This window comes from Chromobacterium vaccinii (assembly GCF_000971335.1).
Taxonomy (GTDB): domain Bacteria; phylum Pseudomonadota; class Gammaproteobacteria; order Burkholderiales; family Chromobacteriaceae; genus Chromobacterium; species Chromobacterium vaccinii.
This window is the reverse complement of sequence record NZ_JZJL01000044.1, coordinates 1-40625: the sequence shown is the minus strand read 5'-3', so window position 1 is coordinate 40625 and position 40625 is coordinate 1. Positions and strand designations below refer to the sequence as shown.

At 62.7% G+C, this 40625-nt stretch carries 34 protein-coding genes; 6 read left to right on the top strand and 28 right to left on the bottom strand.

The features are described from left to right. Positions 1-752: 752 nt before the first annotated feature. Positions 753-2357 carry a B12-binding domain-containing radical SAM protein gene (locus VL52_RS18380; RefSeq protein WP_052729394.1) on the bottom strand — a complete coding sequence of 535 codons (1605 nt, stop codon included), beginning with the start codon at positions 2355-2357 and terminating at the stop codon, positions 753-755. Positions 2358-3087: 730 nt separating this feature from the next. On the opposite strand from VL52_RS18380, the gene VL52_RS18375 reads away from it, so the two are divergent. Then, positions 3088-4716 (top strand): methyl-accepting chemotaxis protein, encoded by a 1629-nt coding sequence (locus VL52_RS18375; RefSeq protein ID WP_046158391.1) that lies wholly within the window; start codon positions 3088-3090, stop codon positions 4714-4716. A 67-nt stretch (positions 4717-4783) separates the two neighbouring features. Here the strand turns inward: VL52_RS18375 and VL52_RS18370 are convergent, their stop codons facing one another. From VL52_RS18370 to VL52_RS24765, 3 genes are all read right to left on the bottom strand, one after another. After that, on the bottom strand, positions 4784-5242 hold the full coding sequence (locus VL52_RS18370) for a hypothetical protein (protein WP_144410319.1): 459 nt from the start codon (positions 5240-5242) through the stop codon (positions 4784-4786). A 117-nt stretch (positions 5243-5359) separates the two neighbouring features. Next, positions 5360-5566 carry a DUF3761 domain-containing protein gene (locus VL52_RS18365; protein WP_021475322.1) on the bottom strand — a complete coding sequence of 69 codons (207 nt, stop codon included), beginning with the start codon at positions 5564-5566 and terminating at the stop codon, positions 5360-5362. Positions 5567-5629: 63 nt separating this feature from the next. Further along, positions 5630-5863, bottom strand: coding sequence for a hypothetical protein (locus tag VL52_RS24765; protein WP_144410318.1), 234 nt, complete (start codon positions 5861-5863; stop codon positions 5630-5632). Between VL52_RS24765 and VL52_RS18360 the strand changes: the two genes are divergently transcribed. Then, on the top strand, positions 5862-6131 hold the full coding sequence (locus VL52_RS18360; RefSeq protein ID WP_021475323.1) for an HU family DNA-binding protein: 270 nt from the start codon (positions 5862-5864) through the stop codon (positions 6129-6131). The genes VL52_RS24765 and VL52_RS18360 overlap by 2 nt on opposite strands. A 67-nt stretch (positions 6132-6198) precedes the next feature. Here VL52_RS18360 and VL52_RS18355 read toward each other — a convergent pair whose 3' ends face one another. The 24 genes from VL52_RS18355 to VL52_RS18240 all read right to left on the bottom strand — a co-directional run bounded on the left by VL52_RS18355 (position 6199) and on the right by VL52_RS18240 (position 35873). Beyond that, positions 6199-7065 carry an NAD(P)-dependent oxidoreductase gene (locus tag VL52_RS18355; RefSeq protein ID WP_046158389.1) on the bottom strand — a complete coding sequence of 289 codons (867 nt, stop codon included), beginning with the start codon at positions 7063-7065 and terminating at the stop codon, positions 6199-6201. A 69-nt stretch (positions 7066-7134) separates the two neighbouring features. Further along, positions 7135-7470, bottom strand: a complete 336-nt coding sequence (locus VL52_RS18350) for an EscU/YscU/HrcU family type III secretion system export apparatus switch protein (RefSeq protein ID WP_046158388.1) — start codon at positions 7468-7470, stop codon at positions 7135-7137. After that, positions 7454-8518 (bottom strand): flagellar hook-length control protein FliK, encoded by a 1065-nt coding sequence (gene fliK, locus VL52_RS18345; RefSeq protein WP_052729393.1) that lies wholly within the window; start codon positions 8516-8518, stop codon positions 7454-7456. Before fliK ends, VL52_RS18350 begins: the two co-directional genes overlap by 17 nt. Next, a complete protein-coding gene (locus VL52_RS18340; RefSeq protein ID WP_046158387.1) occupies positions 8515-8868 on the bottom strand; it encodes a DUF2802 domain-containing protein in 354 nt (117 codons plus the stop codon). The genes fliK and VL52_RS18340 overlap by 4 nt, the downstream gene beginning before the upstream one ends. A 97-nt stretch (positions 8869-8965) precedes the next feature. Next, a complete protein-coding gene (locus VL52_RS18335) occupies positions 8966-9301 on the bottom strand; it encodes a flagellar protein FliT (protein ID WP_046158386.1) in 336 nt (111 codons plus the stop codon). A 5-nt stretch (positions 9302-9306) separates the two neighbouring features. Next, entirely contained in the window at positions 9307-9726 is a 420-nt protein-coding gene (fliS, locus tag VL52_RS18330) for a flagellar export chaperone FliS (protein WP_046158385.1), read from the bottom strand. Between the two features lie 73 nt (positions 9727-9799). Continuing rightward, positions 9800-11170 carry a flagellar filament capping protein FliD gene (gene fliD, locus VL52_RS18325; protein WP_046158384.1) on the bottom strand — a complete coding sequence of 457 codons (1371 nt, stop codon included), beginning with the start codon at positions 11168-11170 and terminating at the stop codon, positions 9800-9802. 37 nt (positions 11171-11207) lie between these two features. Continuing rightward, positions 11208-11633 (bottom strand): flagellar protein FlaG, encoded by a 426-nt coding sequence (locus VL52_RS18320; protein WP_031295495.1) that lies wholly within the window; start codon positions 11631-11633, stop codon positions 11208-11210. Positions 11634-11708: 75 nt separating this feature from the next. Then, a complete protein-coding gene (locus VL52_RS18315; RefSeq protein WP_046158383.1) occupies positions 11709-12557 on the bottom strand; it encodes a flagellin N-terminal helical domain-containing protein in 849 nt (282 codons plus the stop codon). A 198-nt stretch (positions 12558-12755) separates the two neighbouring features. Further along, positions 12756-13604, bottom strand: coding sequence for a flagellin N-terminal helical domain-containing protein (locus VL52_RS18310; RefSeq protein WP_046158382.1), 849 nt, complete (start codon positions 13602-13604; stop codon positions 12756-12758). A 184-nt stretch (positions 13605-13788) separates the two neighbouring features. Further along, a complete protein-coding gene (locus VL52_RS18305; RefSeq protein WP_235429330.1) occupies positions 13789-17643 on the bottom strand; it encodes a glycosyltransferase in 3855 nt (1284 codons plus the stop codon). A 208-nt stretch (positions 17644-17851) separates the two neighbouring features. Then, a complete protein-coding gene (locus VL52_RS18300) occupies positions 17852-19606 on the bottom strand; it encodes a B12-binding domain-containing radical SAM protein (protein WP_235429329.1) in 1755 nt (584 codons plus the stop codon). 190 nt (positions 19607-19796) lie between these two features. Beyond that, the gene (locus tag VL52_RS18295; RefSeq protein ID WP_046158381.1) at positions 19797-23354 is read right to left on the bottom strand and encodes a glycosyltransferase; all 3558 of its coding nucleotides are present in this window, start codon (positions 23352-23354) and stop codon (positions 19797-19799) included. Positions 23355-23447: 93 nt separating this feature from the next. Further along, on the bottom strand, positions 23448-24521 hold the full coding sequence (locus tag VL52_RS18290; protein WP_046158380.1) for an NAD-dependent epimerase/dehydratase family protein: 1074 nt from the start codon (positions 24519-24521) through the stop codon (positions 23448-23450). A 9-nt stretch (positions 24522-24530) separates the two neighbouring features. Continuing rightward, the gene (locus VL52_RS18285) at positions 24531-25328 is read right to left on the bottom strand and encodes a hypothetical protein (RefSeq protein ID WP_082107219.1); all 798 of its coding nucleotides are present in this window, start codon (positions 25326-25328) and stop codon (positions 24531-24533) included. 41 nt (positions 25329-25369) lie between these two features. Beyond that, a complete protein-coding gene (locus VL52_RS18280) occupies positions 25370-26482 on the bottom strand; it encodes a radical SAM/SPASM domain-containing protein (protein WP_046158378.1) in 1113 nt (370 codons plus the stop codon). Positions 26483-26576: 94 nt separating this feature from the next. Beyond that, on the bottom strand, positions 26577-27167 hold the full coding sequence (locus VL52_RS18275; RefSeq protein ID WP_235429328.1) for an NUDIX domain-containing protein: 591 nt from the start codon (positions 27165-27167) through the stop codon (positions 26577-26579). Between the two features lie 38 nt (positions 27168-27205). After that, positions 27206-28357 carry a class I SAM-dependent methyltransferase gene (locus tag VL52_RS18270; RefSeq protein ID WP_046158376.1) on the bottom strand — a complete coding sequence of 384 codons (1152 nt, stop codon included), beginning with the start codon at positions 28355-28357 and terminating at the stop codon, positions 27206-27208. Positions 28358-28360: 3 nt separating this feature from the next. Further along, on the bottom strand, positions 28361-30190 hold the full coding sequence (locus VL52_RS18265) for a thiamine pyrophosphate-binding protein (RefSeq protein WP_046158375.1): 1830 nt from the start codon (positions 30188-30190) through the stop codon (positions 28361-28363). A gap of 2 nt (positions 30191-30192) precedes the next feature. After that, positions 30193-31680 (bottom strand): N-acetylneuraminate synthase family protein, encoded by a 1488-nt coding sequence (locus tag VL52_RS18260; RefSeq protein ID WP_046158374.1) that lies wholly within the window; start codon positions 31678-31680, stop codon positions 30193-30195. A gap of 13 nt (positions 31681-31693) precedes the next feature. Further along, positions 31694-33007, bottom strand: a complete 1314-nt coding sequence (gene rfbH / locus VL52_RS18255; protein WP_046158373.1) for a lipopolysaccharide biosynthesis protein RfbH — start codon at positions 33005-33007, stop codon at positions 31694-31696. 16 nt (positions 33008-33023) lie between these two features. Beyond that, entirely contained in the window at positions 33024-34082 is a 1059-nt protein-coding gene (gene rfbG, locus VL52_RS18250; protein ID WP_046158372.1) for a CDP-glucose 4,6-dehydratase, read from the bottom strand. Beyond that, positions 34067-34837 carry a glucose-1-phosphate cytidylyltransferase gene (gene rfbF, locus VL52_RS18245; RefSeq protein ID WP_046158371.1) on the bottom strand — a complete coding sequence of 257 codons (771 nt, stop codon included), beginning with the start codon at positions 34835-34837 and terminating at the stop codon, positions 34067-34069. Before rfbF ends, rfbG begins: the two co-directional genes overlap by 16 nt. A 307-nt stretch (positions 34838-35144) precedes the next feature. Further along, on the bottom strand, positions 35145-35873 hold the full coding sequence (locus tag VL52_RS18240; RefSeq protein ID WP_046158370.1) for an S-methyl-5'-thioinosine phosphorylase: 729 nt from the start codon (positions 35871-35873) through the stop codon (positions 35145-35147). A gap of 383 nt (positions 35874-36256) precedes the next feature. On the opposite strand from VL52_RS18240, the gene hemP reads away from it, so the two are divergent. From hemP to VL52_RS18220, 4 genes are read left to right on the top strand one after another with little or no spacing between them, the layout of a single operon-like run. Further along, positions 36257-36430, top strand: coding sequence for a hemin uptake protein HemP (gene hemP / locus VL52_RS18235; RefSeq protein ID WP_046158369.1), 174 nt, complete (start codon positions 36257-36259; stop codon positions 36428-36430). Between the two features lie 58 nt (positions 36431-36488). After that, positions 36489-38618, top strand: coding sequence for a TonB-dependent hemoglobin/transferrin/lactoferrin family receptor (locus VL52_RS18230; protein ID WP_046158368.1), 2130 nt, complete (start codon positions 36489-36491; stop codon positions 38616-38618). A gap of 49 nt (positions 38619-38667) precedes the next feature. Further along, on the top strand, positions 38668-39702 hold the full coding sequence (locus VL52_RS18225) for a hemin-degrading factor (protein ID WP_046158367.1): 1035 nt from the start codon (positions 38668-38670) through the stop codon (positions 39700-39702). Beyond that, positions 39692-40483 carry a heme/hemin ABC transporter substrate-binding protein gene (locus tag VL52_RS18220; protein WP_046158366.1) on the top strand — a complete coding sequence of 264 codons (792 nt, stop codon included), beginning with the start codon at positions 39692-39694 and terminating at the stop codon, positions 40481-40483. Before VL52_RS18225 ends, VL52_RS18220 begins: the two co-directional genes overlap by 11 nt. Positions 40484-40625: the final 142 nt, after the last annotated feature.

The window sequence follows — 40625 nt, the reverse complement described above, 5'->3', positions numbered from 1 at the left end:
TTTGGCTTGTCTGCTGCTGGTGTGAGTTATCGGCGACTTCCACCATCGTACCAAATCGGTACGAACAGGCCGATTTGGTACGAACAGGCCAAAACAGCCTGAACAGGGCGAATCACCCTGAACGGGGTAAATCACCCCGATGCGGACGGCGAGCGTGAGCGACCAGATGGCAGCGGGAAAAGACGAGCACTCCGCTTTAGCGTGTACACATGGGTGTACACAATGCAAAAACGCGAGTAGCAACATCCTTGACTGGAAAGCCTTTGATGCTGCTACTCAATAATCAGATCCAATCGAGTAAGCTTTCACGACGCGTCACGGCGTGTCATCGAAACCACAAAAGCCCCGCCAGTTGGGGCTTTATTCATTGCAAATCGTGTCATGGAGTGTCAACAAAGCGCACGCTTGCCGTGTACCCAAGGATGTGCCCAGAGTACTTTTCACAGGCTCGTTTGGGTACACCCGCTCTATTCGCTGTTCAGATTTTTGACATTCCATCAGCGATGCGGGCTTGAGGCGTCCACTCAGTATTCGAGGTGGAACATGAGCAAGCAGATCAAGGCCTGGATCAAAGCCTGGTAGCGATTTGAGCGCCATTGCCATGGCAGTGGTCTTTGGCTGCGTTTTCGCAACGCCGCTTCCCCCTCCCTGCCATCGCCATGAGCTCATGACTCACATCGGGGACCCAAAATGCCAAGAGCCGCCCTCTCTCCAGAAAGGACGGCTCATGGCGCCCGCCTATATATCCTGCGCTAGCCTGTTTTCAACTCGGCCTCAGTCCAATCCCGGAACGCCAAGGCATGATCCTGAAAATATTTACTCCAGAAGGGCGTCGCTTGCACCATGTCCTCCAACCGGGTCCATAGTTCCTCATCAATCGGCCCAACGCCCATCAATCTCTTGCACTCAATGATTTTATACATCGCCAGAGCATGGTCATTACGCAACAACAAGACATTCTCGAATGTCTCCAATGCGCGCTCATAGTTTCCGTATTTGATATCGGAGTTTCGCAGAAAATTCATTTCCAAATTGATGTCATAAGCGATGGACTCAATTTGCGCAGGAGTAAAGTCCTTAGTTTCGACTACGCATCGCTTATAGCCCGCCATGCGTATATCGCCTTTTATCTGCCCATTTTTGACCGCATTTATGTACATCTCGCTGCCCGCCAATGGCGTCGCAACGTTGATCCGATACCAGTTCGCATCCAGAGAGCGCAGGAATTCCCGGGTATCGTTGATGTCATTCAATGTTTCGCCAGGCATGCCGATGATGATGTTGCAATCGGTGTAGATTCCCAAATCCCGGCAGTCCTCGACCACCCGGTTTGTGATCGACAGCTTCAGCGGCTTTCTCATTACCTCCTTCAGCACTCTTGCGCTGCCTGACTCGACTGCGAGCGTCAACTGCCTGACGCCGGTACGATGCAACTCCTCCAACATGGGCCTATCCAGCGCATACAATGCAAGCGCATTCGGGAAGAAACAGGTCAAATTCAGCTTTTGCGCGATTTTCAAAACGCTGGCGGCCCATTCTTTGTCCCAAAGAAACATATCATCCTCGATAACCAGCGTATTGGGAGCATACTTTTCACATAGATCGAATAACTCCCGCTCTATCCTCTCTATCGTGAAGCTTCGCATTTTCCGTCCATGCACCGTATGCGCGGCGCAGAATGTGCAATGAAATGGACAGCCTCTGCTCCCCATGTACGTAATATAATTTGTTCTATCACCAATGGAAGTGTATGCCTTGATGGTTGGATTAAGGTGGTAATCCTTCAGATCAATGCAGTCATAATCCAAATCGGGAATCTCATCCAGATTAGAAATAAAGTTATGCTGATACATCGTACCCTGCTTCAGATTCTCTTTTGTAATCCATTGAGCAGAGCCATTGCAATAATCAGCCTTGTTTTCCGCCGCCATCAGTTCTGTAATAGGCAGCTCGCCTTCGCCAAAGCAGAGCGCATCAAACGCATCCGGACTATCGGAGAAAAGCTCTCGATACATGGTTGTCGGCAAGTTACCGCCGCATATTCTGAATGCGTCCGGGAAAATCTTTTTAGCGACTGCAGCCAATGCCAAAAGGTTGTCATAGCCGGTAATGAAAAGCGATGAAAACCCTATCAAATCCGGCTCGAATCCAGACTGTTTTATAGACAGGAAAACCTCTTCAAACCAGTCATGGAACGAGCTTGCCTCCGGGCTATCCCATGTTTTATGTATTTCCGTATTGAAATCTACAACCTGAACCTCGGCATTGCATCTATCTTTCAACCAGGCGCTGATGGTCAAGACACCGAGAGGAACATCGGTGATCAGAACACCATATTTCCGTCCATTCTTGTGCATCCAGTATTTGCTGTTTGCGGACGGATTGACAAACGCCTCGAAGGTGATGTTAGGCGGGATAATCAATAAACACTTGGAAGACATTACTGACCTCGCTAACTTGCAATGAGAGGATTACATCGATATTAGGCATCGACATTGTCGCCAACGCCCCTCATATGTCACATTTATTGCCCTATTACAACATCACCATGATTTGGCAGATATTACGCCCAATCTCCGCAAAAGTACGAGCCGGTTCAACAGTGGCCAAGAGGCCCCAACTGCGCAACCGAGAACGAGCCCCACACGCGCCATGGCGAAGGACGCTCACGCATTCTTGCAACGCTTCCTAAAGGATATCGGCGGCAAGCCGGCAATCTCAAGCCGCTCCTACCACACGACAGCAAGGTCTTGCCCTTGGACGATCACTCGCGGCACCCGAAACCAAAGCCGGGCAGCCTCTTGCAGGCCTGGCTCGCCTTACGCCACGCTCGAGCATGCCCAGCGCATCCATAAACGAAGAGAGATCGCACGCCGGCACGCCGTTTCCACAGCCAAACAAGCCGTCATGGATCCTTCGTTCTAGACCAAACGCTCTCCGCCCCCAGTCCAGGCTCCCCGCAGGCAACGCCCCGGTCTTGCCACCGGAGCCACAGATGCCGGAAACCGGTTGTCCTGCCATTCAGCACCTAATATGAAAATGGCTTTTCACATCCTAATGTAGATGAATAAACCATGGAGAAGGACAATGCTTTATCAACTGACAGTCCGGCAGAAGCTCTTCATCGGCTTTGGTTCAGTGCTGATGATGCTGTTGGCCGTGGTGATCGTGGCGATGTTCAAAATGGATGGCATTCAGCAGAAATCGCGAGACATCATTGAGAATCGCTATCCCAAAGTGATGCTGATCGACCGCATCACGATCACCACCTTGGATATCGGCCGCGGCGTGCGCAACGCCATCATCACTACCGAACCGCAAACGATAGAGTCGGAAATCGCCCAGGTGGAAAGCCTGCGCGCGAAAAATACGGAAAACCTGAGCAGTCTGGACAAGGTCGTGGTGACGCCGCGGGGCCATGAGCTGATGGAGAAAGTAAAGCAGGCGCGCGCCGTGCTGGGCCAGCAATACGCGCCTTTGTATCAATTGGCCCGCTCGAATAAAAACGGCGAAGCCTATGTTTTCCTGAAACAGCATTTCGCCCCGGCCAACAATGCCTTCATGGCAGCGTTGCGAGAGCTGGCTCAATACCAGGAAGAAAGAATGCAGAAAGCAGTTCAGGACGGCCAGGACAGCTATGCCCAGGCCCGCAACCTGATGACTGCGGTGGCGTTGCTGTCGCTGACGCTGGGCGCGATGGCAGCATGGTTCATCTCCCGCCAGATCACCACGCCGCTGCACCGATCGGCGCAACTGGTGCATCAGATCAAACAGGGGGACCTGTCCGGCGCCGACGAGCCGCTGCCGGCCGCGCGCGATGAGGCGATCACCATCGCCCGCGACATCCAGGACATGCGCAAGGGACTGCGAGAAGTCGTGTCCAACATCCAGCAAAACGCGCACAACGTGTCCAACGCCGCCCGCGAATTGGCCAGCATGTCGGAAGAAGTGGCCGGCGGCGCGCAGCGCCAGTCCGAAGCCACCACTTCGGCGGCCGCGACCATCGAGCAATTGACGGTCAGCATCAACCACGTCGCCGACAACGCCGACCAGGCATCCGGCCAGGCGCGCGCCGCCGGGGAGCTGGCTAGCCGCGGCGGCCACAATGTGCAAGCCTCCGTCGGCCAGATCGGCACCGTGACGCAGTCTGTCTCCAGCACCTCGGTGCAGATGCGGTCGCTGACTGATGAAGTGCAGCGCATCGGCAATATCGTCACCGTGATCCGCGACGTGGCCGACCAGACCAATCTATTGGCCCTGAACGCGGCGATCGAAGCCGCCCGCGCCGGAGAAATGGGCCGCGGCTTCGCCGTGGTGGCGGACGAGGTTCGGAAGCTTGCAGAGCGCACCACCAGTTCGGCTCAGGAAATCACCCAGATGATAGGAGCGATCCAGCAGAACGCCCACCGGGTAGTGGACAGCATGGCGGGCAGCCTGACCAGCGTGGAGGCAGTCTCGGGCAGCGCCAATGAGGCGAGCAGCTCGATGCAGGAAATCGAGAGCAGCACCCAATCCATCGTCGGCACCATCGCCAGCATCACCTCCAGCCTGGCGGAGCAACGGGCGGCCAGTTTGACGCTGGCGCAGAACATGGAGCAGGTGTCTCAGATGGCGGAACAGAACAGCGCGACGGTGGAGGAGCTGGCCACTACCTCGAGCGAGCTCAATTCCCTGTCGCAGAATCTGCAGCATGTCACCGCCCGCTTCAAATTGTGAGCGCAGGTCCGGCAGGCGATAAAACGGCGGCGGGTCTCTAGCCCCGCCTAGCGAATTGACCGCTCGGTCAGCGCGCCGCTAGTTGCGCCCGCGCCTGGCTTCGCGCCTGACGAGCAGCCGCGTCGGCATCCACTCCCGGCTTCAACGCATGAATGGCCTGGCCCAATGAATCACCGGACATCATCTTGCCTTTGAGTTCGCCGAAGGGAATGCCTAGATTGCTGCTGACGTGGACCGCCGCCACGAAGCTGCCCAGATTGCGGAAGCCGGCGGCGGCTTGCTGCACATCGGTGCCCGGCGGCAACTTCGCGGCCAAGCTGGCGGACAGCCGGGAATCACTGGCCAGCTTGTCCGGGACGCGCTTGCTTGAGGCCGCATCCGTCGCCCCCATTCCCGCGTGGGCCGCGCCATTGCCCTCGCCCTGCCCATGGCCACCGCCATGCCCGCCAGGCGCAGACCACGCAGCCGGTCCCGCCAGCGCGAGCGCCACGCACAATAAGCAACTGATCGATCTCATCGATCTCATCGCTCACTCCTCCATCCCGCGTCCGGATCGGTGAACTACTTTGATATGGGATATCCCAGAAAATTCCTTACCAGACAAAGACTCGAACAACCGCCATTTCAATACCGCACCCCGCCATCAGCGATACCATTCCGCCACGCCTCGATGGCCGGAACAGGTGCCTCGATGGTGGGTGCTGAAGCTGTAGCTGCCATCTCGGCAGCGGGCGGTGGCGTTGGCCGGCTTGCTTTTGGCGTGGATGGGTTTATGCACCCGCACGCCATCATGATTGACGTAGCTGTCTTCGGTCACCAGATTGCTGGACCCCGCCACTCGCTTGGCCATGGCTGGCTGCCAGGATAAGGCCAATACTGTCGCCAACACGGCGATTCTCGCTGCTGCCAACATTCACGCTCCTTGAGATTCCATGCCGCAAACACGGCATTCAAAACTTAACCAAACTATCTCGAGCATGATAATCCATGGAAAATCAGATAGAAACGCTCCTTTTCTTGCGGCGGCCATGCCACGGCCAAGGATATGGGATGGACATTTACAAGCCGGCCCTTCTTTTTTACCTTTATTCGCAGCGTAAAATCGCAGAAAATGAGGTTTTACTACTCTTGAAAGATTCATCGCCATGACCAAAGCCGAACTGATTGCCCTTCTCTCCGACAAGTCCGGCCTGACCAAAGCCGATGTGCTGCGCGTTCTGGGCGCTTTCGACGAAGTGCTGCTGGACACCCTGGCCAGCAACGGCGAGATCAGCATCGTGGCCGGCAAGTTCAAGGTAAAGGAAACCTCCGCCCGCACCGGCCGCAACCCGAAGACCGGCGAAACCATCCAGATCGCCGCCAAGCGCAAGGTTTCCTTCGTCGCCAGCAAACAGCTGAAAGACCGCATCGCCTGATGCGAGCATGACCCGGATATGAAAAGGGCCGCGATATCGCGGCCCTTTTTGCGTGCAAGCGTGAAAGTCAGTTCTGCTGCCAGATCAATCTGGCGATGGCCGACGAGTCCAGCTCGCCGTCGCCCTGCGCCACCAACTGGTCTATCAGCTGCATCGTGCGCTCCGCCGCCGGCAGGCTGATGCCCTGCTCGCGCGCGGTATCGATCACGATATGCATATCCTTGGCGTGCAGCTTGGCCTTGAAGCCCGGCGCGTAGTTGTCGTCTATCATCCGCTGGCCATGGACATCCAGCACCCTGCTCTGGGCGAAACCGCCCATCAACGCGGCCCGCACCGGGCCGGGATCCACGTCGCAGGCCTTCGCCAGCTTGACGATCTCGGCGACCGCGGCCACGCCGACCGCCACCGCGATTTGATTGCAAGCCTTCGCCACCTGACCGGCGCCGCTGGCGCCGATGTGGGTGATGGTCTGGCCCATCGCCTGCAGCGCCGGACGCGCTTTTTCAAGCGCCTCGGCCTTGCCTCCAACCATGATGGTCAGCGTGCCGTTGACCGCGCCGACCTCACCGCCGGACACCGGGCAATCCAAGAAATCGATACCCTGTTTCTCAAGCGCGGCGGCGATGCGGCGCGCGCCATTGGGCGCGATGGTGCTCATGTCGACGCATACCAGGCCTGGCCGGGCGCCATTCGCCGCGCCCTGCTCTCCCAGCAGCACCGCCTCGACATCGGCGGTGTCCGAGACATTGGTCACCAGCACGTCCACCTGGCCAGCCAATTCGGCCGGACTGGCCGCCCAGGCTGCGCCGGCCGCCAACACGTCGTCCGCGCTCTGCCGCTTGCGCGCCCACACGCTGACGTCAAAACCCGCCTTCAACAGATTGAGGACGCAGGGACGCCCCATGATGCCCAGACCGATATAACCAATGCGCATTCCGCTCTCCGATAGAAAAACAGCGATCGGACGAGGATAGGGGATTGTCGATGACGGCGCCAGAGGCGCTCAGGGATTGCCGGCAGGTTCGCGGCGTCCGGCCGACCAGTCTTCGAACGCCGTGTCCTTGCCCCCGGCCTGGCGTTCCAGGTAATAGATGAAAGCCAGGATTTCGGCGACGGCGCGGTACAGCTCGGGAGGAATATGCTTGTCCAGGTCGACTTGCATCAACAGCGACACCAGTTCAGGCGAATCGTGGACGAACACGCCGGCCTCCTGCGCGCAATCGATGATGCGCTGGGCCATCTGGCCATAACCCTTGGCCACCACCCGCGGCGAATGCTGGCCCTCCCGATAGGACAGGGCGACCGCCGAGCGGCGCTTGTCGTCATTCTGCTGATTCATGCTGCTTCACTACCAGGCTGGCCAGATTCAGACCCGCGGCGGCCATGCCGCTCTGCAAACGGGCCGCGTTGCGCTGTATCATCTGTCCGGTTTCCCCTTCATCGGCGCTGAACATCACTTGCACCGACTGTCCCACCATCCTCAACCGGACACCCATGCCGCCCAAAGATGGCAATTCCAGCGACAGGCTGGTGTTCCACACTGGAATCTCCTCCTCCCCGCTGCCTTGCCTCTCGTTCTCGGCCTTTTCCTGCTCGATCTGCAGCTGCATCGGCTGCCCCGGCCAAGCCAGGCCCTGAAACTGCATCGTTCGGCTCTCCAGGCCATCCAGCTGGCGTTGCACCAAGCTGCCCAGCTCCTGCATCTGCGGCTTGAGCTGGCTGCTTTTCTGGTCATCGTCCAAAATATGCAAAGGCACGCTCAGCTTGGCCTGCGGCTCAAGCTTCAGATGCTCCAACGGGTGCTGGCCGTTGCTGAAGTCCTTCAAATGAGATTCGTAAAACAGGCCGCTCTGCTTGACGTCCTGCTGCAGCTGCTTGGCCACCTGCGCCGGCGCCTGCTGGGCAACATCCAGTTGCAAGGGCTTGCCGGCAGCCCGAGCGGAAGAGCCTGCCGCATCCGGAGTCGCCGACTCGGAAGACGTAAGCAACGCGGTCAGGTAACGGGATGCCTGGCTGAGCTTGACTGCGACCGAGCCATCCTGCGGCGCGGCGGCGGCGCCATCCTTGCCGCTGTCCAGCAAAGCGAAGGTCAGCGACGGCTGCAGCGACACCACCTTCAGATTGAGGGTATCGCCGGAAGGATTGGCCCCTTGCGGGAGGCTGAGCGTGAACAGCGCGTTCTTGATCAGCACAGCCAACTGATTATTGCCCAGCTGATCCGCTACCTTGGCGGTCAGCAGTTCACCCACCATAAGCGACGGCAGCTTGGACGGCTGGCTGAGAGCCTCCAGCAGCCGGGAGCCGTCTATCGAGGTTCTCAGCGGATTGGCGGTCGGCGCCGAACCCTGCGTATTGACGGGAAGATTGGTGGGCAGCGATGGAATCATGAAGTCGGGCTATTACGGTAAAGGGATACGATCAACTCCGCCTCGCTGCGGGAAATACCGCAACGCGACGCCACTTCGGAAGCGGTCAGCCCTTGCCGGATCATCTCGATCGCCTGATTGTACGGACTCAATCCCGGATCGCTGTGATTGCGGTTCTCCGCTCTCGACTGCAGGCGGGAAACATCGCGCTGCAAAGCGCTGATCTGCTGCTGCAATTGATCCAGATACAGAGAAGTGACGCTGTCGCGCTTGCTTTCCAGTCTCTGCAGCCGGCTGTACAAATAGGCGACCACCGCCGCCAACGCGAGCCACAATAAGACCATCAGGTAAGGAAAGAAGGCGCCGGACATGGAGATTGCCCCTAGGGTGAGATCCACACTGACTTAAGTGTATGGCGAAATGCGGCGCAACCCAAGCCAAAACCCGGCGCTTGAATGCTGCCCGCGCTCATCCCTTGTACTGGCGGCGAAGCTTGGAACTCTGGCTGAGCGTGCGCAGCTCGCTCTTGACCTGGCCAGCCCAGTTGGCCAGCTGGCGCTGGGTTTCTTCACGCACGATGAGAACCCTGCGCAAGGTCTCGCGCTGCTCTTCGCTCAGACTGCTACGCGCTTCCTCCGACTCCAGCTGCTTCAGCAATTGCAGCACGCCGGACTCGCTCCGCCCGTGCAGCTCCGTGAACCGCGGATGATCGCGCTTGGACACCGCCTCCAGCATCTGCCTGCTCAAAGGCTCCAGCTCGTCGATCAAAGCCGGCAGGCCGCGCTTTGCCCTGGGTCCCGCCATCGCCGTCACTCCCCGCTCTGGCCGGCCGCCTGCTGTTGCGCCGCGCCGCTCCGGTCCACTTGCTGCCAAGCCGGAAGAATGGTTTCCAGCAAGCCTTTCACCTCCGCCAGAATTTCTTTGTCATTCTTAAGGCTGGCCTTGGCCAGCCTGAGTTTCATATACAGGTACAGATCATTCAGATTGGATGCGGCATCGGAAGCCTGATCCAATTCCAACGCGACGCGCAGGCCCTCCAGAATATCAACCGTCTTGCTGATCATCCGGGCCTTTTCCTCAAAACGACCGCCATCAATCGCCACGGCCGCCGAAGCCAGGGCCTTGATCGCACCCTCGTACAGCATCACAACGATTCCGACCGGACTCGCCCCATACACGGCAGTCTTCAAGGCGTCGTTGGCGTACGCCTGATTGAACTGCTTAAGCATCCGAGAATTCAGCATGGGTCACCTTCAAATATTGCGGGCGGACGATCCGCAAAGACGTCCGCCCATTTTCAACTTATCTGCTGGAAATCATATTGAACAGGCTGTTGGAGCCCGACTGCATTTGCGTCAAAGTCTTGTTCAAATTCGTGTACTGCTGCAGCAACTGCGATTGCTTGGTATCCAGGCGCGCCTGCAAAGAACTCTGCAACTGGGTTTCTGTGCTGACCTTCGACCTGATGGTCGATTTGCTGGTTTCAATCACTCCGCTCGGTCCGAGCATGCTGTTGATTTCGTTATTGAAACGTTGGGCGAAACCGGTATTCGCACTGTTGCCGAACAGATTGGTCACCGCCTGCTTGTCTTTCTGCAGCGCATCGTTGAAGGCCGTCTGATCCAATTTCAGCGTGCCATCCTTCTGCAAGGACATGCCGACCTGAGCCAAGAAAGCGTAGGATTTTACCGGGTCCACACCCGCCACCGGCGTACTCAATACCTGCTGCAGCCGGCTCTGTATATCCAGCACCGACGCGCTGCCTTTCAACACGCCGCCGCGGGCGGCCTTCACGTCGCCAACCACCTGATTGTAAGCGTCGACGAAAGACTGCAGGTTCTTGCCCACCCCCGCGCTGTCCGGCGACATCGAAACTGTGAACTCGCCGGCCTTGTACAAATCGATGTCGACCCCAGGCACTGCGCTGGACACCTTGTTGCTGCCCGCCGTGATCGCGACGCCATTCACCGTCAGCTTGGCATTGCCCGCATTGCGGGATTCAGTCCCTGCGGCAGCGCTCTGCGACAACCCCGCCAGCGTGGAGCCCGTCGTGGAGTTCGAGTCGCTGCTGCCGGTGCCTGAGACGATCTTGAACTCGTTGTCGGTGCCGGATGACGCGGAATTCAACACCAGCTTGTATTCGCCATTGTTCTGGACAACCGTGGCGTTGACACCGATGCCGGCCGCATTGATCTTGTCGTTGATCGTCTGCAGAGAAACCGCGTCGCCCGGATTGTCGCGCAATTTGACGGTCTGGGTCTTGCCGTTGATCTGAAACGAAATCGTGTCCGGCGCGCCGCTGACAGCCGCTTTGGGATCTTTGATCGAGGCGCCGCCCGACTGGTCGAACACCAGTTGCCGGCTGCTGGCCAGATTGTCGACCTTGATCTGATAGGTGCCGGGGCTGCCGCCGCTGGTCGCGGTCACGGCGCCCATCGAAGCATCGCTGACCGACGCCTTGAATACCTGCAGGAAACGACCGGAAGACAAGCTGGACAAAGCCGTCTGCAATGCAGACAGGGAGGAGCTTAGCTTGCCTACCGTACTGAGCTGGGTATTGTATTGGTCGGCCCGCTTCTGACTCGCGTTCAGAGGCTGCCGCTCGATCATCATCAACTGGCTGACGATGCCCTGTACATCCAATGCGCCCACGGAACTGGTAATGGCTGTCATGTTATCCCCATGTTATCGCCGCATCGGGACAAATAGATCAGGCTTTGTCCTTCAGCAATAGGCCCTTGAAGTCGCCGATCGCCTTGGCGATGCGCAACGCCTCTTCGGACGGAATCTGACGAATGACCTTGTTGTTCTCCTTGTCGACCACCTTCACCACCGTGGATCCGGTGTCTTTGTCGACGGAAAACTGCAAGGAACTGCTGTAAAGCGCCGCCGTGTTGTTGAGCTGGCTGACGGAATCCTGCAACTGCTTGCTCAACGATTGCTGCTTCTGCTGCGAGTCCGCAGTGGACTGCTGCTGCTGGCTCTGCCCAGCCGCGGCAACAGCTTGCGTCGTATCGGCCAGAACGGGCTGGCTCTGGTCATTGGATGATGCCTGGTTCAACTCTACCAACTGCTGACGGGGTACCGGAGCGGCCGTCGTCGGCGCGGCTGGCGATAATATGGAAGGGATTTGCATGATTACGCTCCTCATGGCCACAGCTCCGGTTGCCCAACCGGAGCTGTGACTGGCTTTACCATCAGTGTACTACTGTTATTGCAGCAGCGTCAGAGCTGCCTGGGGCAGAGTATTCGCTTGTTTCAGGATAGACGCGCCAGCCTGTTGCAGAATCTGGTTCTTAGTCAGGTTAGCCGTTTCCGAAGCAAAGTCCACATCCACGATCCGGCTATTGGCCGCAGTCAGGTTTTGCACGTAGTTCTGCAGGTTGGCCACCACCGCGTCAAACCGGTTTTGCACCGAACCCCAGGTGGAACGCACCGTCGAAATTTCCGCGATGTCCGAATCCAGCGACGACAGAATGGCCGAGGCGCCCGACTGCGTGGTGATGTTGATCGTGCCGGTGGCCGTCAGCGCCGAGCTGTAGCTGCACAGCACGCCCGCGGAGGTCATATCCTGCGACGAAATCGAAACCTGGTTGCTGCTGGCACCGGACGAGCCCACTTGGAAAGTCAGCACCGCGCTACCGGACAACAGCTGGGTGCCGTTGAACTGGGTGGTTTGCACGATACGCGAGATTTCCTGGGTCAGCTGGTCCACTTCGTTTTGCAGCTGCGAACGGTTGGTGTTGCTCACCGAGGCGTTGGAGGACTGCACCGCGATTTCGCGGATACGCTGCAGGTTGTTGGCGATCTGGCCCAGCGCGCCTTCAGCGGTCTGACCTACGGAAATACCGTCGTTGGCGTTGCTGATCGCTTGGTTGTTGCCGCGGATGGCCGAGGTCAGCGTCTGCGAAATCGCCAGACCGGCGGCGTCGTCCTTGGCGCTGTTGACGCGCAGGCCGGAAGACAGACGTTGCAGCGACTTGGTCAGCGACATCTGCGAGTTGTTCAAATTCAGCTGCGCCTGCAGCGAGGATACATTGGTGTTGACGGTAATAGCCATGGTGACTCTCCTGGTGCTTTGTGTGGGCAAAACAGCTTGCTTACACAACTTATCGACCGAGGAGGTCTGAACTTTATGGCCAGCATGTGAATTTTCACATCAACACCATCAACTCCTTCATCCTCATCGCCAGGCTTCCAGTCCACCCATCCACCGCAGCCTGACGAACAGGCTGCGGCCAGGCACCTTCAAACGCGCTTACTGCAGCAGCGTCAGGGCGGCCTGAGGCAGGGAGTTGGCCTGCTTCAGAATCGAGCTGCCCGCCTGTTGCAGAATCTGGTTCTTGGTCAGGTTGGCCGTTTCCGAGGCGAAGTCCACATCCATGATTCGGCTGTTGGCCGCAGTCAGGTTTTGCACGTAGTTCTGCAGGTTGGCCACGACCGCGTCAAACCGGTTCTGCACCGAACCCCAGGTGGAACGCACCGTTGAAATTTCCGCGATGTCCGAATCCAGCGACGACAGAATGGCTGAGGCGCCCGACTGAGTGGTGATGTTGATCGTGCCGGTGGCCGTCAGCGCCGAGCTGTAGCTGCACAGCACGCCAGCGGAGGTCATATCCTGCGACGAAACCGATACCTGGTTGCTGCTGGCGCCGGACGAACCCACCTGGAAAGTCAACACCGCGCTGCCGGACAACAGCTGAGTGCCGTTGAACTGGGTGGTCTGCACGATACGCGAGATTTCCTGGGTCAGCTGGTCCACTTCGTTTTGCAGCTGCGAACGGTTGGTGTTACTCACCGAGGCGTTGGAGGACTGCACCGCGATTTCGCGGATACGCTGCAGGTTGTTGGCGATCTGGCCCAGCGCGCCTTCAGCGGTCTGACCTACGGAAATACCGTCGTTGGCATTGCTGATCGCCTGGTTGTTGCCGCGAATGGCCGAAGTCAGCGTCTGCGAAATCGCCAGACCGGCGGCGTCGTCCTTGGCGCTGTTGACGCGCAGGCCGGAAGACAAGCGGGCCAGCGATTTGGACAACGACGCCTGAGAGCCGTTCAGGTTCAGCTGGGCCTGCAGCGATGAAATATTGGTATTGACGGTAATTGCCATTTTCGTTCCCCTTATCAGCCCAGCGGGCTACCAAAATAATTGCCTGTTGCCAACTTGATCGGCCCCGGCGGGGAAACGTTGATGAAAATGGCAAAATTACCAAAAATGCAGACTATCTCCTTTGGAAAGAAAAACCCCGGGTGCATACCCGGGGCTTAACGTCATCCGGTGACTCGGCTAGCGCTCAACCATGCAGCACGCGGAACCATTCCTCGTAATGGTCCTCCAGCCAGTAGTCTTTATCGAACCAGGCCTTCAGCGCATCGCCCTCCTTCGCCAGCGCGTCCAGATCATGCACCCGCGCGCGGATGGCCTCGATCCAGACGTCTGCCCGATTGGGCAGGCGGCATACCGGCGCGTCATTGGTCTGATACGGATAAATGTCGGTGCACACCACCGGCCAACCCAGCACGCCGTACTCCAGCAGCCGGAGATTGCTCTTCGCCTCGTTGAAAGGGTTGAGCTCCAGCGGCGCCACCGCCAGATCCAGGTTCAGGCTGGCCACTTTCGCGGCATAATCGGCGAAGGGCACCGCATGGTGCATCTCGGCCACATAGGGACGGAACTGCGGCAGGCACATGCCCATGAACACCCAGTCCACTTCCTTGTAAGTGGCGAGGATCACCTCGTGGATCAGCTCCAGATCGCCGCGGTGCTGGCCAGCGCCCACCCAACCGACTCTGGGCTTCTTGCCGGCGCGGCGCTCGGACTTCAGGTCGCCCCACACGCTTCTGCGCAGCCGGTTCGGCGCGATGACCACCTCGCCCACCATGTTCTGGATGAAATCGGCCAGAGGCTGGGTGGACACCACCGCAGCGTCGCACAACTTCAACACCCGGCGAAGGCGTTGCTTCGCGTCGGGGTAGTGGCGGGACCAGTGGTCGTACAGGCTGCTTTTCTCCGGCACGCCGCCCACCAGGTCGTCCAGGCCGAACACGATGCGCAGATCCGGAATGTACTTGCGGTAGGCATCCATCGTCTCATAGAGATAATCGCTGATGCCGGTATGCAGCAACACCGTATTCGGCGCCTGGCGGGCCAGTTCCACCACGGTGGGAATGCCGGCGGACGGCTGGTGGATCTCGCCATCCAGTTTGCCTTTTTCCTGCAGCACCGACAGCGGCTGGCTCAAACGGTATTCGCCGCTGCCGCCCGGCACCGGCACGCCCAGCACCCGCTTGCGGCCCGGCAGCTTCGCGTCCCAGGCGACGATGCGGTCAGATTCGATCAAGCCGCGTTTGTTGCGCAGCGACAGGTGGCGGTTGAAGCCGGGATCGTTCGCCAGCACCGGCAGCCAGCGCGCCAGCATCACCTCCATCTCCTCTCGCTCGCGCACCGCCGCCTTCAATGCGGGGCGCGGATCGGTGGTGACGCGGCCTATGCTCTTGGCGTGGTGGTGGTACAGCACCACGAACGGGTTGTAGACGTTGCGAAGGCCGGCCGCCTGGACCTTCAGGCAGAAATCGACATCGTTGAAGCAGACCTGCAGCTTCTCCTCGTCCATTCCGCCCACGAGCTCGTAGATCTGTTTCTCCACCAGCAGGCAGGCTGCGGTGACGGCGGAATAGTTCTGCATGGTCAGGCTGCGGTTCAGGTAGCCCGGGAACAGGTAATCCATGTCTTCGAAGATGTGGTCGGCCACCGAATACATCCCGCCGGGCATGCCCAGCACGATGCCGGCATGCTGCACGCGGCCGATCTCCGGATACAACAGGCGCGCGCCCACCGCGCCGACGCCCGGCTGCTGCGCGGTCGCCAGCAAGCGCTCCAACCAATGCGGAAACACCACTTCGGTGTCATTGTTCAGCAGCAGCAGGTATTCGCCGCGCGCCTCGCGCGCGCCGAGATTGCACTGGGCAGAGAAGTTGAACGGCGCATCATAGGCCAGGATGCGGATCCGGCCCGGATGGCTGGCCTGGATTCGCTCGTAGAACTCGAAGGTTTCCTGGTCTTCCGAGCCGTTGTCGACGATCAGCACTTCGAAATTCTGGTACGCCGTGGTGCCGAACAAGCCGGCCAGGCAGGGCTCCAGGCATTCCAGCTTGTCCTTGCTCGGAATGATCACCGACACCAGCGGCGAGGCCAGCAACTGGTACTGGTAATAGAAGGTGCCCGGCACCAGCCCCTCATCCACCGACGCCGGCAGACCGCAACGATTGATATGGCTCTCAAGCGCCACCCGTCGGGAGGCGTTGCCCAGGCGGTCGCTCTTGGAGTCCACCCAGGGCAGGGATACCAGCACGTCGTCGACATGGCCGATCGCGCCGCGGTCCCAGCGCTCGTACACGCGCAGCAGCGCATCGTAGCAATGCGCGCGCGGGTAGGCTTGCATGCCGCCGAGCTTGGCCAGCGTTTCCCGGTTGAACGCCACCGCGTAGCTGGTGTAGTCCATGGAACGCAGGTAATCGGGCGAGAAGTCCGGCAGGAAAGCCGGACGAAAGCGCCTGCCCATCGGCGAGACCACGTCATGATCGCAATAAATGGCGCCGTATTCCGGATGGATGTGAATTTCCTCTCCCAGACGCGCGAGCGCGTTGGGCTGCAAGCGCGCGCCCGCGGGCAATAGCATGACCCAGTCGGACGGCACATCGGCGATCACGCTGTTGATGACATCCACCACCTGCTGGTCGTTCTCCAGGCTATCTAGCTGCAGCCAGGCGAGCTGGGGATTGCTGCTGAAAATCGGGTCGGGTTCCGGCGTGTCGGAAATCACGATCAGCCGCCAGTTCCGGTACAGCACGTCCTCCATCGCGGAAAACGTTTCCGACAGCCGCGCCAGGCGGTTGCCAGGCGCCAGAACGATCAGGTTGAACATCGGCACCTGCTTCCAGGCCAGCATCATGCGCTCGGCAAGCTGCTCCGCGTGCACTTCCCGCAGTTGGCGGCGCTTCACCAAGCGCCGGTAGGCCTTCGAGCCGTCGATGTCGTTTTCGCCCAGATCGTATTGGATGATATGGCCGAACTGGGCCGGCATCTGGACTTTGAGGCCATCCGGCAACAATTCGGCGTACCGGGCCAGCAGATCGCCGACCCGCTGTTCCAGCAAGCGCTTGTCCAGCACATGGCGGCGGGCGGCCTCCGCCTGACGGACGCGCAACTCCGGATCGTCGATCAGCTTGCTGACCCCGGTCACCCATCCGTCTTCGGTATTCTCCGCCACCACCGCCAGGCCGCTGTCCTTCAGATCCGCATATGGCGGGACCTCGGACACGACCGCCGCCGCGCCGACCACCGCGTACTCCAGCCACTTGATGTCGGATTTGAAGTCGTTGAACTCGCTGCGCACCAGCGGGGCGATGCCGATATCGATCTTGAGCTTGGCCAGCTCCGCCAGGTATTCGTTGTAAGTGACGAATTCCGCCACCTTGCGCACATCCTTGATGCCGACGAAGTCCGGGGGCACATCGCCCCAGAACACGAATTTCACCTGGCCGGCGTACTCGTGATAAATCCGCTTCAACGCGGCGGACACCATTTCCACGTCCTTGCCGTGGGTGCTGGTGCCGGCGAAGCCGATGGTGATCTGGCCGCTGTGCGGCATAGGCTCCACCAGGCGTTCCGACGCCAGGCAATTCTGGAAGACGAAAATCTTGTCGTTGTAGGGCTTCACCTTCTCGACCAGCGCCTCGGTCGACACGGTCACCAGCGAACACTTGGGCAACAGCCATTCGATGCCGTCGAACGCCGGCTGGCACAAGTTGTACATCACGTGCTGCTCGGGCGTGTCCAGCAGCCAGTCGTCCGTTTCGTAGACCAAGGGTTTGCCGGACTCGACGATCATCTCCAGCACCGGCCTGAATTCCGGGTAGGGGAACAGCCGCTGGACGACGAACATGTCCATCGAGTCCACAAAATCCTGATCATCCTTGAATGGATAATCACCCTCGAAGCTGTACTCAACTTGATTGCGGAAAAGATGGGCATCCAGCACCGGCGACATCAGGCGGAGCGGATCGCCCAGCCGCAGCTTGAAGCAGGCTGCGTCCTGCAGGTCTCGGGTCAGAACGCCAATGCGCGGCTTGCGGGGTTGTTTTTCCACGTTATTTTCCTGTGATTTCATGGCTGAGGCTCGCTAGGAAATGAATGAATCCGGCCACTCCAAACAGCATAACAGATCGCGGCCGGACCGCGCCGTCAGCCACCGGGGGCGGCCATCCCTCCTTGCGGGCCATAAGGCAAAACATGGAGCGAAACCGCTCATTTCCAGCAGTTTCGCTCCATGGGTCCGGTCAGCAGACCGGGTTGGCTCAAGCGGAAGCCGCGATGATCTGGGCGTCGTCGGCATCCGCCATGGCCGGAGAGACCAGGACTTCCGCCAACAGGCCGTAATGCTCCGTCGACCAGTCGGCCGGATTGACGCCCTCCAGGCCGAAGATCCATGCCCAGCGTCCCCAGAACGGCGTCTGGATCGATTCCAGATAACTGGCATAGTGAAGCTCGGCCTCCCCTGCCCGCCCCCACTCGCGGTAGCACTTCGCCAGGTAATAATGGGCGAACGCATGGTCGCTCTTCAGACGCAGCACGTTCTTCAGCCCGCGCTCCGCCCAGGCGTAGTTGCCGCAGCGGATGTCGTAGTTATGGACAAAATTGAGATCCAAATTCATGAAGTACTGGTATTCCTGGATGAACTCGGCGCTGAAGTCTTCGGTATTGATGACCGCCGTCCGGTAGTCGGAACCCAGATCGTTGATCTTGATGTAGCCCTTCTCCTTGGAGATGTCGTGGATCTCGCTGCCGACGATGGGGCTGGCGCAGGCGATGTTGAACCAGTTGGAGGCGATCTCGCGCAGATTGCGTCGCGCCTCCTCCAGATCTTCCTTGGTCTCGCCCGGCATGCCGATCAGGATATTGGTGTTGGTGTAGATGCCGAGGTCGCGGCAGTCCCTGGCCACCCTCTCGGAAATCTTCATCTTCAAGGGCTTTCTCATCTGCTTCTTCAGCACCTTCTCGCTGCCGCTTTCCACCGGCAGCACCAGGTGGCGGACGCCGGCGTCCCAGAAGGCCTCCAGCATCGGACGGTCCAGCGCGTACAGCGTCAGGCCGTTCTGGTACACCGATTGCAGCTTCAGCGATTTCACGATCTCCAGGATCTTGTACACCCGGTCCGAATCGGCCATCAGGTGGTCGTCCTGGAAGATGACCGTCGCCGCGTCGTACTTCTCCACCAGGCGGGTGAAGTCCTCCTGCACGCGCGCCAGCGAGTGGTAGCGCATCGAGCGGCCATGGGTGCGGTGCGAGGCGCAGAAGGTGCAAAGGAAGGGGCAGCCGCGCGAGGTCATCACGTGAAAGCCGCGGGTCTTGTCCAGATTGTGGTAGGACGCCACCACCTGATTGATCTCGTGCTTGTCGATATCGCACAGGTCGTAATCGAAGAACGGGATTTCATCCAGATCGTCGATGAAGTCGTGCTTGGGCGCGAACAGCGCCTCGCCCATCACCTTGCCCCGGGTGATCCAGGCATCCGAGTTGGCCAGGAAGCCGCGCGGATCGTCCGACTCCAGCAAATGCAACATCGGCTTCTCGCCCTCGCCGAAGCAGAGGCCGTCGAAGAAAGTGCAGCCCATGTCGCGGTAGATCTGCTCGTAACTGTTGGTGGGGATGTTGCCGCCGCCGACCACGATGCTGTCCGGCCAGACCTCCTTCGCCACCCTGCCGCAATCCATGAAATTGGGAAAGGACGGGCTGAACAGCGAGGAGATGCCGACGAAATCGGGCTGGAAATCCTTGATCTGCTGGAAGAAGTGCCGGCACAAGGCCTCGAAACAATCGAAGGGCACCGCATCGAGCGCGTTCACCTCGGCGTTGAAATCGATAAGCTTCACGTCCAGCGACAGGAATTTCTTCAAGTACGCGGAGATGGACAGCGGTCCCAAGGGCAAATCGGTGCGGGGAATGTTGTAAACCTTCCCATCGCCTTTGGCCAGCTGCACATTGTAGTACTCGGGTTTGGTAAACGAGTCCCAGGAAATGTGCATGGGCACGACAAACAGCAGTTTCTTCATCCCACCCTCCCCGATCAACGGTCTGATCCTGGCGCCCTGCGCCGGACTCGCCATTCATCTGCAACGCTAACGATTTCACGAAAACCGGCTGCGGGCCCCTATCGCTCGGGCCCCGCCTCATCTATCCAAACGATCGCACCGCCATCCACCTGCCCGCGCTGAGCGGGATGGAACGATGCCGCATAACGCTTTATCGGCCGATGGCCTGCTGCCATGAGGACAAATATCGACCCAGCAGGCCATTTTCCCGCACCCAGGCCCGCAATTCGTCTCCCGCCCTGGCCGATGCCTCCGGATCGCCCGCCCATTCGCGCAGCGCGCGGCCCCAGCACGCGGTGTCATTCTCCACCTTTGCCGCCGGCGCCGGCGTGCGGCCCCATTCACCCACCGCGCTGCAGACCACCGGTATGCCGAGCGCGCCGTACTCGAGCAGACGCAAGGGGCTGGCCACCTCATTGACCAGCACGGCGGTCTTGGGCAGCACCGCCAAGTCCAGGCTCAGGCTGGCCAGCTTGGCCGGATAATCGTCGCCGGACAGATCAAACGGATGGTGTTCCGCCAGGCAAGACTTGAGCACATCGGGGCAGTCGCCCAATACGACCCAGTCGATCTCCCCGGCCGTCGCCAGGATGAGGCCGCTGAGCAGCAGCAGATCCGCGGCTTCGCCATGGGTTCCGGTCCAGCCGACCCTGGGCTTCTTGCCGATGCGGCGCAACGACTGCAGATTCTCCCAACGCGCCTCGTCCAACCCATCCGGCACCAGACGCACGTCCTGGGCGAAGCTGCCGACCATCTCGCGCAACGACTCGGTGGGTACGATGATCCTGTCCACCTCTCCCGCCAGGGCCCGCAAATGGGCCAAGCCATAGCGGACCGTCATGTCTGGCCCGCAATCCAGGCCATCCAGCGCCAGAATCGACAGCATGCCGGGCCGGCTCCGCCTCTGCCGGCGCTGCCACGCCAGGAAAGCCGGATCGAAGCGCACGGTCTGCAACAGCACATCCGGCGCCAGCCTCTCCATCTCCCCTGGACCCGGCATGCGCTGCGCGGCGGGAAACCTCGTCGCCAGGCACTGGTTGTCTTCCTCCAGACGCCCCAACGGCGCGCAGAGACGCCTCGCGCCGGCCTGCGACTCTCCCGGCAGCGCCAACACTCGCGTCCGCTCATGGAAATCGGTATCCCACTCCGGGGAAAACACGTTATCAAGCTGGAAGGCCTGCCCGCCTGTCAGGGCCAGGTGGCGATTATGGGAAGAATCCTGCGCCAGCCAGCCTTGCCAGAGCTGGGAAATGGCATCCGCGTCGCAGACGGCGGTCGCCGCCGGCGCGTCGATATCCGCCTGCCGGCCCGCGGAAACGAAAGGCGTCCACACCAGCCACTTGCCCGCCGCCCGGACTTTGAGCCCCAGATCGACGGCCGCGTTGAAAACATCCGGCAGCGAGACGTCGATGCCGCCGATCTGCTGGTAGAACGACCGGCCCATCATCAAGCAGTCCAGCAGCAGGCCGCCCGGGTTGTGCTCCACCGCCTGCCGGTTCAGATGGCCCGCGCCAGACTCGGCGGCGCCATCGAACACCGTGGCCGCGCCTTCCTCCGCCCCCAGCAACAGCGGTCCGCGCCAGATTTCCGCGCCGTTCGGCCGCAACAGCCGCGGCGCGACCGCGCCGACTTCGGGCCGCGCCGCCAGGCCGAGCAGCGCGGCGATCGCGCCCGGTTGCGCGATCTCCACCCGGCTGTCCACGAACAGCAGGTAATCGCCGCTCGCCGCCTCCGCGCCCAACTGGTAGCGCGCGGCCAGGCTCAGCGACGGATCGCAGGGCAGCAGCTTGGCGGAATCCGGCAGATCCGCCGCCGGGGCCACGGCGAGTATCTCGCATGGGAAACCATTCAGGCCTGCCAGCAACGCCTCGACGCAAGGGGCAAGATGGAAACCGCCGCCGGCATCCGCCGCCACGATGGACAGCTTGGCCCTCTCCGGCGCCGCGTAGCGGATGCGGCGGGTGCCGGGAACCGCGCCCGGCTGGATGCCGGCGTCGAGCCCCTGGCGCGACAGGTGGGCCGCCAGCGCGCGCTCCAGCGCAGCCGTCTCGGCGGGCTCGGACGCCGCCGGCAAATGCAGCAGCATGTCTGAGATGTGGCCGATGACCGCCGCGCCATAACGATCATGCACCCGCAGCAGGGCATCGTAGCCGTCCGCGCCGGGAGCCTCGGCGAAAGCGCCGACATCCTGCAGCGCTTCGCTCCGGAGCCAGACGCCAGGACCGACATAGTCGAAGCCGCGCAGCAGATCCAGATTGAAATCCGGCTTGAACGCCGGCTGGCTGCGCTTGCCGTCGGCAGCGATGACATCGCTGTCGCTGTAGATGGCCTGCCACTCCGGATACAAGGCGGCGTGGTCGCCAAGCGACAGCAGGGCCTGCGGCTCCAGCTCCGCCCCTACCGGCAGGATGCCTATCCAGTCGCTCGGCAGCGCGCCCAGCACCGCCGCGTACGCCTGGGTCAGCTGGTTGGCGTCGCGCACATTGTCTATGCGCAGCCAGCCCAGAACGTCGGAATACTGGAACACCGCGCTGGGCTCGTCGAAATCGGCGACGAAAATCAGCTGCCAATGCTTGTACAGCTGCTGCTTCAGCGCATTGATCGATTTGATCGCGTCCGGCCAGCGGTCGGACGTCACCGGCATCAGAATGATGAAGTGCGGCTGGCCGCCCCAGCTGTGGACCATCCGCTCCGCGTGCAGTTGGGCGGCGGCAGGCTTCAACGCATGCCTGGCGATCCAGGCATCGTAGCTCGCCTCTTCCGCGCTCGGCGCCGCGGCCGCCTGGAACGAAGGACACACCACTTCGTTCATCGCGCTTTGCGGCAGTTTCTGCGATCTGTCGATGAAGATTTCAAGCTGATTCAGCAGGTCGAGCTGGTATTGGTGATAGACCTGCTGGTATTCCAGAGCCTTGGCGTGCGCCGCGGCAATGGCTTCCGGCGTATCCTCGAAGGTCACCCCCGGCAAGGCCAGGCCCAGGGCCACCCCGGCGCGCTCCTCCGGCTTCTTGGAATACACCGTCTCCTTGATCACCACCGGGCAACCGCACAGCAGCGCCTCGGAAATGATCGCGGAGTTGGCGAAGGTGTACACCACCTTGCCCTGCCTCAGCAGCGCCGCCAGCTCCTCATGGCTTTGCGGCCAGTCGTAGGTGATGACGGTGGAGTCCTTGAACAGCTCGGGGAATTCCCGCTCCGCATGCTTGTAGCGGCCGGGATAAACCAGCGTCAGGTGCCGATCGGCATCGTGATGGTTGTCGTCGTTATTGAAGATGCCGGTATCGATGGAGGGGATGAAAACGTAGGACGGATCGGAGTACTTGGCAAAATCGACATAGTCCTGATGCCAGAAAACCAGCATGTCCGACGACGGATAATCCTTGGGGCCGCCAAGCAGGCCGGGATGGTTGAGGATGTAGCGCACCACCGCGCTGGCGTTGAGCGGGTTGCCGTGCACCACCTCGGGATAGACCACGATGGGAGACAGTTTGGTCGTCTTGTGGCGCTCGACGATGTCCGGGGTCAGGTAGGGCGTCCTGAGCTTGGGATTGGTCTCCGGCGAAAAGACATACGCCTCCTCGCCCAGCTTGTTCAAGTAATGGCACAGCAGGTGCATGGCGCGGACGCCGTTGGAAGTCCGCGTATAGCCTGGCGCGCAGATGTAATAAGGCCGGTGCTTCTCGTTGTAGAATTTTTTCTCGATCTGCATATTTTCTTGCTTTCGTGTATTCCTTGCGCCGAGCCCCGCCGCGGCCGCCTGGCTCCAGAACGCTAGCCGGAAAACGCAGCCAGACTTGCGGGGTCATGCTTGTAGAAACGCATCCGCCGAAAATCGGATGGCGTCGTCCAGCGATGTCCATGCATCAAGGCCCAATTCCGTCCGCGCCCGGCCGATGTCCGGCACATAGAGGCTGCGCACCGGGTTGCCGACGCTGGCGTCCGGGCGGCCGAGGATCCGCACCTCGATGCCCGGATTCAGACGGTCGCGCACCAGATGCGCCAACTCCGCGATGGTGACGATGCGATCCGATCCAACGTTGAAGACCGCTGCCTCCCCTTTGCGCTGCAGCAACATCATCAGCCATGCCGCCAGATCGCCCATATACAGGTAGGAACGCGCCGGAGAGCCGTCCCCATTGATGATGATAGGCTCTCCCCGCAACGCGCACCGGATGAAATTGCCGATCGCATAATGGATGTCCAGCGGCATGAAGGGGCCGACGAAAGCAAAACAGCGGGCGACGCTCAATTGCCAGCCATGGCGCCGCGCGTAGGCGGCGCACAGGAACTCCGCAGCGCGCTTGGCCTGGCCCAGCGCGGTGTCCGGGTCCATCGTGTCTGGCGCGACCGGATCGTCCTCCCGCAGCGGCAGGCCGCGCGGCGACGGGCCGTAAGCGGCACCGGAGCTGGTGAACAGGAAATGCCCGACGCCGGCCTCCGCCGCGAAATCCAGCACGCGCCGGGTGCCGGCCACCAGGGTGTCGAACTTGTTCAATGGGCTTTCGCCATTAAAGGTTTCATGAGCGGAAGTGGTGGCCGCGTGAATGACGTGGGTGAAGCGTTGCGCGGGAAACGCGAAATCGCGCACGTCGCCGACATGGAAGCGGATGGCCGGGTTAGCGGCCAAATGCGGCGCCTGCCGCGCGAACGCGTCCGGATCGCGGCTGAGCGCCAGCACGCGGATATCGGTCTTCAGCCGGGCATTGGCGTGGACGATGGCCTCCAGCAGCCAGCGGCCGAACCAACCGGTGCCGCCGCTGACGAACAGCGACGCGCCGCGCAGGTTTTCCCACACCTCGGGCTTGCGCGCGAGGATGGCGTCCAGATCGTCGTTCAGCGTGCGACGCGGCCGGGCGGCCGGGCTGACGGCTGCCATCCGGCCCGCCTACTCGGCCAGGACCACCAGGCCGCCGGCCCAGTACTCGGCCGCCATGTTCTGGTGAACGCGGCGGTTGAAGGTGAGGTCGTAGCCGTAAGCCTCGAAATGATAGCCGATGCCCTCTTTCTCGCTGTCCAGCCCCGCCAGCCACAACAGCGGCGGATAGCCATCCTTGCGCAGCAGCAGGTCGGGCGAGCCGATGAAGGCGGCCGCGGTGTCGTAGCCGCCCGCCAGCAGGAAATCCCCGGGCAGGCTGGCCATCTGTTCGATCGCCGCCGGAATCGAATACTCCAGCAGGCAGGGGAAGTAGACACCCACCACCGGACCGTTCGCCATCGCGTCGATCAAGCTCTGATGGCGCGAGCCTTCGGCCGGGGTCAGCTTGCCGGCCAAGCCGGCCTTGTAATGGTTGGAGAAGCTGTATTCCGGCAGCGCCTGGGCGTACGCCCGCTCCACCCCCGGCAGATAGCGGCTCTCCAGCGCCGCGCCGATGTCGTCGTGGCTGGCGGCCGGCAGCAGGAAGGGCATGTACGGGCCGTTGAGGATGCCGCGGGTGGCCTCGTCAGCGGCCAAGCGGGCCAGGATGGCGCGCGCGCGGCGCTCGAACTCGGCCGCGTCCAAGCCGGCGTCGCCCAACTGGCCGACGATGCGCTGATGGATGGCGGCGTAGTCCAGCGCCGGCTGGGCCGGCAGGAAATAACGCCGGGTCTGGCGATGGCAGGCGGCCTGGGTCGCCTCATGCGGCAGGCAGCGGCCGTGGGCGTCGAAACGCTGCGCGGTTTGGATCATGTCTGGTGCGTTCATCGGGTAAAGCCTTTACCGTGGTTCTGTGGGTCGTGCCGGCGTCAGTCGTGCAGCGAGTCTTCGTCGGAGAAGCCCTGTCCCCACGGCAGCGGCAGGAACTTGGCGCCCGCGGTCTTTTCCGTGTGGATCTTGATGAACTTGGGGTCTTCGCCGATCAGGCAGTCGGGGCGGTGCGGCCCCAGCCACGGGTTGCGCATGCCGCGCGCCAGCACTTCCTTCAGCGGCGTTTCGCGCAGATTGCCGATGGAGAAATCGATGTACGGGCACGGCGTCACTTCCATGGTCGAGGTAACGGTGATGATGCCCTTGACCGTGATGCAGCCCTTGTGAGAACCGTAGGAAGGCGTCATGTGAGTGAAGACGTTGTACTCCTTCTCCATCTGCCGCAGGATGTCGGCGTCTTCCTTGTCGATGACGAATTCCGGGTGCTCGGTGCAGGAACCGGTCGGTTTGGCGTAGGACACGTACAGGCCGAAACCGCGCTGGGTCGCGTATTCGCACATCTGGCGGAATTCCTTGCTCTTGGCCCGGCCCTTGACCAGCACGGTCGACAGGATCAGGTTCAGGCCGGCGTCCAGACAGGCGTCCACCGCGCGGATCACCCGCTTGTACGAGCCGGGCTTGTTGCGGAAGTTGTCATGGTCCTTCTCGACGAAGCTGTCCAGCGACAGCTGGATCTTTTCCACGCCGATCGACTTGAGATGCTTGGCGCGGTCCAGATCGAGGAACCAGCCGTTGCTGTCGACGATCACATAATGCTTGTCCGGATCGATGGCGGCGACGACATCGTCCAGATCCTTCATCACCAGCGGCTCGCCGCCGGTGATCACGAAGCGGGCAAGGCCCAGCTCGTCCGCCTGGCGCGACAGATTGCGGATGTCCTCGAATTCCATCTTGCTGCGGGTATCCACCACCTTGATCACATTCTTCAGGTGGCGGTCCATATAGTATTCGGCCGAGCAATGCGTGCACTTGAAATTGCACAGATAGCTCTTCTCCAGCCGGATGATGGGGCTGATCTCCCCGCGCTCTTCCATTTCAGCGATGCGCGCCAGCTTGGCGGCGATGTACGGCTTGCGCTGCGCGAGATCATTGCGTTTCGTCTGCTCTGCCTGGCTCAAAGCCAAGTTCGCGGTTTCCAGGGGAGCATTCATGTGGGTATCTCCAGATCTTTCCATCCTCGCCATCCGCGCAGGCGCCGGCAAGGCTTTTCAAGTATTTCGAGTGTATCAGAGAGGCTATGCCAGATTAGCGTGCCGCCCGGTTTTCTGTATGAGCATTTCTTATATGATTTTCGGCCTGCCCGAGCGAAACTTGAGCCGAGGGGAGCGGACTGCCCCCCTGCTCGCCATCGATGAAGGCCCGGTAAATCTCATGCACCCGGATCAGATTGTCCGGACAGCGCCGGTGCCAGGCCCAGTCTCCATCCCGGGGGGACGCCGGGTCGAACCGCCTCGCCTCGTCCGGCGGCGTCCGCAGCCGGCATTCGTGCAACAGCGAAATGAAATGCCCGCGGACGTCGCGGCTGTGATTGACGATCTCGTGCTGGCACAACGGACGCGGGTCGAAGGCTGCCTCGACGCCGAGCTCTTTGGCCGCCACCGCGGCGATGCGCTCGGCCGAGCTCTCCTTGAAACGGATAATCCCGCCGGGAATGTGCCAGCCCGGTCCGTAGAAGCGGTCGTGCCGCCAGGTAAGCAGCGTGCGTCCCTGATCGTCGCGGATCAGCAGGTCGACGTTGACCATCGGCGTCAAGCTGCTGACGAACAGGAATACCTCTTCCGGCAGGCCGTCCCGCGCCGATCCCACCGCCTCGCGCAGGGTTTCGATCGCCTGCAAGACGGCCTCCGGCGAAACCGATGATCGATGCGGCATGGCTACGCCTCCGGAGCAAGGGTTCGCAGCGCGTCGCCGTCCAGCATGGCGATGGCGACGCGCGCGCCGTGGCGGGCGCGGATCTGCCTCACCACTTCCGCACTATAGCTGGCCGCCAGCACGATCACCGCGTCCACCTCGCCGTCGTTTAGCCTCTCCGGCGGCACGATGGGCAGATGGGTGGCGGGCGTGTAGCGGCCCTGCTTGAACTGCGCGGAATCCAGCACATAGCGGATGCGGCCGGCGATGCCCATCAGGCTGATCAGCGCCAACGACTGGTGACCCGCGCCCCAGATCGCCACCCGGCCGGATTCGAAGCGGCCGAGGAAGTCGTCGAACGACGCGCGCAGCGCCGTTTCACAGGCGATCAGCCCGGACAGATTCTGCGGGCGGCGCTTTCTGACCGTGGCCGACAACACGTAGTCGTGCCAGGCGGCTCTGCAATCCAGCACTTCGAAGCCGTTGGCCTCCAGCAACCGGACCAACGTGCGCTCGGTGAAGTAGAACAGGTGGTCCGGGATGAACTCGGCGAACAGGCCCTTCTCGAGGATCATGTCGAAGTTGGGCACTTCCACCATGCCGACGGCGCCGTCGGCCAGATTGGCGGCGATGCCTTGCAGGGTCAGGTGGGCGGCGGGGATGTGCTCGAGGAAATTCAGGATCATGAAGCCGTCGAACGGGCCGGCCGCCAGCCGCGTGTCCGGGCCGTCGACGAAGCCTCGCTCCACCCGCAGGCCGGCCTGATGGCAGGCCTCCACCGACGCAGGCAGATGCTCGACGCCATAGGCGTCGGCGCCGGCATCGGCCAGCAAGGACAGGTATTCGCCGCGGCCGCAGCCGACTTCCAGCACCTTGCGCCCCGCCAGGCCGTGGTCTCTCAGCCAGCCACCGAACTGCTTCAGGCGGAAATCGCGCATCTCCGGCGAGATGCCGGCGGCGCGGATCACGTCGCGCCAGTACGGCACCGGCTCGGCATCCAGTTGGACCAGGCCGCAGCCACCGCATTGGCGCAGCGCCAATTCCACGCCGCGGTCGGCGGACAGCTGTTCGGCGGTCGGCAGGCCCTGGGCCGCGGCCGGCATGTCATGCTGGACCAGCAAGGGCTCGGCAAAAAGCGGCTGCGCGCAGATGCGGCAATGGTCGACGGCGGCCATCGCTCAAACGCCTCGCTTGGCGGCTTCCGACGCCGGCAACAGCGGAATCAGCATTTCCGCGCGCAACTGCTCCAGCGGCAGCAGCGGCGACATGTCCTCCAGCGGCATCGACAGCATCGAGCCATCCGGCTGCGGCAAGGCGGCGGCCTTGGGCTGCAGCGTTTCGTTCTCGTTCAGCCGCACATCGCACAGTATCGGGCCTGGGTGAGCCATCACCTTGGCCAGCCCTTCCGCCAACTCCTCGACGCGGGCTATGCGCAGCGCCGGCAGGCCGTAGGCCTCGGCCAGCGCCAGCGCGTCCGGAATCAGCACGCCGGCTTCCGGCCCGGTGCCGACGTAGCGGCTGTCGAAATAATTGCGCTGGGTGTTGCGGATGGAGGCGTAGCCGTTGTTGTTCATGATGAACAGGCGGATGGGCAGTTGCAGCGCCTTCAGCGTGGCCAGCTCCTGCAGGTTCAGCTGCAGGCTGCCGTCGCTCTCGACCGCGATCATCGGCTGGGAACCGTTGCCGAGGCAGGCGCCTATCGCCGCCGGCAGGCCGTAGCCCATCGAACCGAGACCCGAAGTCAGGAACACGCGCTGGCCCGGCTTGTTGCGGAACACGGTGTAGAACACCTCGACCGCGAGGCCGGAGCTGCCGGTGGAGATCAGCGTGTTCTCCGGCGCGGCGTCGGACAGCGCGTCGACAAAATGGTAGTGGCTGATCTGGCCGCTCTTCGGGAACGGCGCGCCGTCCTGCACCGGGTAGCGGCGCTTCCAGTCGGCGCAGCGGTCCAGCCACGGCTGCCAGCGGGCCTTGGGCAGGCGCTCGCCATCAGCCAGCAAGCCCTCCAGACAGGCTTTGGCGTCCATCGCCAGCGGCAGATCGATTTCCATCTCCAGCTTGGCGATCTCTGCGGCGTCGACGTCCACCACCACCTTGCGCGCGGCGCGGGCGAAGCCCTTGGGGTTGTAGGCGGTGAGGATGTTGTCGAGACGGCTGCCGATGGCGATCAAGAGGTCGCAGTTCTGCACCGCGAAGTTGCCGGGCCGCAGCGCCACCACGCCGGGGCGGCCGGCGCACAGCGGGCTGTCCCACGGCACCAGGTCCATCGCGTTCCAGGTGGCGGCCACCGGCACTTGCAGCTTCTCGCTCAACTGGCGCAGCGCGTCGGCTCCGCCGGCGATGCGCACGCCGTGGCCGGCCAGGATCAGCGGCCGCTCGGCCTGTTTCAGCAGATCGGCGATGGCCGCGACATAGTCTTGCTTGACCGGCGCGGCCTCCGCCTCCGGCTGCCAGCCGGGCAGGCAGGAAGGATCGATGGGCGCGGCCTGCACGTCCAGCGGTATGTCCAGCCACACCGGGCCGGGACGGCCGCTGTGCGCCAGATGCAGCGCCTGCTCCAAATGCTGGCGGATGGCTTGCGGATCGGTGACGGTGACCGCGTACTTGGTCACCGGGCGCGCCATGGACACCACGTCCACTTCCTGCACGCCCTTCTGGCGCAGGCCGCTGCCTTGCAGCAAGTCGGCGCGCTTCACCTGGCCGGAGATCACCAACAGCGGCAGCGATTCGATCCAGGCGCCGGCCACCGGCGTCAGAATGTTGGTGGCGCCGGGGCCGGTGGTCACCATCGCCACGCCGGTGCGCTCGGCCAGCCGGCCGTAGGCCTCGGCGGCGATGCCGCAGGCCTGCTCATGGTGGCAGTGCACCGCGCGGATGTCGGGCTGCTGCGCCAGCGCGTCGTTCAGGTGCATCGCGCCGCCGCCAGGCAGCAGGAACACGTGGCGCACGCCGCGCGCGGCCAGGAAATCCATCACGTAGTCCGCCAGGCGGACGAGTTTTGCGGCCATGTTTACATCCAGTAGGTCAGGCGGGTCTTGCGGTCCTTGTTGGCGCTGACCCGCTCGTCGGTATAGTAGGAATCGTCGACATAATGGGTGGACGAGATCTCCTCGAACACCACGCCATTGCGGCTATGGAAGCGGTGGCGCACGCCGCGCTGCACGGTGATGACGTCGCCGGCCTGCGCCTGGCGCTCCTCGTCGTCCAGCCAGATGGTCATCTCGCCGTACAGCACGATGAAGGTTTCTTCCTTCTTGTGGTGGTACTGCTCCGGATGGGTCTGGCCCGGCAGCATCACGATCAGCTTCTTGCAGTACTCGCGGTTGACCACGGTCACCATGGTCAGGCCGTATTCGTGGAAATGCTCCATGCCGTAATGGTGGGAGATTTCCAGTTCGGAACGGCCCGGCACCACGATCTTGCCGCGCTTGAACAATGCCTTCACCGCCTCCACCGCCTTCTGCACCTTGTCGCGCAGGTTCACCGGCTCCATATCGGCGGCCATGATGGGCGCGTCGGCGGCGATCGGCGTCTTGGCGGTGTAGCGGACATATTTGGACCACTCGTTGGCGGTCAGCTGCCCTTCCACCGGCGGGAAGGCGAAGGTGACGTTGTCGGCGCTCAGCGCCTCGCCGGCGGCCACCGGGCGGGTGGCGAACACGCCGCGGCGCAGCGAGCGCAGGCTGGCTTGCTCGGTTTCCGACACCGCGTCGTCCTCGCCATCGCCCAGCATCGCCAGCGCGCGCGCGGCGGCGGCCAGCCAGCGGCGGACCTGTTCCGGATTGGCGGAGTAATTGTTGATGCCATACTGGTCGGTGGGCAGGCCCACGTGTTTCTCAAACACCGTCGCGCCCTGGGCGACCGCCAGCATGATGGGCTCCATCAAGTCCGGGTCTTCGTGGGTGGAGTAGCCGATGCGCACGCCGGCATACTGCTGGCGCAGCGCTTTGATCCGCGACAGGTGCAAATGGTCGTCCGGCGTCGGGTACTCGGCCACGCAGTGCATGATGGTCAGGTCTTTGCCGCGATGCAGCATGAAGCTGACCACCTTGTCGATGTCCTCGCGCCGCGCGCCGGCGGTAGACGCCACCACCGGCTTGTCGCTGCGGGCGATGCGCTCCAACAGCGGCCAGTCGGTGAACGAGCAGCTGGCGATCTTGATGATCTCGATGCCGTGTTCTTCGATCAGATCGACCGACTCCTCGTCGAACGGGGTGCAGATCGCCTTGAAGCCGTTGGCCTTCATCTCGGCCACCAGCTTCTGCATCTGCTCCGGCTGCAGCCGGGTCTCCTCGAAGCGCTTGACGTATTTGACGTCGTCGCGGCCCTTGAAGCTGGAGTGGATGAAGGTGTCCAGATTGCGATACTGCAGCTTGAAGCCGAAGTCGAAATCGAAGCCCTGGCAGGACTCGCGGATGGCGCGGATCAGCGCGACGCCGTGCTCGACGTTGCCCATGTGGTTGTTGGCCATCTCGAAGATGAATAGCGGCTTGCTCATGATGGGCCTCTCCCTAGTCGAAGTTGGCGCCGAGGAAGGTTTCCAGCTTCTCGACGGTGAAATCCAGCATTTCCCGGCTCAGGCCCGGATAGAGGCCGATCCAGAAGGTGTCGTTCATGATGCGGTCGGTCACCGGCAGCGGCGTCGCGCAGCGGTAGTTCCGGCCTTGCATATAAGGTTGCCGGGTCAGATTGCCGGCGAACAGCAAGCGGGTGCCGATCCGATGCTGATCCAGGTAGTGCAGCAGATCGACGCGGCTGACCTGGGCCTCCGGCTTCAGCGTCAGCGGGAAGCCGAACCAGGACGGGTCGGAGCCCGGCGTCGCCTCCGGCAGCACCAGGAATTCGGCGCAGCTTTGCAGCCTCTCGCTCAGATAAGCGAAGTTCTGCTTGCGCGCGGCGATGAAGCCCTCCAGCCGATCCAGCTGGGCCAGGCCGCAGGCCGCCTGCATGTCGCTGATCTTCAGGTTGTACCCCATGTGGGAGTAGGTGTACTTGTGGTCATAGCCACAGGGCAATTGACCTAATTGCCATCCAAAGCGCTTGCCGCAGGTATTGTCCTTGCCCGGCGCGCAGTAGCAGTCTCGGCCCCAGTCGCGCACCGATTCCATGATCAGCCGCAGCTGCGGATCGCGGGTGAACACCGCGCCGCCCTCGCCCATGGTGATGTGGTGGGCCGGGTAGAAGCTCAGCGTGCCGATGTCGCCGAAAGTGCCGACCTTTTGGCCGTTGAAAGTGGAGCCCAGCGCGTCGCAGCAGTCCTCCACCAGCCACAGGCCGTGCTTGCGGGCGAAGGCGGCCACCTTGTCCAGGTCGAACGGATTGCCCAGCGTGTGGGCGATCATGATGGCCTTGGTGCGCGGCGACAGCGCGGCTTCCAGCAGATCGGCGTCGATGTTGTAGGTCGGCAGTTGAACGTCGACGAACACCGGCACCGCGCCGTTCTGGATGATGGGGTTGACCGTGGTGGGGAAGCCCGCGGCCACGGTGATCACTTCGTCGCCCGGCTTGATCGCGCGCTCGCCAAGCCTAGACGAGGTCAGCGCAGTGAAAGCCACCAGATTGGCCGACGAGCCGGAATTGACGGTCAACACGTGCGGCAGGCCTATGAATTCGCCCAGCCGGGTTTCGAAAGATGCGTTGAAGCGGCCGGTGGTCAGCCAGGCGTCCAGCGCGGCGTCCACCATGTTCGCCACCTCGGCGGCGCCGACCACCTTGCCGGACGGCGGCACCGCGGTCTGGCCGGGGATGAACTCGGCCTGGGCCAGGCGCGCTTCGGCGTATTGACGCACCAGGGCGAGGATGGCCTCTCGGCTTGTGTCAGTCATGTCTTGCTCTCTTTGCTCAGCCGCGCGTATAGGCTGAGATCTGCTCTAAGGTAAAGGCCTGCATGTCTTCGCCGCGCAGCCAGGCGCGGTGCCAGTCCAGCGTGGCCGACAGCGCCGCCTCCAAATCCCAGCGAGGCGTCCAGCCCAGTTGCTGGCGCGACTTGGCGCTGTCCAGCCGCAGGGTCTGCGCTTCATGGGGATGATCACCGCCGTCGCGGTGCCAGCCGGCGGAGCCGCCCCATTGCCGCGCCAGCGTGTCGGCGATCCAGGAGACCGGGCGGTTGCTGTCGTCGGCCGGGCCGAAATTCCAGGCCGACGCGGCATCGCCCTGCCCCGCTGCCAGCCGCTCGGCCAGCCTCAGGTAGCCGGCCAGCGACTCCAGCACATGCTGCCAGGGGCGGATGGCGCCGGGGCTGCGGATGGCTAGGGAGCGGCCCTCGGCGAAGGCTTGCAACAAGTCGGGCACCAGCCGGTTGGCCGACCAGTCGCCGCCGCCTATCACATTGCCGGCGCGCGCGGTGGCGATGGGGGCGCAGCCCGGGTAGGAGCGCCGGTAGGCGGCGCACACCAGCTCGGCGCAGGCCTTGCTGCTGCTGTAGGGATCGTGGCCGCCCAGCGCGTCGCTCTCGCGGTAGGCCCACGGCCACTCATGATTTTCGTAACATTTGTCGGTGGTGACCGCCACCACCGCTTCGACGCCCGGACAATGGCGCACCGCGTCCAGCAGGTTGGCGGTGCCCATCACATTGGTCGAGAAGGTGCCCAGCGGGTCGGCGTAGCTGTGCCGCACCAGGGGTTGGGCGGCGAGGTGGAACACGATGGACGGGCGACAGGAACAAACGGCGTCGGCCAATGCCGCCGCGTCGCGGATGTCGGCCAGCGTCGTCGCGGTCCGGCCGCCGACGGCGGCGGCATCGAACAGCGACGGCGAGCGCTCCGGCGCCAAAGAATATCCGTGCACTTCTGCGCCCATGGAGGCCAGCCACAGGCTGAGCCAGCCGCCCTTGAAGCCGGTGTGGCCGGTCAAAAAGACCTTGCGTCCGCGCCAGAAGGCCGGGTTCACCACAGCTTCCACGGCGCCTCCCCGCTCTGCCACAGCTCCTCTAGCAAGGTCTTGTCGCGCAGCGTGTCCATCGGCTGCCAGAAACCGCTGTGTTCATACGCGGCCAGCTGGCCGCGGCTCGCCAGCGTCTCCAGCGGCTCCGACTCCCACACGCAGTCGTCGCTGTCTATCAGATCCAGCACCGATGGCTTCAGCACGAAGAAGCCGCCGTTGATCATGCCGCCGTCTCCGCGCGGCTTTTCCTTGAAAAACTCCACCCGCTCGTCGCGGATCTCCAGCGCGCCGAAACGGCCGGGCGGATGCACCGCGGTGACGGTGGCTTCCACGCCCTGGCTGCGGTGGTACTCGACGGCTGCGGTGATGTCGATGTCGCTGACCCCGTCGCCGTAGGTGAAGCAGAAGTCCTGCTCGTTCTCCAGGTGCCTGCGCACCCGCCCCAGCCGGCCGCCGGTCTGCGTGCTTTCGCCGGTGTCGACCAGGGTCACCCGCCACGGCTCGGCGTGGCGCTCGTGCACGAACATCTGGTTGTTGCTCAGATCCAGCGTGACGTCGGAAGTGTGGAGGAAATAGTTGGCGAAGTATTCCTTGATCACATATCCCTTGTAGCCCAGACAAATGATGAAATCATTGATGCCGTGGGCGGAGTAGATTTTCAGGATATGCCAGATGATGGGCTTGCCGCCGATCTCGATCATGGGTTTGGGGCGAAGATGGGACTCCTCGCTGATGCGCGTACCAAGACCACCGGCCAAAATCACGGCTTTCATACATCTCTCTCTTGTTGCGCCCGGCGTATATTAAATGGATTTGATAATCCATTCCAATGTAAATCAGGCTTTCGCAAGGCTGGATCGGCTTTCTGGAGGGCATTCCGCCTGCGGCTTCCAGTCAGTTTATGCCAGATCGCGCGCCGGAGCCGGCAAGCGGCACCGAGAGCGCGTCCATTGCGGCTTTTATCGGCGCGAACGGCGAAGCACTTGAGCCGGAGATGGAAGCGGCTCGCAGAAAGGCGAGCGCTCCGCTCCGGACAGGACTCCGCCGGTCGACTGGATGAAGGGTCCGCGCCGCGGGAAATCAGCTGCCGAAACAGGCCTGCAGGATATCCATCATATCCTGCACGCTCTTGGCCGCCACGGCCGGGTCGAACTCCACCCTGCGCTGATGTCCCTTGCCGGCAGCCCAGTTGCTGACCAGGCACAAGTGGGCGTAAGGCAGCTCCAGCTCGCGCGCCAGCGCCGCCTCCGGCATGCCGGTCATGCCGACGATGTCCGCGCCGTCCCGTTCCAGCTTGAGGATTTCCGCCGCGCTCTCCAACCGCGGCCCCTGGGTGCAGGCATACACGCCGTCGTGCACGCCGCTGATGCCGGAACGCTGAATCGCCTCGCGCAGCCGGCGGCGCAGATCGGCGTCATAGGGATTGGTGAATTCGGCGTGCACCACCGGCCGCTCCGGCCCTTCGAAGAAGGTGTGCTTACGCCCCCAGCTGTAATCGATGATGTCGTGGGGCACCACCAGGCGCCCCGGCGCCATGTCCGGACGAATGCCGCCCACCGTGCCGATGGCGATCACGCCTTTGATGCCCTGGTTGTGCAGCGCCCAGAGATTGGCGCGATAATTGATATCGTGCGGCGCCAGCGAATGGCCGTAGCCGTGGCGGGCGATGAAAACCACATTCTGACCGGATAATTTGCCGAAGGTCAGCGCGCAGGAAGGATCGCCGTACGGTGTGCGCACTACCTGGCGATGCGTGACGTCCAGTACCGGCAGCTGGGCCAACCCGCTGCCGCCGATGATAGCCAACATATTCGTTCCCCTTGTTTTCCCGCGCGGGCATCGACCGGATCGCTCCAGGTCTAGAGACGGTCTCACCCGCTTTCTTTCACTTGCCGTCTGCTTGATTATGTCTGAATCCCGCCATTTCAGGATAGTGCGCGGTGCGCGCTCAGCCGGGCTTTCATCGCCATCGCCGACAGACCGATGAAAGACGATGCCGCCGCCTAAGCGCATGCCCCCATTTCAAGCGCGGGCGGAATCGCCGCCACGGAATCCCTGCATCTGGCGCGAATGGTTTCGGCGCGCGCCGCCCATAATCCATGCCAATCGGCATTTTAAACGGCAAACCCAACCCATGAAGGATACATAAATCACGCCTTGCCGATAAGAATGATAATAGTTATCATTAGCAAATGAACACATATCCTCCTCAGACCATCCCGGTGAAAGCGGCTCCTCCCGCATCACCGCCGTTGCTGCACAGCCGCCAGCTGTTCGGCGACGGCCGCGAAGTGCTGATCGAGCATCAGGGCGAGATCTACCGCCTGCAGCTCACCCGCAACGGCAAACTGATACTGATCAAATAAACAACCGCAAGCCAGCCGACAGCCAGCCAGCGGAAACAACAACGACACTGGAGTTTCCATGGCCCTGTTCCGAGCCACCCCGCTGGTATTGAGCCTGGCTGCCGCCTGGCCCGCTTTCGCCGACACCGCGCCGACGATGGAGACCGTTCAGGTCACCGCCCACCGCAGCGAGAAGCCGCTGGCGGAAACCGCGCCCAACGCCACCGTGGTGTCGCGCCACAAGCTGGACGACCGCCTGATCCGCGACATCGCCGACGTGGCGAAATACGAACCGGGCGTCGACGTGGCGACGGATCCCAGCCGCCGCGGCAACGCCGGCTGGACCATACGCGGCATCGACGGCAACCGCATCCTGATGCTGATCGACGGCGTGCGCCTGCCAGAGGGTTACAGCGGCCGGCCAGGCATATACGAATCGGGACGCGACGCCGTCGAACTGGAAACCCTGCGCGCGATCGACATCGTCAAAGGCCCGACCTCCAGCCTGTACGGCTCGGACGCCATTGGCGGCGTCATCGGCTACCGCACCCTGACGGCAGACGATTTTGTCCCGGAAGAGAAAGGCGTGGGAGGCAGCATCAAAACCTTCGGCGCGTCCGCAGACCACAGCTGGGGCGCGGCAGGCGCCGTCGCCGCCAAGTCGGAACGCGGCGACCTGTTGCTGCACTACACCCGCCGCAACGGCCATGAAACGGAAAACCAGGGCCAAAACGCCATTCAGGGCCCCGGCCGGACCGAACCCAATCCCAAAGACTGGCACAGCGACAATTTCCTCGCCAAATTCGGCGCCAACGCCAGTGCGAGCAACCGGCTGGAATTCACGCTGGAACAATACCAGCGCTCCGCCGATGCCGATCTATTGAACCAGATCACCGCGCGCGCGCCTTACAGCCAGGCCCAGGACCACACCAAGCGCACCCGCGGAACCGTCGCCTGGAAAGCCAAGCAACTGGGGCCGCTGGATGAGCTGACGCTCAAGGTTTATGGACAGCGTCTGGAAAACAGCGATAAGGACATCAGCGGCGTAGCCAACGGCAACCGCACCCTCAACGACTACAGCTTCGAGCAGAAAACCGTGGGTCTGAGCCTGGACGCGGTGCAGAACTTCCAGGCTCTGAACGCGCAACATCAGTTGCTGTGGGGCGTCGACCTCAGCAGCAGCGACACCTCGCGCCCGCGCAGCAAATACGCGATCACGGCGAACAACGCGTCCTCGCTGATGCCGGGCTATCCGAGCAAGCTGTTCCCGGACAGCAAATCCGACCGCCTGGGCCTGTTTGTCAGCGACGATATCAAGTTCGCCAACGGCATCGTGGTTTCGCCGTCCTTGCGCTGGGACCGCTACAAGATGCGCCCGGAGATGGACGCCGCCTACCTGCTTAACAATCCCAATCCGCAAACCGTGCCGTCGTTCAGCGACCAGGCGTTCTCGCCCAAGCTCGGCATCAGCCTGCCGCTGGCCGACAACTACACCGCCTTCGCCCAGCTCAGCTCCGGTTTCCGCGCGCCGCCGTTCGACCAGGCCAATATGGTCTTCGTCAATCGCGGCATGGGCTATGGCTACCAAGTGATAGCCAACCCGAACCTGAAATCGGAAACCAGCCGCGGCATCGAACTTGGTTTGAAAGGCAAGTGGAACAGCTTCGACTTTGCCGCGACCACGTTCTACAACCGCTATCGCGACTTCATCTCCCTGGTCACCCTGCCCCCCGCCAACGGCCTGATGACCAGCCAATACCAGAACATCGGCCGGACCGACATCAAGGGGGTGGAAGGCAGGATCAACTGGCGCTTCGCCCCGGGCTGGAGCACCAGCGCCTCGCTGGCCTACGCCCATGGCCGCAACCTGCAGGACAACACCCATCTGCGCGAAGTGGCGCCGCTGACTGCGGTTTGGGGAGCGCGCTATGACTCCGACCGCTTCGGCGGCGAAGCGCTGCTGCGGACGGCTGCCGCCAAAAAGACGGACCAGCCGGGCCAATTCGGCGCGCCGGGCTACGGCACCCTGGACCTGACCGCCTACTGGAAGCCGGCGAAACAGACCGTCATCCGCGCCGGCGTCTTCAACCTGTTCGACAAGAAGCACTGGAAAGACGCCGACGTGCGGAATGTGTCCAGTAGCGACCCGATTGATCTGTACACCCAGCCCGGCCGCAACTTCAGCGCCAGCGTCGAATACCAATTCTGATCCACCCCGCGGGCGGCCGCGCCGCCTGCCGCACCCACAGGAGAACACCATGAGCCAGCTATGGGACCGCTACCAAGCCCTCAAAGCCAGCCAGCCCAAGCTGCGCGCCCGCGACGCCGCCGTCGCGCTGGGCGTCAGCGAGTGCGAGCTGGTGGCCGCCGATCCGGCCGCCACCCCGCTGCAGCCGGAATGGCAGGCCATCCTCGCCGCCCTGGCCCCGCTGGGCCGGGTGATGGCGCTGACGCGCAACCACGCCTGCGTCCACGAGACCAAGGGCGATTACGCCAACGTCGAGTTCAACGGCAAGGTCGGCCTCGCCATCAACCCGGTGATCGACCTGCGCATCTTCCTGTTCCACTGGCGCCACGGCTTCGCGGTGCTCAGCGAGACGCCCCGCGGCGTGCAGCGCAGCCTGCAGTTCTTCGACCGCCACGGCGAGGCGGTGCACAAGGTGTACCTGACCGCCGACAGCGACGTCGCCGCCTACGAAGAGCTGGCGGCGCGCTTCGCCGCGCCCGCCGCCGCGCTGGAACTGGAGCCGGCCGCCGCGCCAGCCGCCGAGCAATCCGACGACGCCATCGACCGCGACGCTTTTCAGGCCGAATGGCACAGCCTCAGCGACGTGCACGCCTTCCACCCCTTTCTGCGCCGCTGGCGGGTATCGCGCCGCCAGGGCTTCCGTCTGGCGCCGCCGGGACAGGCCTGGCGCGTGCGCGAAGACGCGGTAGAGCAGCTGCTGCGCCGCGCCGCCGCCATCGAGGCGCCGATCATGGTGTTCGCCGGCAACGGCGGCATGATCCAGATCCACACCGGTCCGGTGCGCAACGTCCAGGTGGTCGGCGACTGGCTGAACGTGCTCGACCCCAACTTCAACCTGCACCTGCGCACCGACCTGATCGCCGAAGCCTGGGTCACCCGCAAGCCGGGCGACAACGGCGTGGTCAGCTCCCTCGAGCTATTCGACGAGCGGGGAGAATCGCTGGCCACCTTCTTCGGCGAGCGCAAGCCGGGCCGCCCGGAGCGCGCCGAATGGGTGAAGCTGCTGGGAGAACTGCCGCCGCTGGAGAAAGCCGATGTCGCGTAAGCCCCTGCTGGCCGGCCTGCTGCTGGCGGCGCTGCCGCTGATCGCCTCCGCCGCCGAGCGGCTGGTGGTGGTGACGCCCGACATCGCCGAAATCGTCGTCGCGCTGGGCGCGGCCGGCGAGGTGGTGGGCCGCGACCGCGGCAGCAAGGAAGCCGAACTGGCCCACGCCCAGGTGGTGGGGTTCTCGCGCGCGCTGAACGCCGAGGCCATCGCCAAGCTCAAACCCACCCTGGTGCTGGGCAGCGCCGCCGCCCAGCCGCCTATGCTGTGGCCGCAGTTGAAGAAGCTGAAGCTGCGCGCCGAGGAAGTCAGCGCCCGCGAGGATGGCCGCGACTTCGCCGAGGCCATCCGCAAGGTGGGCTCGCTGCTGGGCCGCGACGCCGCCGCCGCCAAGCTGGCGTCCGACTGGCAGCGCGGCATGCAGCCGCGCGCCGGCCGCGCCCTGCGTTACCTGGTCAGCTACGACGGCAGCCTGGTCGCCGGCAGCGAGACCGCGTCCGACACGCTGATCCGCGCCGCCGGCGGCGTCAACGCCGCGGCCGGGCTGAACGGCTTCAAACCGCTGGCCCGCGACGCCTGGCTGGCGTTGAAGCCCGACGTGATCATTCTGGGCAGCCACACCGCCGCCGCTTACGGCGGCAAGGACGCCTTCGCCAAACGCCCCGAGATCGCCGCCACGCCGGCCGGCAAGCAGGGACGCATCTATCTGCTGCCGCCGCAGCAAGGCATGCTGATCGGCCTGGGCAGCCCGGAGGTGGTCGAACGGATGGTGAAGATGTGAGCGGGGCCCGACTGCTGTGGCCCGGCCTGGCCGTCGCCAGCGTGGCGCTGCCATTGCTGGCGCTGTCCAGTTCCGCCGGCCAGATGTCGTGGCCGAATCTGGGCGACCCGCTGGTCGCCGAGCTGCGCCTGCCGCGCGTGAT

What these genes read in the sequence shown, in the direction of transcription:
- VL52_RS18295 (WP_046158381.1), bottom strand. Translation starts at nt 23,354, where the DNA reads ATGCAGATCGAGAAAAAATTCTACAACGAGAAGCACCGGCCTTATTAC.
- VL52_RS18340 (WP_046158387.1), bottom strand. Translation starts at nt 8,868, where the DNA reads ATGTCCGGCGCCTTCTTTCCTTACCTGATGGTCTTATTGTGGCTCGCG.
- VL52_RS18300 (WP_235429329.1), bottom strand. Translation starts at nt 19,606, where the DNA reads ATGAAGAAACTGCTGTTTGTCGTGCCCATGCACATTTCCTGGGACTCG.
- VL52_RS18285 (WP_082107219.1), bottom strand. Translation starts at nt 25,328, where the DNA reads ATGAACGCACCAGACATGATCCAAACCGCGCAGCGTTTCGACGCCCAC.
- VL52_RS18335 (WP_046158386.1), bottom strand. Translation starts at nt 9,301, where the DNA reads ATGGCGGGACCCAGGGCAAAGCGCGGCCTGCCGGCTTTGATCGACGAG.
- VL52_RS18225 (WP_046158367.1), top strand. Translation starts at nt 38,668, where the DNA reads ATGAGCCAGCTATGGGACCGCTACCAAGCCCTCAAAGCCAGCCAGCCC.
- hemP (WP_046158369.1), top strand. Translation starts at nt 36,257, where the DNA reads ATGAACACATATCCTCCTCAGACCATCCCGGTGAAAGCGGCTCCTCCC.
- VL52_RS18315 (WP_046158383.1), bottom strand. Translation starts at nt 12,557, where the DNA reads ATGGCTATTACCGTCAACACCAATGTATCCTCGCTGCAGGCGCAGCTG.
- VL52_RS18260 (WP_046158374.1), bottom strand. Translation starts at nt 31,680, where the DNA reads ATGAGCAAGCCGCTATTCATCTTCGAGATGGCCAACAACCACATGGGC.
- VL52_RS18375 (WP_046158391.1), top strand. Translation starts at nt 3,088, where the DNA reads ATGCTTTATCAACTGACAGTCCGGCAGAAGCTCTTCATCGGCTTTGGT.
- VL52_RS18370 (WP_144410319.1), bottom strand. Translation starts at nt 5,242, where the DNA reads ATGAGATCGATGAGATCGATCAGTTGCTTATTGTGCGTGGCGCTCGCG.
- VL52_RS18350 (WP_046158388.1), bottom strand. Translation starts at nt 7,470, where the DNA reads ATGAATCAGCAGAATGACGACAAGCGCCGCTCGGCGGTCGCCCTGTCC.
- VL52_RS18360 (WP_021475323.1), top strand. Translation starts at nt 5,862, where the DNA reads ATGACCAAAGCCGAACTGATTGCCCTTCTCTCCGACAAGTCCGGCCTG.
- fliS (WP_046158385.1), bottom strand. Translation starts at nt 9,726, where the DNA reads ATGCTTAAGCAGTTCAATCAGGCGTACGCCAACGACGCCTTGAAGACT.
- VL52_RS18270 (WP_046158376.1), bottom strand. Translation starts at nt 28,357, where the DNA reads ATGGCCGCCGTCGACCATTGCCGCATCTGCGCGCAGCCGCTTTTTGCC.
- VL52_RS18290 (WP_046158380.1), bottom strand. Translation starts at nt 24,521, where the DNA reads ATGGCAGCCGTCAGCCCGGCCGCCCGGCCGCGTCGCACGCTGAACGAC.
- fliK (WP_052729393.1), bottom strand. Translation starts at nt 8,518, where the DNA reads ATGATTCCATCGCTGCCCACCAATCTTCCCGTCAATACGCAGGGTTCG.
- VL52_RS18230 (WP_046158368.1), top strand. Translation starts at nt 36,489, where the DNA reads ATGGCCCTGTTCCGAGCCACCCCGCTGGTATTGAGCCTGGCTGCCGCC.
- VL52_RS18310 (WP_046158382.1), bottom strand. Translation starts at nt 13,604, where the DNA reads ATGGCAATTACCGTCAATACCAATATTTCATCGCTGCAGGCCCAGCTG.
- VL52_RS18380 (WP_052729394.1), bottom strand. Translation starts at nt 2,357, where the DNA reads ATGCACAAGAATGGACGGAAATATGGTGTTCTGATCACCGATGTTCCT.
- VL52_RS18365 (WP_021475322.1), bottom strand. Translation starts at nt 5,566, where the DNA reads ATGGCCAAGCGAGTGGCGGGGTCCAGCAATCTGGTGACCGAAGACAGC.
- VL52_RS18280 (WP_046158378.1), bottom strand. Translation starts at nt 26,482, where the DNA reads ATGAATGCTCCCCTGGAAACCGCGAACTTGGCTTTGAGCCAGGCAGAG.
- rfbF (WP_046158371.1), bottom strand. Translation starts at nt 34,837, where the DNA reads ATGAAAGCCGTGATTTTGGCCGGTGGTCTTGGTACGCGCATCAGCGAG.
- VL52_RS18320 (WP_031295495.1), bottom strand. Translation starts at nt 11,633, where the DNA reads ATGCAAATCCCTTCCATATTATCGCCAGCCGCGCCGACGACGGCCGCT.
- VL52_RS18265 (WP_046158375.1), bottom strand. Translation starts at nt 30,190, where the DNA reads ATGGCCGCAAAACTCGTCCGCCTGGCGGACTACGTGATGGATTTCCTG.
- fliD (WP_046158384.1), bottom strand. Translation starts at nt 11,170, where the DNA reads ATGACAGCCATTACCAGTTCCGTGGGCGCATTGGATGTACAGGGCATC.
- VL52_RS24765 (WP_144410318.1), bottom strand. Translation starts at nt 5,863, where the DNA reads ATGGCGATGAATCTTTCAAGAGTAGTAAAACCTCATTTTCTGCGATTT.
- rfbH (WP_046158373.1), bottom strand. Translation starts at nt 33,007, where the DNA reads ATGACTGACACAAGCCGAGAGGCCATCCTCGCCCTGGTGCGTCAATAC.
- VL52_RS18240 (WP_046158370.1), bottom strand. Translation starts at nt 35,873, where the DNA reads ATGTTGGCTATCATCGGCGGCAGCGGGTTGGCCCAGCTGCCGGTACTG.
- VL52_RS18220 (WP_046158366.1), top strand. Translation starts at nt 39,692, where the DNA reads ATGTCGCGTAAGCCCCTGCTGGCCGGCCTGCTGCTGGCGGCGCTGCCG.
- VL52_RS18355 (WP_046158389.1), bottom strand. Translation starts at nt 7,065, where the DNA reads ATGCGCATTGGTTATATCGGTCTGGGCATCATGGGGCGTCCCTGCGTC.